The following is a 57671-nucleotide window of genomic DNA, read 5'->3' as shown; positions in this document are numbered from 1 at the left end:
ACCTGCCATTATTATTGGAAGTGCAAGAGGTAATTGAATTTTAAATAAAGTCTGATTTCTTGTAAGACCAATACCCTTAGCTGATTCTAAGATTACTGGATCAATGCTTGTAAGACCTGTATAAGTATTCTTAACAATAGGTAATAAAGAATAAATTACTACCATGAATATTGCAGGAGTACTACCTATACCAAGTAGAGGAATAAGAAGTCCAAGTAATGCCATTGATGGTACTGCTTGAATTAGATTTACAAAACCTATTATAGGCTTTCTAAGAAATGACACTCTAGATACTATTATTCCAAGTGGAACACCAACTAATATAGCAATTAATATAGCAGTAAGTGTTAATGAGATGTGTTGAACTAAAAGATCAAGTATTTGATTCTTTTGTGAAATTATAAATTGAAAGAAACTATCCAAGAACACTCACCTCCATATCAAGGAATTGTTCACTTAAGATTGAAAGTAAACTACTTCTAGTTATCAATCCAACTAATTTGTTAGATGAATTAGTAACTGGAACATATCCAACTGAATGTTCATTCATCTTAGCTAAAATATCTACTAAATTATCATTTTCATTTACAGTAAGAGGTTCTTTGCTCATAATTTTTTCTAAATGTGTAGATTTATCATGAGTAGATTTAATATCTTTTACTGTAACTATTCCTTTTAATATATGATCTTTATCAACAACTAAGAGACTATCAACTTTACTACTTCTCATTATTTCTATGCCTTGAAGGATAGTCCTCGCTCCCTTAACTGCAACTGGATTTTTAATCATAATATCATCAGCTTTAATAAATTCTGGATTGTTCCAAACTCTATCAGAGCCAATGAAATCTCTAATAAAATCATTAGCAGGATTCCTAAGTATATTCTCAGGTGTATCATACTGAGCTACTTTTCCATTTTCCATGATACAAATCTTATCAGCTATTTTTAGTGCTTCATCCATATCGTGAGTAACAAATATTATTGTTTTCTTTAATTCTTCATGAAGAGAAAATAATTCTTCTTGAAGAGAAGTACGAGTTATTGGATCTAGTGCGCTAAAAGGCTCATCCATAAGAATAATCTCTGCATCAGTAGCAAATGCTCTTGCAACCCCAATTCTTTGTTGCTGCCCTCCACTTAGTTCTGATGGATACTTATTTAAATAAGTATCAGGATCAAGTCCTACCATGTTTAAAAGTTTTACTGTAGTTTCCTCAATATCTTTAATAGACTTTTCCTTTTTAAGTTTTGGAATAAGCTCTATATTTTCTTTTATAGTTAAATGCGGAAATAATCCAGTATTTTGTATTACATAACCAATTCTTCTTCTAAGATCTATAGTATTTTCTTTAGATAGTGGTTTGCCATCAATAAAGATTTCACCAGAAGTTGGTGTAATTAATTTATTTATAAGTTTAAGTGTTGTAGTCTTTCCACAACCACTTGATCCTATTAAAACAACCAAACTACCACTTTCTATTGAAAGTGAAATATCATCTAATATCATTCTATTGCCTAATTTCTTTGATACGTTTTTTATCTCTATCACAAAAAAGCCCCCTTTTCGACAACTAACAACTTAATTGTTGAATTAAAGTTGCTAGTTGTGATTATATCATTAAAGTTCATAAATTTCAAATAAAATTCATTAATACAATTAATTTTATTAATTATATTATTTGAGTAAAAAGAAGATTTTATTATGAAAATTATAAAAAAAGAAGGTTATTTTTAATAACCTTCTTTAAAATATTTAAGCTCTAAATATAACTTCCTCTCTTGAGAACATATACTTAGCAAATAATACAGCAGCAACTACATAAATTATATGCCATCCAACTACTATTCCTATATGAGTTGGATTATAAACTCCTACCATAACTTCTTTCATGAGAGCAACTGAATTTGCAACTGGAATATTAAATATAAGCATAGATGTATTTTTTGCATCCATGAATACAGGAACATATGAAAGAATCATAAATGGCATAATAAGTCCTGATAAATAAGTTCCAGCCTCTTTAACTGATTTAGCATATAAGCTAACACAAGTTTCTAATGAACAAATTGCAATCAATAATAAGAATGATATTAATAGGATAAGAGTTATACTTGTTGCATTTAATCCTAGTGAGAAGCCTTCTTCAAGTCCAGGTATATTTTGCATAGCAAAGTACATGGAACCTAAGCTTAATACAAGTGCTAAAGCAGATACTATACTCATTGCAACTACTTTACCCCATAAAAGAGCACTTCTATTACATGAAGTTGAAAGTAATGGCTCTAAGGTATTTCTTTCTTTCTCTCCAGCACCTAAATCTGCAGCTATTGCAAGGGTTGGTGAGATCATAAGTATTACTATTAATGATGGAATCATTCCTAAGAATCCATTAGTTGCACCATTTCCAGTACTATCACTTAATCCAGATTTAACATCTAATGAAAATGGTGTAAGTGATGCCTTATCGATTCCTTTTGCTTTTAATTTATCAGTAACTATTTTATCTGATAAGCCTCCTAATAATTCTTGGACTACATTTGAGGCAATAGCTGAATTATTAGAATTCTCATCAATTGATATAGGGATTTTTAGTAATTCACCTTTATTAACTCTTTCATCGAAATTATCTGGAATAGATACAATAAGTTGAATGTCTCCATTTTGTAGAGCTTCTGTAGGATCATCAACATTTTTTATACTTATATTTTTTTGAGATTTAAGTAAGTTTGCTGCACTAGAGTTTACATCACCTTTAAGACATATATTTATATTTTCTGTTGCCTTTTTTGCTGTACTTTCCATGCCTTTAAACATAACGTTAAATATTATTGGAAAAACTAATATTGGAAGTAATATAGAGAATAAAATAGTTTTTCTATCACGGAATATATCTTTAAGTTCTTTCTTCAAAACGATCATAAAATTACTCATGGCTATTACCTCCAATTAAAGATACAAAAACATCTTCTAAATTATCATTATTATATTTTGTTTTAAGAGTATTTATTGAGCAATTTTCTATAAGCTTACCTTTATTTATAATAACAACCCTGTCACAAAGCTTTTCAACTTCTGCCATAGAATGGCTAGAGAAGAGAATAGTTTTACCTTCTTCTTTACAGCTAAGTATAAATTCCTGAATTGTTCTTGCAGCAGTAACATCAAGTCCTGTAGATGGCTCATCAAATAGCATAACACTTGGGCTATGTACTATTGAACGTGCAATAGATACCTTCTGCTTCATACCCCTTGAAAATTTTGATACTCTTTTATCGATATATTCATCCATTTGAAATCTTTTAGATAATTCATCGATTCTTTTATCGGCCTCTTTATTGTCTATGCCATAAAGATTTGCAAAGTATCGTATGTTTTCTCTTGCTGTTAATCTATCATAAAGACCAACATCTCCTCCAAAAAGAATACCAATCTCATTTCGTACTTTAACAGGATCTATAGAAGCTGAATAGTTATTTACTATAGCTTCGCCAGAAGTAATTTTTAGCATTGTAGAGATCATTCTGAGAGTAGTAGTTTTACCAGCACCATTTTCACCTAAAAGTCCAACTATTTCACCAGGATTTACAGTGAAAGTAATATCGTTAACAACGGTATTTTTCTTAAATGTCTTAGTTAAATTTTTTACCTGTAACATGTATTTCCCCCTTTAATGTTTTCATGTAATATATTACCATATTTTAGTTGTTAAGGAAATTATACTATTATATAAAACTGTTGTAAATAGTATTTAATAACTTTTTAAACAATATTCACATCTATTTTAACAAGTATATGTAATTGAAGGTAATTTAAATAAATTCCTTGACATGGAAATCGTCATAAATTAAAATAAGAAAAAAGAATAAATTTGAAGTTAAGGTACACTTTAAATTGGTCCTGTGAGGCCAGAAAGGAGTATGCAACTATGTTATTGAGAAATATGAATATCATAGCTTTGTCTTTAAAGATAAATTTAAATAACGATGAACATACGAGGATAATAAGGATAGCAATTTAAAATGTTGTAGTCTCTTTATTGTCCTTTTTTTTATAAAAAATTATTGAGGTTTATCTTTTAAAGTGTATTTTTAGCAGCTAACTAATAGTTTAGAGGAGGGCTAAGCATGAAAGCAAAGCTTATATTAGAAAATGGTATGGTCTTTGAAGGAAATCCATTTGGATATTTAAAAGAAAATGTAGGAGAAGTAGTTTTTACTACAGGTATGACTGGATATCAAGAGGTTTTAACTGATCCATCATATTATGGTCAAATAGTTACAATGACATATCCTTTAATAGGAAATTACGGAGTTAATTTAGAGGATGTAGAGTCAAGTAAGCCACAGGTTAAAGGGTTTATAGTTAGGGAAAAATGCAATATGCCAAATAACTTTAGATGCGAATTAACTTTAGATGATTATTTAAAACAAAATAAAATAATAGGGCTTGAGGGAATAGATACAAGAGCACTAACAAAAGTATTAAGAAACAATGGAACAATGAAGGGAATAATTGTTTTAGATGATTCAAATTTAGACGATGTTAATGAAAAATTAAATAGCTTTTCAAACAAAGAGGCAGTACATATAGTTACTACAAAAGAAAAGTATGAGATTCCAGGAGAAGGCAAGCATGTAGCAATAATAGATTATGGAATAAAGCAAAATATAATAAGATGCTTCAGAAAGAGAGGATGCAAACTTACAGTATTCCCATCAGGTGCATCAGCGGAAGAAATACTTAATGTAAATCCGGATCTAGTATTTGTATCAAATGGTCCTGGGGATCCTCAAGATTTAGAATATGAAATACAAACAATAAAAAATATAATAGGAAAGAAACCTATAGTTGGAATATGTCTAGGGCATCAACTTTTAGCATTAAGCTTAGGTGGAAACACAACTAAATTAAAATTTGGACATAGAGGTGGAAACCATCCAGTAAAAGATTTAGAAACAGGAAAAGTACACATAACCTCACAGAATCACGGATATGTTGTAGATAGTATGCCAGAAGATGTAGAGGCGACTCATATAAACATCAATGATGGAACGATTGAAGGATTAAAGCATAAAACAATGCCAATATATTCAGTTCAATTCCATCCAGAAGCATCAGCAGGTCCAAAGGATTCTGAATATATATTTGATAGATTCTTAAATTACGCACTATAAGATTATTGGGAGGTTTAAAGTTATGCCATTAAATAAAGATATAAAAAGAGTATTAGTTATAGGTTCAGGTCCAATTATAATAGGTCAAGCTGCTGAGTTTGATTATTCAGGAACTCAAGCTTGTCAGGCTTTAAAAGAAGAAGGGATGGAAGTTGTATTAATAAACTCAAATCCTGCAACTATAATGACAGATAAAGAAGTAGCAGATAAAGTTTACTTAGAGCCATTAACTTTAGAGTTTGTTGAAAAAGTAATAGAGAAGGAAAGACCAGATAGCTTACTTGCAGGAATGGGTGGACAAACAGGTCTGAATTTAGCAGTAGAGCTTTATGATGCTGGAATTTTAGATAAATATAATGTAAAAGTAATAGGTACATCTATCGAATCTATAAAAGAGGGTGAAGATAGAGAACTATTTAGAAATATGATGAATAGAATCAATGAACCAGTTATACAAAGTGATATAATAACTGATTTAGAAGCTGGAATGGCTTTTGCAAATAAAATAGGATATCCAGTTATAGTAAGACCTGCGTATACCCTAGGAGGAACTGGTGGAGGTATCGCTGAAACTGAAGAAGAATTAAGAGAGATATTAGAGTCAGGGTTACAGTTAAGTACTATAGGACAGGTTCTTTTAGAGAAATCAGTTAAGGGTTGGAGAGAAGTTGAGTATGAAGTAATGAGAGATTCATACGGAAACTGCATAACAGTATGTAATATGGAAAACATAGACCCAGTTGGAATACATACAGGAGATAGTATAGTTGTTGCACCATCTCAAACATTATCAGATAAAGAATATCAAATGCTTAGAACAGCATCAATAAACATAATAAATGCTGTAGGAATTGAAGGTGGATGTAATGTACAATTTGCTCTTCACCCAGAAAGCTTTGAATATGCAGTAATAGAAATAAACCCAAGAGTTTCAAGATCATCAGCCTTAGCATCAAAGGCAACAGGATATCCCATAGCAAAACTTGCAGCAAAGATAGCACTTGGATATGGATTAGATGAAATCAAAAATGCAGTTACACAAAAAACATATGCATGTTTTGAGCCAACACTTGATTATGTTGTATGTAAAATACCAAAGTGGCCTTTTGATAAATTCTTCAGCGCAGATAGAGCACTTGGAACAAAGATGATGGCAACTGGAGAAATAATGGCTATAGGAGCTAACTTTGAGCAAGCATTCTTAAAAGGGATAAGAAGTTTAGAAATAGGAAGATACTCATTAGACTTTAAAAAGTTTAGAGATTTAAGCATGCAAGAATTAAAAGAGAGAGTAGTAACTCCTGATGATGAAAGAATCTTTGCACTTGCAGAAATGCTTAGAAGAGACTATAGAGTTGATATGGTATCTCAAATAACTGGAATAGATAGATTCTTTGTAGATAAAATAAAATGGATAGTAAATGAAGAACAAAGGCTAAAGTTAAGCCACATAGAAAATTTAGATAAAGAATGGTTATTAAACTTAAAGAAAAAGGGATTCTCAGATAAGGCAATTGCAGATTTCTTAGAAGTTAGTCCTGAAGATATCTATAGATTAAGAGATATATGGAATATTAGACCGTCATATAAGATGGTTGATACTTGTGCAGGAGAATTTGAAGCCTTATCACCGTATTATTACTCAACTTATGAGCAATATGATGAAGTTACAGTAAATAAAGATAAGAAGAAAGTAATAGTTATAGGTTCAGGTCCAATAAGAATAGGACAAGGTGTTGAATTTGACTATGCATCTGTACATTGTGTAAAATCACTTAAAAACATGGGAATAGAGACTATAATAGTTAATAACAACCCAGAGACAGTAAGTACAGATTTTGATATATCAGATAAGCTATACTTTGAACCATTAACAGAAGAAGATGTACTTAATATAGTAGAGAAAGAAAACCCAGATGGAGTAATACTTCAATTTGGTGGTCAAACAGCAATAAAGCTTGCTAATTTCTTAAAGGAAAAAGATATACCAGCTCTTGGAACTACAGCAGATCAAATAGATATGGCTGAAGATAGAGAAAAGTTCGATGAATTATTAGAAGAACTTGGAGTTTCAAGACCTAAGGGTAAAGGTGTATGGTCATTAGAAGAAGGATTAGAAGAAGCTAGAAGACTTGGATTCCCAGTACTTGTTAGACCCTCATATGTACTTGGTGGTCAAGGGATGGAAATAACTCATGACGAAGAGGAATTAACATATTATCTTAAGAATGCATTTATAAAAGATACAAAAAATCCTATATTAATAGATAAGTATTTAATGGGTAGAGAAATTGAAGTAGATGCAATATCAGACGGAGAAGATATATTAATACCAGGAATAATGGAGCATTTAGAAAGGGCAGGAGTACACTCAGGGGATAGTGTTACTATGTACCCAAGTCAAAATATAAGTGATGAGATTAAGGGGAAAGTATTAGAATATACTAAGAAGCTCGCTTTAGCAATAGGAATAAAAGGAATGATAAACATACAGTTTATCGAATTTGAAGGGCAGTTATATGTAATAGAAGTTAATCCAAGAGCATCAAGAACAGTACCATATATAAGCAAGGTATCTGGAGTACCAATAGTAGATCTTGCAACTAAGGCGATGCTTGGATATAAGATTAAAGATTTAGGTTATGGAGTAGATGTTTATAAAGAACCAGAATTAGTATCAGTAAAGGTTCCAGTATTCTCAACTCAAAAGCTTCCAAATGTAGAGGTATCATTAGGGCCAGAAATGAAATCTACAGGAGAAGTATTAGGAATAGGTAGAAACATAGAAGAAGCTTTATACAAAGGATTTGTTGGAGCTAGTATGTTCCCAGGAATGGAAAAAGGAAAGATACTTGCAACAATTAAAAATCATGACAAAGATGAGTTCTTAAAAATGGCAGTAGAACTTTCAAAACTTGGATATAAATTTGTATCAACAGAAGGAACTTGTAAGCTTTTAAGAGAGCATGGAGTTGATGTAGAAGAAGTAAGAAAGTTAAATGAAGAAAAACCAAATATATTAGATGTTGTTAAGAATAAGGAAGTAGATTTAGTAATCAACACTCCAACTAAAGGAAATGATTCAAAGAGAGATGGATTCTTAATAAGAAGAGCTGCTGTAGAGAGAAATATTGGGGTTATAACAGCCCTTGATACACTAAAGGCTATTATAGATGTTAAGAAGAAGCATTTTGAAAATGAGAGCAATCTAGAGGTATTTAATATAGCTGAAATCTAAAGCAGAATTATATAAATAAAATTACACCTATTTTAATATGAGAGAGTTTATTGTTATGTTCATAGTTTTAAATACTATGAGTATTTAGGGGCAATGAACTCTCTTTTCTTGTAAATTAAGTAAATTTATAAAAGTGAAAAAATAATTAGGAATATTTAGAAAATGGGTACATATATTGTTAACATAAGAGAAAAATATGTTGACATACGAACTTGCGTTCGATAAAATGTAATCAAACGTATGTTCGTACAGAAGGAGTGTTATTTATGAAATCAGATTCAGGCGTTTTTGTAAAATTAAACTATAAAAATATAGGTGAAAGCAATAGCTTAATTATCGATAGACAAGGAAACTTTGGAAGTTCAAAAAAATACTTAATGTGTGCAGGTAAGTATGATAAAAATGGATGGACTATAGTTTTTAAGGCTAGAGATTTTAAAGAGGCTGAAGAGATAGTAAATAATAATCCTTTTAGACATGGCAAAGACTATTCAGCTAGTATGTATCAGAATTAATATAAAAATTAATATAAAGATAAAAAGACTAGATATTTGATCTAGTCTTTTTTTATTTAATTTTATAAGTCTAATAAATTCTTTTCATATGATGAATAAAGTTCTCTTAATTCACTCATAGAATCTTCAATTTGTAAGTATAAGCTTGAAGCTAATTCATAATCATTATTTTTAAATGCATCCTTAGTGCTAGTGAATAATGATTTACTATTATAAGTATCTTTAAGTAAAGTATGTCTTAGCTTATTTATTTCTGTCCATCTTGAAATATCTAAATCAAGAGCCTTTTCAGGGGCATGAAGAATTCTACTAGATCTTATTTCTTTCATATAGTTAGTTATTACTCTATGTTCTATTTCAGTAGCCCATCTACTTAGTGCTGCTATTTTAAAGCTTTCTATTATTTGGTCAGTAAATACTGGATTTTTCTTTAATACATCAACCTTTTCTGGATTAGCTTCAAGTTGAGCTAAATTCTCAAATACAGTTGCTGGAGCTTTTCCAAAGTATTCGCTTCTTTCTTCTTCAGTGAAATCTTCAAATACATCTTCTTCAGTTCTATAAGCTCTTCCCTTTTCTAGGTAATCAGCATCTTCACCAGGTTTTTTTGATAACTCTTTTAATAGATCATCTTTTGATTTATTAGAATTTGCAGCGTATAATATACCATCAAGCATAGCTGTATAAGAAACTGCTATAGCAAGATATGTATTTGTATGAGGATTTGGTGATCTAAGTTCAAATCTAGTAGCCATAGGCTTATCAAGATCTCTTATTAATCCTATAAGTATTGTTCTATTTCTTGAAGGATTATCAGGTGCTAATCCTAAGGATGTAACAGTACATATAGGTGCCTCAAATCCAGGTTTTAATCTTTTAAGTGAATTATTAGTTGAAGAAATAAATGGATTCATTACTTCATAATTTTTAAGTACTCCCATTACAGCTCCATATCCTATTTCACTTAAGAAGTGCTCTTTTCCAACGTGGAATAAGTTAATTCTACTTCCGTTCTTTAACTTAGCACTAACTCCTAGGTGAGTGTGCATACCAGATCCAGCAACTCCATCTATTGGTTTAGCCATGAATGTTACATCAAGTCCGTTTCTTCTGAATGTTTCTTGGATTAATATTCTAACAAATAATTCATTATCAGCAGCTTGTAATGCTGAAGAGAATTTCCAGTCAACCTCTAACTGTTCCATTATATGATTGAATTTTCCTGAACTTTCTAATTGGGCTCTAACGCCACCAACTTCTTTATGACCCATTTCTGGCTCAAATCCGTACTTATCCATTAAATCTAATGTTTGTTCTAAAGCTGTTCTAACATTACCTTTTGTTCTTGTCCAGTATTGCTCTCTTAAAACTTGAGAAGTTGATAATTCTTCTATTTGAGCTATATCATTTGGTGTCTTTACCCAGAATTCTAACTCAGTAGCTGAAGTAAGAACAATTTCTTCTACATCATCTTTAGTTATATTGTATGTATCTAATAATCTAGGATTTTTATCAAATGCTTCCCAAAGAGATTTTTTGAAAGTTTCAATGGATGATTTTAAGATATATCTTGAATCAACAGGTTTGTTGTCGTGATATAAAAAACAAGGGATTTTAAGAGTACCAACAGGTCTGTTAGTTATTGGGTTTACGTTATCGTAGTTGTAGTCAACGAACCAATTACAGTCTAGGTCTGCAATCATATCAACTTTAGCGTTATTAAGAGTGGCAATTCCAGGAAGGACAACGGAAGAACCGTCAGTTTGAACAGCAACGCCATTTAAGAAAGAGTCGATATCATCTAAGAATAAGGTCATAGGAATTTTTTCGTCAGTATCATTCCCTGATAAATCTATTCCGACTAAAGAAACAAATTTAATTTGAGGATTCTTAGACATAATCTCGATAATATCATTTTTAGTATGTTTATCGCTTGGTATAGTGTAAATTAAATTTTCAATCATAATAGTATAATTCTAGATACTTTCTATTAATTTATATCTAGAATAGCTTCACATCCTTTCTTAATGTAGGGTCGAATGAAATTGTGAACATTTCATTAAATGTTCGTATAATCCAAATCTTAGAAAGATTTTACTACAATATATCTCGTCAGTCAATAAACTTAATAAAAAATTATATTTTATATTTGAAATAAATAAACTAAGTAAATCTAGATTTATTTTAGTTAAAGTTATAGAATATGTAGTATATAAATTTAAACGAAAAAGAGTGGAGTGATTAGGCTTTGAATAAGAAACAATTACCAATAGGTTTTTTTGATTCAGGAGTTGGTGGGCTAAGCGTGATGAGAGAAGCATTAAAACTTATGCCTAATGAAAATTACATATATTTTGGAGACTCAAAAAATGCTCCTTATGGAGTTAAAGAAATGAAGGAAGTTAGAGATTTAACATTTGAGGCAGTTGAATTTTTATTAAATAAGGGAGCTAAAGCTATAGCAGTAGCTTGCAATACAGCAACAAGTGCAGCAGTTGCAGAACTTAGAAGGGTCTACAAAGATGTTCCTATAGTAGGTATAGAGCCAGCAGTTAAGCCAGCCGTTGAATTACATAGAGATGGAGATGTTATAATAATGGCTACTCCATTTACATTAACACATAATAAATTCAAGAGGCTTATGGATAGTTATGGAGAATATGCTACTATAACTCCAATGCCTTGTGATGGATTAGTAGAATTTATTGAAAATGGAGATTTAGATAGCGAAGAACTTAAATATTATCTTAAAGATAAATTTAAGGAATATAAAGATAAAGATATAGCAGCTATAGTCCTTGGTTGTACCCATTATCCATTTATAATAGAGAGTCTATCAGAAGTGGTAGGAAAGGATATTCCTATAATTGATGGTGGAGAAGGTACTGTAAGAGAACTTAGGAGAAGGCTTAGAGAAGCTGATCTTATAAATGATAGTGATGAAAAGGGAACAGTTGAATTTTATAATTCTTGTGGAAGAGATGATGTAACAGAACTTAGTAAAAAATTACTTGGTATATAGGAAATAATATTTATAATAAACCGCATGTATTTTATATACATGCGGTTTATTAAATTTAATACTAAAAACAGTAACCATATTAGAAATTTTGAATATATTAAATTAAGAAGATAAAAAATTCAAAAAAACTTTGTTAAATAGTTGACAAAGAAATAGGAAGTTGGTATATTATAGATGTAGACAGAATTGTCAGAAAATTTGAAAAAAGAAAACTAATAAAGATAAAAATAAATTTATGAGGTGATTGTAATGATGATTAATGTTAGAGAATTTTTAGGAGAAAATTTTGCTGTTGAAGATGCTATAGTACTAAGAGAACAAATAAAACAGAACTTAAATGATGAAGTTGTTTTAGACTTTGAGGGACTAGACAGAATACCAAGCACATTCTTAACATGCCTATTCAGTGAATTAATAAATCAAAATGGAAGAGAAGCAATTTTTAATGCTATAAATGTTAAGAACTTAACAAACTACAATGATTTTTCAAGAGTTGTAATGGGAACTACTTTCCTAAATTAACAAATGGAGTAATAGAATGAGTATATTAATTAAAATCCATAAGAGGCCACTATCTTTTTGATATTAAGATAGTGGTCTTTTTAATTTTATAGAATTAATAAATTTTATAAGAATCTATTAATATTATAATTACTTAATCAATAATTAACATAATACCTTTATAATAATTATGAAAACAAAAAATCGATAAAAACTTAGAGCAAAATTAGCTTAGGGAGTGATAAGATGAACTTAATAAGTGGACTAATAGACATAGTATTACACTTAGATAAGTACTTAGGAGTATTAATTAATAATTATGGAACACTAGTATATGTTATATTATTTTTCATAATTTTATGTGAAACAGGATTAGTTGTAACACCATTTTTACCAGGTGATTCATTAGTATTTGCGGCAGCAGCCTTTGCAGCAATAGGATCACTTAATATTTGGATACTATTAATTTCTTTATCAGTAGCTGCAATACTTGGAGATACTATAAATTATAATATAGGAAAATATCTAGGGCAGAAGATATTAAATCGTGGAGATTCAAGGTTTATAAAAAAAGAGTACATAGATAAAACAAATGCTTATTATGATAAATATGGCGGAAAAACTATTGTAATAGCTAGATTTATTCCAATAGTTCGTACATTTGCACCTTTTGTAGCAGGGATAGGGTCAATGCATTATAAGCAATTTATAACTTTCAATGCAATTGGAGGACTACTTTGGGTAGTAACAGCATCTTTATTAGGATTCTTTTTTGGGAATATACCATTTGTTGCAAATAATTTCTCACTTGTTATAATAGCTATAATTTTAATATCAATTTTACCAGCGCTTATTGAAGTGATTAAAGGAAGAAAGAATGCTGGAAAGAGTTTAAATTAAATATAAAAGATTATTTAATGTATGTTTTATTTAAATTCTTTAATGAAAATATACTATAGGCTATAGTAATTGTTTAATAGGTATAAATGAGATATAATTTCATTATATAGAACAAAATATTATCTTAAGAAGTATATGAATTTATATGAATTTTTTGGATAATAATAGTTAATAGGTTTTAGTTTTGAAAGGAGAATTTATATGAAAAATCCAATAGTAACAATAGAAATGGAAAACGGAGGAGTTATAAAAGCAGAATTATACCCAGAAATAGCTCCAACTACAGTTGATAACTTTATACATTTAATAAATATGGGATTCTATGATGATTTAATATTCCATAGAGTAATTCCAGGATTCATGATCCAAGGAGGATGCCCAGAAGGAACAGGAACTGGTGGACCAGGATACTCAATAAAGGGAGAATTCTCAAGAAACGGATTTAAAAATGACTTAAAGCACACTAAAGGTGTTTTATCAATGGCTAGAGCAATGCATCCAGATTCAGCTGGCAGCCAATTCTTTATAATGGTTGCAGATGCACCACACTTAGATGGACAATATGCTTCATTTGGTAAGGTTACAGAAGGAATGGAAGTTGCTGATGAAATAGTTAAAGAGCCAAGAGATCGTGGAGATAGACCATACGAAGACCAAAGAATTAAAAAGGTTACTGTAGACCTTGGAGATTATTCAGCAAAAGAACCTAAAGTAATAGAAGAGTAAGAGGTGGGCTAAATGAATAATAATAAATCATTATTAGTACATGGCTTATCAAAAAATGAAATAAATTCATTAAGATTATTAGCAAAAGTTATTGAAATAAAACCAGAAATGGTAGAACTTAAAGTTCATGAAATAGCTTCAGGCGTTGTTAATGAAGAAGTTATTGAAATAGTTGAAATGCCAGAAGAGAAGGTAATATTATTTAATGGATTCTCAGATGGTGAAGTTCAAATTTTAATAAAGAAAATAAGAAGAGCTGTAAAGGATGGAGTACTAGCAGTAGTAACACCTGTATCACGTAATTGGTCATTTAAGTACCTAATTACACATCTTTTAGAAGAGAGAGAATGGTATAGAAAACAGCAAAAAGGAGAGTAATAGTCTTGAGTAGAGTTGGAGATAGAATTAAGGAAGCTAGACTTAAAGCTAATATACCTCAAAAAGCATTAGCTAAGAAGCTTGGTGTTTCTGAAAAGTATATAAATGAAGTTGAAATGGGAAGAAAAGTTGCTCAAGAAAGTTTTATAAATAAAGCTTCAAAGGTTTTAAATACTGATTTAAATGATATTAATATGGTAGTTACTGATGAAGATTTAATGGAAGAAAAGAGAGTAGCTAAAGAATCTAAACCTAGCTTTAAAAAAGATAATAAATCAAATGAAGTTTGGGAAAATGCTTTTTCTTCAGTTTTAAAGAATGTTCCTATATATGATTATGAATTAAAAAATGTTAAGGGACATAAAGAATTGCCTATACATTCAAATAAGGTTGAAGGTTATCCTCAAGATAAGGTAATATATTTAGAAGTTTCTGATGATGAAATGAGTGGCTTTAGAATGCTAAAAGGAGATTTAGTATTTGGACACTTAGTTACTGAACTTAATCAAAATGGTTTTTACTTAGTTAATTACAAGGGAGAAACTAAGATAAGGGAAGTTAGAAGACTAGATAATTCTAAAGTATTGCTTATGAGTAACAGAGGAAGTGCTATGACTGAGACTGTTGAAGTTAGAAATATGAAGGTAATAGCAAAATTAGATAGAGTAGAAATTAAGTTATAAATAAAAAGAAAGTACATCCATAGATGTACTTTCTTTTTATTTATATATGTTTTTGCAGCACCTTTATCAAAAGTTATATACTTTCATACAATAAGTATATGATAAGAATAATCTCGAGGTGAATTAGAGGTGGAGAATAAGTTAGATACTTACTTTAAACTATATAGAGCATTAGGAAGGGATACAATTAATAAACTGAATTTATTTAAAGGGAATATGATTAATGGAGAAAATGCGATAGAAGTTATAATAATAAGTGGAGAAAGTGTGGATAGAATATCACAAATTGTGAATGGTATAGGTGGAAAATATGAGAGCTTGGGATATGGGTATGGAATAGTGACCATATCTGTGGATAAAGTAGCTCAATTAGAAGATTTAGATGAAATACAATATATAGAATTACCTAAAGCTTTATATTTTTCGGATATAAACAGCAATAGAGCAGCTTGTATACCAGAAGCGCAGTCCAGTTACAGTGTAGATGGAGAAGGTGTTGTTGTAGGATTTATAGATACTGGAATAGATTATATGCATCCTGCATTTAGAAATACTGATGGTACTACAAGAATAGAGTATATTTATGATTTAAGTTTAGGTGGAGTTATATATAATAAGGCAACAATAAATGATGCTATATTAAATGAAGATCCATCTAGTATAGTTCCATCAATTGATTTAGCAGAGCATGGAACTCATGTTGCGGGAATAGCGTGTGCTGGGGGGCGAATTCCAGTAGCTAATTATGGGGTGGCACCTAAGAGTTCTATAATGATGGTAAAAGCAAATCGAGGAAGGTTCGCTCTTAGTACTCAAATATTAAGAGGACTTAAGTTTTTGGTTGATAGAAGCAAGGAACTTAAAATGCCTTTAGCTGTAAATATAAGTTTAAGCACTAATGATGGTGCACATAATGGTCAATCATTATTAGAAAAATATATAAGTACAGTCTGTGATTTGGAAAGAATAACTATAATTATAGCAGCAGGTAATGAGGGTGATGCCTCACATCATGTTGGAGGAGAACTTAGAGGTGAGCAAACAATATCAATAAATATTGCAGATGATGAGCCATCTGTAGAATTAGCTTTATACCATGATATTTTATCAGCGATAAATGTTCAAATAACAAACCCAACAGGTAGAGTAAGTGGAGCAATGAAAATAGGTCAAGGATTAAATGAAATTAATTTAGATGGAGATAGAATTGTATTTTATATGTCTGGTCCTAAACCTTTTGATTTACTTGGAGAAGTAGTTATAGCATTCATTTCAGGGGGAGAATATCTTATTGCAGGTGAGTGGAAAATAAGTTTAAATGTTTTGAATGAGTATAGAGGAAATTATGATATATGGATGCCTGTATCAGAAGGTCTTAATAAAAATACAAAGTTTTTAAGACCAACACTTTTTAATACATTAGGAATACCAGCAACAGTTAGTAATGTCATATCAGTTGGAAGTTATAATTATATAACTAATACTATATCGAGTTTTAGTGGAAGAGGAGCAATTGGAGATCCAGCATATACAAAACCAGAACTTATAGCCCCTGGGGAAGGGATAATCTCATCTGTTCCTTATAATAATTTTGATGCTAAAACAGGGACTTCTATGGCAGCACCTCATGTCACGGGTATAGCTGCATTATTTATGCAATGGGGAATAGTAAAAGATAATGATAAATTCCTATATGGGGAACGGTTAAAGAATTATCTAGTTAGAGGAGCGAAAAGAGATAGACCAAGTGTAACCTATCCTAATCCTTTATGGGGATATGGAACCGTATGCGCATATAATGCACTTGAGATATTGAGGAATGAAGTAGGTTTACCTAGAGTTGAAAGAGGTCTTGAAGATCTAAATAGGCAAGAGATAAGGCGGAAAATAATTGAATATGCAGGCGATATTCAGAAAGCAATAGATGCATATCCAAATGCGAAAGTAATAATATTAGACGAAAATTTTGCAGTAATAACGGCACCTGATAATGAGATAGACAAAATAACGTCTGAAGTACCAGAGATTGTATTTGTAGAACAATCACCGGTTTACACACTTAATGATATATCTCCAGTATATGCATCAAATGCACCAATTTTTCACAGAAATCCTTATCTCGGATTAAATGGGAGAGGTATATTAGTGGGCATACTCGATACTGGGATTGATTATATGAATACAGAATTTACTAGAGAAGATAATAAAACGAGAATATTATCATTATGGGATCAAAGTATTATAGATGGAGTTACAGAAAGCTTTGCTCAATATGGAATAGTATATTCAGAAGAACAGATTAATAATGCAATAAGTGTGGGACTAGGTGGAGGAGATCCGTACTCTATTGTTAAAAGTAGGGATGAAATAGGACATGGAACTATGGTAGCAGGACTTGCTGGGGCAAGAGGAAAGAATCCTGAACTTGTAGGTGCAGCACCAGACTGTAGTTTTGTAATAGTAAAATTGAAGGAAGCATCACAAGCATATTTAAGGAATTTTGGGGTAACTACACCAGGGGTTGGAAGATATGAAAATACGGATATGATATTAGCAATAAGATATATATTAAATGAAGCTAGAAGTAGAAATATGCCTGTTGTAATATATATTCCAGTTGGAACTAATATAGGATCTCATGATGGAACTTCTATTGTAGAGAGGTATATAGATGATATATCTAAGCGAAGAGGACTTGTTGTAGTTACAACAACAGGGAATCAAGGAGATGCAGATACACATACTGTATCCACTATAACAGCAACAGGAGATACAGCTACAATGGAGCTTAGGGTAGCTCCTAATCAAACAGAATTATATTTTGAGATATGGATAAATAGTCCTGATAAAGTATCTTTATCGATAGTATCACCTTCTGGAGAAATTATAGAAAAGATACCAGCAAAGTTGAATCAGACTGAGGAAATAAAGTTTGTTTTTGAGGGGACAAGGATGTTTATACAGTATTCAATTCCAGAAGAGCAAACAGGGGATGAGTTAATAATAATAAAAGCAGAAAACTTAAGAGAAGGAATATGGCAATTTAAATTGACAGGAGATTATATAGTTGATGGAAGATGTTATTCTTGGATACCTCAAAAGGATTTACTTCAAGAAGGTACAAGATTTTTAAACTCAAATCAATATACTACACTAACACTTCCATCAACAGCACGTAGGGCTATATCTGTTGCATATTATAATCAAAATAATAATGCTACAGTGGGAAAATCGGGGAGAGGATATACTAGGGATGGAAGAATAAAGCCAGATATAGCAGCAGGAGGAATAAATGCAGTAGTACTATCACCAGGCGGAGGTACTAAGGTTGCATCTGGGTCATCTATCGCAGGAGGGGTTGTTGCTGGATGTTGTGCACAATTGCTTCAATGGGGAATAGTAGATAGAAATGATCCAACTATGTACTCTGTAAAGATGAAGACATACTTAACAAGGGGAGCTGGAAAGAGAGAAGGAGATGTATATCCAAATCGTGAATGGGGCTATGGAACTATTGATATGCAGGGTGTATTTAATAATATTAGAAGTAGGAGTTATAGAAGCGATATATATGATGAATTTTATGTAGGAAATTTATTTATAAGGAAACCAAATGATTTCACCAATGAAGATGAAAAGGCATAAATTATTTATAAAAGAAATAGTAAGGAGCATTTTATGGCTGATAAAGGAAGTTTAAAAATTCAGTGTTTTAGTGGGGATGATTATATCCCCGTAGAAGGATGCAAAGCAACTGTAACTCCAAATTTCGGTACATCAACTCAGGTAGAATTAGTTACGGATTCATCTGGTCTTACACAAACTATAGAATTAGATGCACCTCCATTTGAGAATTCACAGCAACCTAATGGGGGCCTGCCATATGGTTTGTGCAATATAACAATTGAAAGAGAAGGATTTCAACCGTTCATAGTCAATGGATGTCAGATATTCCCTAGAGAAACAGCTTATCAAAAATGTAATTTATCAGAGATACCTACAGCTAGAGCAAGCAGAGCAGAAATTATAAATATACCACCGAATAGACTTAATGGTAATTTCCCGAGAAAGATTCCTGAAGAGGTAGATAAGCCACTACCACCACCAACTAGTGGGGTAGTATTACCAAAGCCTGTTGTACCCGAATATATCATAGTTCATGAGGGTGGACCTAATGCACCGGGCAGAAATCATAGAGTTCTTTATAAGGACTATATTAAAAATGTTGCTTCAAGTGAAATATATTCAACATGGTCAAGTAATACAATAAGGGCTAATGTATTTTGTATTATATCATTTACACTAAATAGAATTTACACAGAATGGTATAGATCAAAAGGTAAGAATTTTGATATTACTAATTCAACAGCTTATGATCATGCATTTAATTTTGGACGTAATGTATATGAAAATATAGGCGATATAGTAGATGAAATTTTTTCAACATACGTAAGAAGAATAGGAAGAAAGCAACCGCTTTTAACTCAATATTGTGATGGAAAGAATGTTATTTGTCCAGAATGGCTTAGTCAATGGGGGAGTAAGGCGCTTGGAGATCAAGGGGTAGCTCCATATGATATATTAACTCGCTATTATGGAAGTAATATTGAGCTTACTACAGCGGAAATTGTTAAAGGAAGTCCTCAATCTTATCCAGGATATGACTTAACAGTTGGATCAAGAGGGGAACCAGTAAGGGTAACACAAGAGTTTCTAAATAGAATATCTAGAAATTATCCATTAATACCTAAAGTAGCTGAGGATGGTATATACGGAGAAAGTACGGCAGAGCAAGTAAGGGTATTCCAAGGTATATTTGGATTACCAAAAACAGGAGTAGTAGATTATAAAACATGGTATAAAATTTCAGAAATATATGTTGGAGTTACTAAAATAGCAGAACTTAATCAATAAGGTAAATGACCATTTCTTATTTAATATAGAAATGGTCATTTATTTGAAAAATATTAAGAATCTAATGTTTTTCTATTTTTAAAATAGAATATTAAGCATTGAGAAATAAAAATTAAGCTTAACATTCCAAATAATGGGTATAAAGTCGATATAAGATTACCAAAGCCTATTTGTGATATTGGGAATGCTATTAATAATACTAATAGTATCCCTTTTTTAAATCCTATCTTAAAGGTTTTTTCTAATGTTTTACTTATAGAATATACATCAGAAACCTCTGTTGAGAACATTTCTAAAAGTATAACCATAAGAAGAAGTGCTTGCAATATTGTACTAAATCGTTTTGCTACAAATAATAACGGTATTTCAAGAGTGTAAATGTAGGGTTGATTTATTATAAGTAATAAATTTATCATTAGGCAAAGTAATGTAAGACCTAATGCACCAAATACAACACCTAAAGACATAGTCTTAGTCTTCTTTATACTTGTACTTAATGGTACTAAAACACCACAACAACACAATATATTATAGCCTGCATAAAGAATTGTTGATACAGCAAGTCCACTTTCTTTTTTAGGTGTAAAGCTTAATATGTTTTCAAATGTTATAGCATCACGACAAAGTATAAAATAAAGTATTGTAATAGTTGATATCGTAAATATCAAGGTTGGGACTATGAAAGAGTTGACCTCTATTAATCCATTTGTACCTCTAAGTAAGAAGAATATAGAAACTGCAATCATAATTAAAGTACCAACTATTTTAGGAATTCCAAAAAATTGATTAATAAGTGCTCCGCTACCTGCAAGAATTATAGATGCACTTGATATTAAATAAATTGTTGTTATACCTCCTGTAATTTTCCCAAAAAAGTTTGGACTAATTTTATGAATAACATCTCCATAGGATTCTAGTTTATATTTGATACTTATTTTTGAAATTATAGTCCCCATTGCAATATAAAATAATCCACAAATAATTATAGATATAAAGCTTGCTATACCAAAAGATGTGAAAAATTGTGTTATTTCTTTTCCGGAAGCAAGACCAGCACCAACAACTGTTCCTATAAAAACAACTGCAACTTGAAATACTTTAATCCATTCTTTTTTCAAGATATACCTCCTTATAAATACTCTTAATATCAAATATACAAAGTATACTTAAGATTTATTCTATTTATAAGTGAATAAGGTAAATTTTCTAAGGAAAACTAATAGGAGATTAAGTAGAACTAAAGAGGAGTGAGTTTTTTGAAAAAGAGGAGATTATTTATTTTATTTATAATATTTATTTTATGTATAGTTGGATGTAAGGCAAAAGAGGAAAAGGTTGAAGTACAGCAAAGATTCAATACTCAAATTGCAAAAGAAAAAGGGATTCAGTATATGGAGAGGCTTAAGGCAAGTGATATATCAGGAGCCAATGCTATATCAACTCCAGAACTTGCAGCTAGTAATAAGATAAAAGAGTTATCTAATATGCCTATTGTGGCTTTTCAGCCTGGAAATGTAACTGAGACTGGGATGAGTTCATATATTGTATTTTTTTGTTCTAGAACAAATGGACATTTATCAGATGCAGATTTAGATATGGTAACTTTAAAGATAGTTAAGTCTGGAGAGGAGTATAGAGTTGCAGATGTTAAAAGTGATAATGTTAAAGAGGTATACCATGATAAGGATGAGCTTAGGGTACTAACAAAGGGAATAGGAAGTAGTCAATTAATACTTAGATTAAAAGATTTGCCTTTAGAAATTTATCCAAAGGGGCAAATACCGGTTATAAAAAAAGTTACAGTGCCAAAAGATAGATATTCTGTAATAGGTATAAGTTATAGGGGTAGCAATATAGGAATAAGTACAACAGATGGAAAAAATAGCTTTATTGGAGTTGCTATTATTGAAGAGGCTAGTATTGAAAGTAGTGCAAGAGTATTAGATGAAAGAGTGGCACAAGACGGAAATGCTGGTGGAGGAAGTAGTACTGGTGGAGGATTAAATGAAAATACATTAAAAAAAGCATTAGAAAAACCTATTGCACAAAAAATATCTGCATATGATGTTTTAGAAGATAGTCAAGTTAAAAGAATGATGTTTAATGAAGAAGAAGGTTTCTTAATAGTTCAATACACAAAAGTGAATGGAACGTCATTGGGACTAAAGATATACAAAAATCCTGAAGGAGATTTGTTACCAATAGAATTTGATAAAATATTTCCAATAGATAAATATAATATTGAATATGTAAAGGCGACAAAAAATAATATTATAATTAATGTTACAGCAGGAGATAAAGGCAATGCATCTCAAGAAATCCTTGGAAATTATGAAATAGATTTAGTAAAAGAAACTATTGAAAAAATGTAATAGGAAATAAAATTTCACTTATGATATTATAGTATAAAAGAGAAATAACAATGGAGGAAATCATAGTGAAAGAATGGAATGGAAAAAGATATCACAGCTTAAACTATTTCCTAAGAAATAAATTTGACGAAAAAGTATTTAAAATATCGTTAGATGGAGGATTTTCTTGTCCAAATAGAGATGGGACTATAAGCATAGGTGGCTGCCTTTTCTGTAGTGAAAGTGGGTCAGGAGATTATGCTGGAAATAGAGTTTTATCAATAGGTAAGCAATTTTGTGATATAAAAGAGATGATGAATAAAAAGTGGAAAGAAGGTAAGTATATTGCCTATTTTCAAGCTTTTACAAATACATATGCACCAGTTGAAGAGCTTAGAAGAAAGTATGAAGAAGCTATAAGCCAAGAAGGTGTAGTTGCACTTGCTATTGCGACTAGACCAGACTGTTTGGGTGATGATGTATTAGATTTATTAGAAGAGATAAACAAAGATATATATGTTTGGGTAGAACTTGGGCTTCAAACTGTATCTGATGAAACAGCAAGAAAAATAAATAGAGGATATAAATTAGAAGTATATGAAGATGCTATAAAAAGATTAAAGGAAAGAAATATCGATTTTGTAACTCATTGTATATTTGGACTTCCTGGTGAAACAAAAGAAGATATGCTAAAGAGTGTAGACTATATAGCACATTCAGGATCAAAAGGAATTAAATTTCATCTTCTACATTTAATGAAGAATACTCCTATGGTTAAGTTATATGAAAGAGGAGAGCTTGAATTTGTATCACATGATGATTATATAGACTTAATATGTAAGTCTATAGCTATGATTCCAGAAGATATGATAGTTCATAGATTAACTGGAGATGCACCAAGGGATCTTTTAATAGGACCTATATGGAGCCTTAAGAAGTGGGAGATATTAAATGCTATAGATAAAGCTTTAATAGACAATGAGATATATCAAGGAAAAGAATTTAGGGAAATTAATGATAAATAATTAAATATATTTTTATAACATAAAAAGCCCTTAGGGGTTTTTTGTGTTATATAGATTTAAAGTGGAGGCGTTTTATGAATATAGATATTATTATTTCAGCAGATCATATAGAAGAGAATTTATTAAGGGATAAGGTTGTAGTTGTTATTGATATGCTTAGAGCAACAAGTGTTATAACAACTGCATTTATGAATGGATGTAAAGAAGTAATACCTTACTTAACTGTTGAAGAAGCAAGAGAAAAAAGCACAGAATTTAAAAGTGGACAATGTGTCCTTGGGGGGGAAAGAAGAGCAGTTAAAATAGAAGGCTTTGATTTATCAAACTCTCCTTTAGAATATACAGAGGACGTAGTTAAAGGTAAAACAGTAATAATCACAACAACAAATGGTACTAGAACACTAACAGAATGTTCTAAGGCTAAAAGAGTATTGGTTGGAGCTATGATTAATGGAAAGGCAGTAGCTAAAAAATTAATAGAGATTGGAGATGATGTTGTTATAGTAAATGCAGGAACAAATGGACAGTTTTCAATGGATGACTTTATATGTGCAGGATATATGATTAATGAGATGCTTAAGGTGAGCTCTAAACTATACCTTACTGATATAGCTAAAACTGCAAATTATATATATGAAAATAATACCGGAATAGAGAGTTTTATAAAGAATGCAAGACATTATGGAGTAATGAAAGATTTAAATCTTATGGATGATATCTCATATTGCATGAAAAAAAATATTACTGATATTGTTCCAGAATATAAATATGGACATATTATAGAATAAATTAACCCTATAAAGGGTAGTAAGAATTTTTGAGGGGAAAGGTATGGGTAGGTGTAAGTATCCTAAGTGTATCAAAAAAAATAATATAACAGTGTTAGAAGACTCTCCTGAAGGCAATTGTTATAAAATAAGTATTGATGTTTCAAGTGAGGGAGATACCATACTTATAATTTCTAATTATCCTAAAAGAATAGATAGTAGAGGATGTAGTAAAACTTTTAAGAAAATATTGAAATACCTTAATGAAAAATCTTATAAAAGCTTTATAAATGGAGTAAATAAGATAGTTATAACTAATTTATTTTCAGCATATGAAGTTGATATAAGGGATGAAAATTATACAGAAAACTTATATATAAACAATGATATTATTAAAGAATGTATAAGTGAGAGTGATATAATAATTGCTGCATGGGGAGAGCCTTGTATTAGAAATAAAAAGGTTTACAGAGACAGAGTTAAAGATATATTAGAATTAATAAGAGATGGATTTTTAGATTCTAATTCTAAAAAACAATTTTTAAGAGTTGGAGATTTAACTAAGTTTGGATATCCAAAGAACTGTTTAGCATGGGAATTTAAAGAAGAACTGAATCCTTTCTATAATTAAAAAAGCTACCCTAAATTAGGGTAGCTTCTTTAATTAAATATATTTATATTTTAGTAGTTTTCTACAAATAATTCAAAGTATGATTGAGGGTGTAAGCAAGCTGGACACTTAACTGGAGCTTCAGCACCTTCAAATATGAATCCACAGTTTCCACATTTCCATAAAGTTTCAGCTGAGTCTCTCTTAAATACTTTTCCATTTTCTATGTTTGCAGCTAATTTTCTGTATCTAGTTTCATGTGCTATTTCTGCTTTAGTAATCATTCTAAATGCAGCAGCAATTTCAGGGAATCCTTCTTCTTCAGCTACTTTAGCAAATGTAGGATAAAGATTTGAGTTTTCATCATGTTCACCTTCAGCTGCAAATATTAAGTTTGTCTTTGTATCAGTAGGTAATTCTACTGGGTATGCTGCATTAATTTCAATTGCTTCTCCTTGGAAATCATCCTTTAAGAATTTATAGAATCTCTTAGCATGTTCTTTTTCATTTTCAGCAGTTTCCATGAAGATATTTGATATTTGGTGATAACCTTCTTTTAATGCTGCACTAGCAAAATAAGTATATCTTGTTCTAGCTTGACATTCCCCTGCGAAAGATTTCATTAAATTTTCAGCTGTTTTTGTTCCTTTTAAACTTTTCATAACTAACTCCTCCTTAAATATGTACAATTAATATTAACGGATAATCATTTTCCGAAAAAATCTTATGAATTAATTATAACCCTATAAAAGCCTATAATCAATTAACATACTGTTAACAAAAGCGTTGTTATTATAATTATCTATTAAAAATATGTAATTATTAAAAATTGTAAATATTAATGATGAATATAATTTATTAAACTACTTGGAACACAAAGAATTTTAGATAATATGATTCATCAGAATTCCAAAGTATTGGGTGATCTGAAGATTGAGTTCTAAACTCTATTTGTCTTAATGTTCTATGTGAATCATGCGCAGCTTCAGCAATTGTAGATTTTAGTAAATCTTCTGCCATGTAGTGAGAGCATGAGCATGTAACAAAATAACCGCCCGGTTTAACCATTTTTAATCCTCTAAGATTAATTTCTTTATAGCCTCTTTTAGCACCGCTTATTGTATCTCTTGATTTTGTGAAGGCTGGAGGATCTAATATTACAACATCAAATTTTCTTCCTTCTTTTGACCAAGAAGATAGTACATCAAAAGCATTATGACATTCAAATTTAACTGTATCTTGGAGTCCATTAAGCTTAGCATTTCTAGTTGCACAATCAACTGCGTGTTGAGATACATCAATACCAAGAACAGACTTTGCACCAGCGATTCCAGCGTTTAATGCAAATGATCCAGTATGAGTAAAGCAATCTAGAACATCTTTTCCTTTGCAAATTCTATGAATTGCAGCTCTATTTTCTTTTTGGTCTAAGAAGAAACCAGTCTTTTGACCATTTTCTAAATCAACAATATATTTAACACCATTTTCGATAATCTGAATATTTGTATCAAAAGGTTCAGTTAAAAATCCTTTAGTTTGCTCTAATCCTTCTATTTCTCTAGTTTTAAGGTCACTTCTTTCATAAACTCCTTTAGCATTATATTCTTCAACTAATATTTTTGTTACTATATCTCTGTATTTATCCATACCTAAAGTAGAAATTTGTATTACATAATAGTCTTCAAATTTATCAACTGTAAGTCCTGGCAGAAAATCAGCTTCTCCAAATATAAATCTACAAGATGATGTATCAATTACAGTTTTTCTATAATCCCATGCAGCTTTAAATCTTTTTTTGAAGAATTCTTCATTTATTTCTTCATCTATATCTCTTGTCATTATTCTTATGGCAATCTTACTTGCATCATTTATGTAGCCTTTACCTATAAAGAAATGTTTGTGATTATAAACCTCAACTATATCTCCATTTTGGTATTCACCGTCATATTCTTTAATTTCATCTGTATATATCCATGGTCTGCCTTGTTCGGCTTTTGCCTTTTTGCTTAACTTTTCTAAGTAGAATTTACTAGCCATTTAATCGTAGCTCCCTTCAAATTAATTCTTTTAAGATTATAACACAACTTTTTTAATGTTATTCCAATAAAAATAACTTGTTTTTTTATCGTATTGATAATATATTATAAAAAAGATTTACTGAAGAATAGTTTTTAGGAGGACGTTATGAATTTATTTTTAAATGAAGAAGCAAATAGATGTTTATTATGTAAAAAGCCAAGATGTAAAGAATTTTGTCCTATAAGTACTCCAATTCCAGAGATTATAGAACTTTATAGAGAAGGTAAACTTAATGAGGCAGGAGAGATATTATTTCAAAATAATCCTCTTTCAGCTGTGTGTGCTATAGTTTGTCCACATGAAGATCAGTGCGCAGGACATTGTATCAGAGGAATTAAAGGTGAACCAATTCACTTTTATGAAATGGAAGAAGAAATATCAAAAGATTACTTAAATAATGTTAAATTTGAAAAGCCAGTAGCTAATAGAGAGAGGATTGCAATAATTGGTGGAGGACCAGCTGGAATAACTATTGCATTTACATTAGCAAAGAGAGGATTCAAAGTTACTATATTTGAAGCGCATGAAAAAATAGGTGGAGTTTTAAGATATGGAATACCTGAATATAGACTTCCAAATACAATGGTTGATAAAATCGCAGAAAAACTACAGGAATTAGGAGTTCAAATAAGACCTAACATAATGATAGGACCAGTTATTACATTAGATAGATTATTTGAGGATGGATATAAATCAGTATTTATAGGAACTGGTGTATGGAATGCTAAGAAGTTAAATATAAAAGGTGAAACTCTTGGAAATGTTCATTATGCTATAGATTATTTAAAAGCACCAAATGTTTATAATTTAGGCGATACTGTATGTGTTATTGGCGCTGGAAATGTTGCTATGGATGCTGCTAGAACAGCTAAGAGAAATGGCGCAAAAAATGTATATGTAGTATATAGAAAGCATTTCGATCAAATGACAGCAACAAAGAAAGAAATAGAAGAAGCTAAAGAAGATAATGTAGAGTTTAAATTATTTAGAGCTCCAGTTGAGATATTAGAAGATGGTATTAAGGTAGTTAAAACTGAAAATATAGAAGTTGATGGAAGGATTCAAACTAAAACATTAGACGGTCAAGAAGAAATAATACCATGTGATTCAACAATAATAGCTGTAAGTCAGGAGCCAAGATCAGTTATTGTTTCAAGTACGACAAGATTAGAAACAAATAAGTGGGGACTTGTTATAACAGATGAAGAAGGTCATACAACAAGAGAAGGTGTATTCGCTTCAGGCGATGTTGTTACAGGGGCTAAAACTGTTGTTCAAGCGGTTGCTCATGCAAAGCATGTTGCAGATGCAATGGAAAGATATTGTGAAGAGAACAAATAAAAGTATATATAATAAGCTATGATAAGTTTAAGTTTTAATTTTAAAATTTAAATTATAGCAATAAATTATATTTAATATTTAAAAATATAATAATAATAAATAAAAGGATATAGCAAAGGCTATATCCTTTTATAATTCTTATTTTTCAGTATTTTTAGCTGGATTTTTATTTGTAGAAGTCCACTCATTATTTCCTTCAGTTTTTTCTTTATGACAATCAGATGAAAAACCTTGAGATTCTACTGGAGTTGAAATCCATTGGTTATTAGTTGCAGTTTTTTCATTTTTATTCATAATAAACGCCTCCTTTTTTATAACACTATTAGTTTTAGCATTATAAAAAATTTAATCCGAGGAATTTATTTGTATTCACCATTTTCAAATTGCTCTATTAAACCTTGAATCTTAAATACGCATCTAGCGCCGCCACAGCATCCAGTTCCAGCGCCAGTTGCTTTTTTAACATCCTCCATATTTCTAGCACCATTTCTTATAGCATCCTTTATAGTAGCTCTATTAATAGCCTTACACACACATACTTTGGTTAATTTATCCATTATTTCTGGATTTGCATTGTTATTTTCCATAGTTACTCCTCCTAATATTAAGTAATTTATATCTTAAATTTTCAACTAAATTTCATATTTATTTTTCTATAAGACAATTTAATCATTCTTTAATACAAAAATCAATACTAAGTAATAAAAATTATTATTTAAATTAAGGAAATTTATAAATTTATGTTTAATTGACTTTTTTAGGGGCATAATATATAATGTTTTTAATAAAGACAATGATTAGGAAAAGTAGTTAATAGACTTGCTTAAAGAGAGTAGCTGTTTGGTGAGAAGCTATAGCAAATATTAATGAAAATCACCTAGGAGTCGGTAGCCTAACGGTAATAAATTTACTTACTAAGTGAACCCGTAATCTTGCGTTAAAAGATAGAGTATGTTAGTACTTGAATCTCACAATATCAAGTTAAATAGTAAAGGAGAAAATTTACTATTATAAAAGTGTCGGTGTTTTATCAATACTATTGATTATTGTATTACCATGGGTGGTATAGCGAGTTATTTACTTCGTCCTATAGTTTGGATGAGGTTTTTTTATATTTAAAATGAAATTATAGAGCGTCAAATTATATTCTTGAAGATTTTAATTAAATAAAATACAAAAGAGATTATTAGATGCTTATATATATAAATATTTTAACAAAAATAAATATATATTGAGAAAGGAGTTTTGACATGTACAAAAAAGTAGAACTTACAAATGGATTTGTAGGGATGGAAAATGAAGTTGCTGACCTTTGGAAAGCAAGAAATGTAATCAAGAAAAATTTTGACATGAATCAAGATGGTGAATATTTCACATTTTACGATGGACCTCCAACAGCAAATGGAAGACCTCACGTAGGACATATCTTAACAAGAGTTATGAAGGATATTATCCCAAGATATAAGGTAATGAAGGGATATAAAGTTATAAGAAAAGCTGGTTGGGATACTCATGGATTACCAGTTGAACTTGAAATCGAAAAGAAACTTGGAATTTCAGGTAAAGAGAAAATCGAAGAGTATGGTGTTGAAAAATTCGTTAAAGAGTGTAAAGAAAGTGTTTTCACATATGTTAACATGTGGGAAAAGATGACTGATAAAATAGGTTACTGGGTAGATATGGAGGATCCATATGTAACATACCATAATCCATATATTGAATCAGTATGGTGGGCATTAAAACAAATGTGGAATAAAGATCTTTTATACAAAGGTCATAAGGTTATGCCATACTGCCCAAGATGTGGAACAGGACTTTCATCACACGAAGTATCTCAAGGATATAAAGATGTTAAAGACTTAACTGCAGTTGCTAAATTTAAAGTTTTAGGAGAAGACAACAAATACATACTTGCATGGACAACAACTCCTTGGACATTACCTTCAAATGTAGCTTTATGTTTAAATAAAGCATATGATTACATCGAAGCTAAGGTAGGAGATGAAACTTATATTTTAGCTAAAGAATTAGCTCCAAAGGTTCTTGGAGAAGACTACGAAGTAGTTAAAGAATTTAAGGGTGCAGATCTTCTAGGAATGAAGTATGAGCAGTTATTACCATTCCATACTCCAGAAGGAAGGGCATTTGAAGTAATCCACGGAGACTTCGTAACACTTTCAGACGGTACTGGAATAGTTCATATAGCACCAGCTTATGGTGAAGATGATAGCTTAGTTGCAAAGAAAAATGGAATGGCATTTATAAACTTAGTTGATGCTGCTGGATGCTTTACTGAAGAAGTAACTCCATGGGCTGGCAAGTTTGTTAAGAAGTGCGACCAACAAATTTGTGATTACCTAGAAGCTGAAAATAAATTATTTAAATCAGAAAAACATACTCACTCATATCCACATTGTTGGAGATGTGATACACCACTTCTTTACTATCCAAAAGATAGCTGGTTTGTCGCTATGACAACTTTAAGAGATAAGTTATTAGAAAATAATGATAAGATTAACTGGTTACCAGACAACATTAGAACTGGTAGATTTGGTAAATTCTTAGAGAATGTTATTGACTGGGGTATTTCAAGAGACAGATACTGGGGTACACCACTTCCAATATGGGAATGTGAATGCGGACATAGAGAATGTATTGGAAGCATAGCAGAACTAAAAGAAAAGGGAATTGATGTTCCTGATGATATAGAATTACACAAACCATTTATAGATAAGATCGATTTAACTTGTGAACACTGTGGAAAGAAGATGAAGAGAACTCATGAAGTTATTGACTGTTGGTTCGATTCAGGATCAATGCCATTTGCTCAACTTCACTATCCATTTGAAAATAAAGAGTTATTCGATCAAAACTTCCCAGCTCAATTTATATCAGAAGCTGTTGACCAAACAAGAGGATGGTTCTATACATTACTTGCAATTTCAACTGCAATATTTGATAGAAATCCATTTGAGAACTGTATAGTTTTAGGTCACGTTCTTGATAAAAAGGGATTAAAGATGAGTAAATCAAAGGGTAACGTTGTAGATCCATTTGATGTACTTGATTCACAAGGTGCTGATGCTACAAGATGGCATTTCTATACTGCAAGTGCACCATGGCTTCCAACTAGATTCTCAATAGATGATGTTGCTGAAGCTTCAAGAAAGTTCTTAAGCACATTATGGAATGTATATTCATTCTACGTGTTATATGCAGATTTAGATAAGTTCAATCCAAGCAAATATGCTGATTTTGAATCAGATAATGTAATGGATAAATGGATATTATCAAAATTAAATACATTAATTAAGACAGTAGAAGATGGATTAGATGAGTATGATATAACAAAATCAGCTCTTGCTATTGAAGATTTTACAGATGAGTTATCAAACTGGTATGTAAGAAGAAATAGATCAAGATTCTGGTCATCAGAATTAACTGATGATAAGATTGGAGCTTATGTAACATTAAACAAAGTACTTGTTACTTTAGCTAAAGTTGCTGCACCATTTGTTCCATTTATAACAGAAGAAATCTATCAAAACTTAGTAGTTAACTTAGATCCTACTGCACCAGAAAGTATTCATTTATGTGAATGGCCAAAAGTTAATGAAAAATCTATAGATAAAGATTTAGAAAAAGATATGGATTTAGCCTACACAATAGTTAAGTTAGGAAGAAGTGCTAGAAATGGAGCTAATGTTAAGAACAGACAGCCACTTTCAAAGATACTTGTATCTACAACATCACTTCCAAACTATTATGGTGATATCATAGCAAATGAGCTTAACATCAAGGAAATAGAATTTGGAGCAGACCTTTCAAAGTATGTTAACTTTGAAATTAAGCCTAACCTACCTGTTTTAGGAAGAGCTTATGGTAAGTTAATACCAGGAATAAGAAAAGAAATTGCTTCAAGAAACCAAATGGAATTAGCTCAAAAGATTCAAAATGGTGGAGTTGAAGTTATAAACGTTCAAGGAACTGAAATAGAGCTTAACTCAGATAGTATCCTAGTAACAATGCAAGGTCTAGATGGATTTGCATTTGCAGGTGAAGGAGATACTGGAGTAGTTTTAGATACTCATATTACAGAAGAATTAAGAGAAGAAGGTCACGTAAGAGAAATTATATCAAAAATTCAAAATATGAGAAAAGAAAAAGGTTTCGAGGTTGCGGATAATATAACACTTTATGTTGCAAATAACGACATGTTAATTGATGTTATAAAGAAATTCGATGATACTATTAAGAAGGAAACTTTAACTAAGAATATAGTATTTAATGGCGAATTTGATTATACAGAAGTAACAATAAATGGCGAAACGTTAGATATGACAGTGGAAGTTGTTAGATAAAATTTTCTTAAGACTAGGAATCGTAAAGATTTCTAGTCTTTTTTAAGAATTAATATATATTTACATAAATTTTAGGAAAACTATAATTAAAGAAGGTATTTTATTGAAATAAGGCGAATATATTAGTATAATAAATTATCAAATATGATTAGGAGTGATAAATTATGGCTACTTCTATTAAAGATGTTGCTAGAGAAGCGGGCGTTTCAATTGCTACGGTTTCTAGAGTTTTAAATGACATAGATGTTGTAAACGAGGACACAAAGAAAAAAGTTTTAGATGCAATAAAGAAATTAGGATATAGACCAAACATAGTAGCAAGAAGTTTAAAGACACAAAGAACAAAGACAATCGGAATATTAATACCAGACATATCAAGCCAATTCTATCCAGAGATAGTTAGAGGAGCTGAAGACGTATCTAATATATATGATTATAATATAATACTTGGAAATTCAGATTTTGATGTAGAGAAAGAAAAAGAGTACTTAAGAGTATTAAAAGAAAAAATGGTAGATGGAGTTATTTACATGAGTAGCTCTCTTCAAGATGAAATTTTAGATTTAATAAATGAATTAGATTTAAAAACAATTCTTGTTGAAACTAAAGATAAGGAAGGAAAACTTCCAAGTGTAACTATAGATAACATAGATGCAGCTTATGAAGGAACAAAGTACTTATTAAATAAAGGTTTAAAGAACATAGCGTTTATCGGAGTTAAGAAAGATGAGATGAATGCATGGAGCGATAGATATGTAGGTTTCGAAAAAGCTATGAAAGAATCAGGTGTAGCTATTAATAACGAATTAATTCATTTAGCAGATCTTAAAGTTAGCAGTGGATATAAGGCAGCTGAAGGTTATGTGAAATTAGGCAAAAAAGTAGACGGTATAGTTTGTGCAACTGATGAACTTGCAATGGGAGCAATAAATGGATTAAGAGATAATGGGGTAAGTGTACCAGAAGATGTTAGTGTTATTGGATTTAATAATAACTATGTTGGAGAAATATTCTATCCAAAACTTACTACTGTTGGTCAACCAAGTTATGATATGGGATCAGTTGCTATGAGAATGTTAATAAAACTTCTTAATAAGCAAGAGCTAGAGCAAGCGCATTATGTATTACCACATAATATAATTGAAAGAAATAGCGTAAAATAACAAAAGTAACAGAAATTATAAAGATAGCTTCATTAGAAATTTTTAATGAAGCTATTTTTTAGTTTGGAATATTTATCCTTAGTTTGCAATGTATTTTTAATTTTTATAAGGCAACAATTATATTTTATTTATGATATAGTATATCTATGAAAAGACTATAAAGGAGGAGTATTTTTGAAGAAAAAACAAATAATAATTATTAGTATTATTATTGCTATTGTAGTTATAGCTGCGAGTACTTTCGCTATTATTCACATAAATAATAAAAATAAATATGATGCTATAAAATATGGTAGAGCTGAATTTGTAACAAGTATGAAGGATATAAATAAGGATTTGCCAACAATAATACTATTTAAAAGTTCACTTGTAGAAAATAGTGTTAAAGCTGAGAGAAATTTAAAGCTTCTACATGATGAATATGGTAGTCAATTTAATATAGTACATGCTAATTCAGATGCTTTAGATAATGAAGAAGCAGTAGAACTTGCAAAAAAGTATCAAGTTACAGGAGTACCAACATTAGTAGCATTAGATAGAGATGGTGATTTCATAGAGAAGAAATCAGATATTTCTTCAATGAATGGAATTAAAGGTATGCTTAAAGATATGGGCGTAGATATAGAGAATAAATAAATATAAGGGGTATAAAATGAATAAACAAAAAAGATTGGGAGAAGAAAAAATTTCAAAATTACTATTAACATTTTCAATACCTGCAATTGTAGGTATGATGGTTAATACTTTATACAATATAATTGATAGAATGTACATAGGTAATATTGAAGGTGTTGGACAATTGGCTATAACTGGTGTGGGAATAACTATGCCGATAATGACTATAATATTAGCCTTTGGGATGTTAGTTGGAATAGGAACAGCCGCTAGAGTATCATTAAAGCTTGGGCAGCATGATAAGAAAGCTGCAGAAAAACATTTAGGTAATGCATTTACTTTAATAATTATAATTAGTATTGTGATTACTATTGTTGGTCTTATATTTTTAGATCCAATACTTAATGTTTTTGGGGCAAGTGAAAATACAGAAATTTATGCAAGGCAATACATGCAAATAATATTTATTGGAACGATTGTAAATATGTTAAGCTTTGGGCTCAATCACTCAATTAGAAGTGATGGAAGTCCTAAAATTGCTATGTTATCAATGTTAATTGGAGCAATTACTAACATAATATTAGATCCAATATTCATATTTGCTCTAGATATGGGTGTTAGGGGAGCTGCTATTGCTACAGTAATTTCTCAAGTATTAACAACAATTTGGATACTTCAGTATTTTACTAGAGGTAAAAGTATTATAAAGCTTAGAGTAGAGAATTTAATGTTAGAGAAATCTACTATTATTAGTATATTTTCAATAGGTATGAGTCCTTTTAGTATGCAACTTGCAGCAAGTATTGTTCAGGTTCTTGCAAATAATTCATTAAAAGAATATGGCGGAGATTTAGCCATTGGTGCTATGACCATAATATCAAGTATTTCTATGATTTTCTTAATGCCTATCTTCGGTATAAACCAAGGGTCACAGCCTATAATAGGATATAATTATGGTGCTGGTAAATATCATAGAGTAAAAGAGACTGTTAAATATGGAGCAATAGCTGCGACGATAATTGTTGTTTTAGGATGGATTGCAATACAATTTGCACCTCATTTATTAATAAGAATATTTAATAGTGATCCAGAGCTTGTTTCTATAGCGACTACAGGAATAAGAATATATCTATTTATGTTACCTGTTATTGGATTCCAAGTAATAAGTTCAAATTACTTCCAATCAGTAGGTAAGGCAAAAATATCAATGTTCTTAAGTTTATTAAGGCAAGTTATTCTTTTAATTCCATGCCTTGTAATACTTCCAAATATTCCGGGATTAAATGGAGAAGTTCTTGGACTTACAGGAATATGGCTTTCAGGGGCAATAAGTGATGCACTTTCATCATTAATTACAGGGATTATATTCTATAATTCAGTAAAGAAATTAAAAGAAATAGTAACAGTGGATAGTAAAGAAGAATTAGAGCTATGTTAATATAAATTAGATATTAATTGCCATAGTAAATATATGGTGATTAATATCTTTTTTTTATTTTTGTAACTTTGGTTACAACTTAATTTAGAAGGGTAATATATAATAAGATTATAAAATGGAATTATTATAGTTTATTTAAATAGATATTTTAAAAGAGGAGGAGAACTTATGAGCGATATAAAAAATACAGTTCCTAATATGCCTACTATGGTAAGTGGAGCACATCATGGCAATCTTCAAAAGATTAGAAATGGTAGAAGGACTTTTGGTATAACACCTCATATTCCAGGAGGGTTTATAACTATAGAAACTCTAGAGAAGATAACAAAAGTTGCAAAGAAGTATAATGGAGTAATTAAAATAACATCAGGGCAAAGATTATTAATAACAAATCTTGAAGGTGATGACTTGCCTAAGATTTGGGAAGAGCTTGGAATGGAACCAGCTGTAAAAAAGCAAAATACAGTTAAAAATGTTGAAATGTGTCCAGCTGGATATTGCAAAAGGTCTAAATTTAATACAATAGGAACAGGAATGAAGCTTTCAAAGAAGTATCAATACATGGAAGTCCCTTGTAGAACCAAAATTGGAGTAGCTGGATGTAGAAATGCATGTGGTGGTGTGTACTCAAAAGATGTTGGAGTTATAGCTGATAAGACAGGATTTCTTGTAACTGCTGGTGGATCAGCAGGACATAATCCGAGGATGGCAGATATAATTATACAAGATGTAGATGAAAAGGAAGCTATGAAAATAGTAGATAAAATTTTTGAAATCTATAAAGAAGAAGGTATGCCAGGAGAAAAACTTGGTGATTATATAGACAGGATTGGATTAAAAGAATTTAAAGATAAAGTATTATAAAAAAAGGACTATAGAAATATTTAAAAAATATAATTATTTCTATAGTCTTTTTTAAAGATAAATTATAATTTATAGATCTTTTCATATGCTAAAGCTATACTTTTAAACCCATTATTATTTAATGATTTAACTACAGAGTTAATTAATTCATTATAAGATGCAGATCTACAATCATTAGTAATCTCTTTTAATATATCTTCTGCACCTTTTGAAACTAAGTCTAAGTCTCCTTCAGTGTATGAGAAATTTGCATCTTCAAATGCGCCAAAGATACTCTTTTTTAATTTTTTAAAATCAAATGGGACAACCTCATTATGTTTATTTATTATTCTCATTTTAAATTCCTCCCTTGTATAAATGTTAAAAATGCACAAAAGAAGCTTATAGGATAAGCTTCTTATATTTTCTAGATACTATTAAATTTTATAATATGCCTTCATTCTTTAAGATATCTTCTAATTGTTGAAGTCTATCGCTTAATGATATGAATTTTTCTTTTATATCATCTTTTGACATATTGTCATTATCGATTCCATTTTCTAAATCCTCTACAGTTTTTAATGCTTCTTCAATATCTTGTTGTGCTATTTTAAGATTTTCTTCTTTCATTCAAGCTTCTCCTTTAACATATCATATTTAACTTATGTTTATATATATTTATCCTATCACTACTAAAACCCTTACGCAAGGCATATATTTAAATGTTAACAGTACTTATTTTATGGAGGGTAATATGATTAATTACATTTGGTTTTTGATGATATTTTTTGGAGTGATATTTGCACTTTTTACTGGAAACGCAGATAAGATAACAGAGGCTATTGTAAATGGTAGTGGAAGTACGGTAACTTTTATTATTGAACTTGCTGGAATAATGTGCTTTTGGTGCGGGGTTATGAAGGTAGCGGAAAAGAGTGGACTTACAGCACAATTAGCTAAACTTTTAAGACCTGTCCTTAGGATGTTATTCAAAGATGCAGCCAAAGATGAAAAAGCCCTTGGTGCTATAGTTATGAATCTAACTGCAAATATGATGGGACTTTCTAATGCAGCGACTCCTTTTGGAATAAAAGCAATGGAGGAAATGGAGAGATTAAATAAAGGTAGTAGTATAGCGTCTAATGATATGTCATTATTTTTAGTGATGAATGCAGCTTGTATACAGTTACTTCCTACTACTATTATTTCAATAAGGGCAGCGGCGGGTTCTGGTAACCCTGGAATAATTATAATTCCAGCGATTATATCTACTGGAGTAGCAGCAATAGTTGGGATAACTTGCTGTAAGATATTACAACGATATTTTTAAGGGGGATGTATCATGTTTGATTATATGACAAAAAGTATAATCCCTGTAGTTGTTGCAATAATACTATTTTATGGGATGATAAAGGGAAGAAAGGTTTATGAATGGTTTATAGAAGGTGCTAAGGATGGTCTTGGAGTTTGTATGAGAATATTTCCGTGTCTACTGGCTATGATAGTTGCAGTTCAAATACTTAAGAGTTCAAACCTTTTAGATTTATTAAATAAAGGAATTTCACCACTTTCAGGGGCCATAGGACTACCTGAGGAAGTTGTGCCTTTAGTATTAATAAAGCCAATTTCAGGGAGTGGAGCAGTTGGAATGTTTACAGAGATAATTAAAACATATGGAGCAGATACATTTATTGGACTTGTTGCATCAGTAATTATGGGAACTACAGAGACTATATTTTATACAGTAACAGTTTATTTTGGAGCAGCAAAAATTAAAAAGATAAGACATACCCTTTGGGCAGCTATAATAGCTGATATAACTGCCATAATAACAGCTATTATAGTGGTTAATTGGATGTTATTGTAATAGGTAATACATTATGGTAACATTTAACTAAAAAAGGGGGAATTAAGTTGATTTGTATTAAAGATGTAAGCAAAACGTACAATGGGACTTTTAAGGCGGTAGATAATATTAATCTACAGGTTAAAGATGGAGAAATATTTGGACTTTTAGGGCCAAATGGAGCAGGTAAAACAACTACTATAAAAATGATAACAGGTATATCAGAAATAACTGATGGTAATATTACAATCAATAATGTGGATATAAATAAAGAGCCAGTAAGGGCAAAGGAACAATTTGGATATGTCCCTGATAATCCAGATATGTTTTTAAGATTTACAGGGATTGAATACTTAAATTTTATGGGAGATGTATATGGGGTACCAAAGGAAGAGAGAAAGGATAGAATAGAAGAGCTATCAAAAAGATTTTCAATGGAAGGTGCTTTAGGAGATAAAATTCAAAGTTATTCTCATGGTATGAGACAAAAGATGATAATAATGGGAGTTTTACTTCATAAACCTAAAGTGTGGATATTAGACGAGCCGTTAACTGGACTAGATCCTAAATCATCATATATATTAAAAGAGATGATGAGGGAACATGCAGATGAAGGTAATACAGTATTATTTTCAACTCATGTATTAGAGGTAGCAGAAAAAGTTTGTGATAGAATTGCAATTATAAATAAGGGGAAATTACAGTTTGTTGGAACTTTAGATGAAATGAGAGAAGAGTTTAAAGAGAGTGAGTCATTAGAAAAAATGTTCTTGGAGATGACAGAACATGAATAGGATTAAGATGGCAACAAAATTCTTTTTAAAAAATGCTCTTGGAGAGATGTTTAATAACAAAACGTCAGGTAAATTAATGATGGCTCTTATGCTTGGATTAGTTCTTTTATTTTCAGCACCTATATGCATGATGGTTAGTACAAATTATGAGGGTTTTAAGGCAATAAATCAAGAAGGATATCTTATATCACTTATATTATTTATGGGAAGTGCAACAACATTTCTTATGGGTATTTACACTGTGCTTAATGTCTTTTTCTTCTCAGAAGATATAGAAGTACTTATGCCAATGCCATTTAAAGCTAGTGATATTATGATAGGTAAATTTGCAGTTACTTTATTAAATATGTATGTTTATACATGTATAATAATTTTACCTCTTATAGCATATGGTATAGAGGCTAAGATGGGAGTGCTATATTACTTATTCGCAATTATAGTTATAATAGTAAATCCAATATTACCACTTATGTTATGTTTACTAATTTCATTAATAATTATGAGATTTACTAATATATCAAGACATAAGGATATGTTTAAAACAATTTCAGGTGTAATAGCGCTAGCTTTTATTGTGGCAATTAATTTCTTTTCAAATAGAGGTGCTAGTGCTACAGGTACAATTGAAGGATTATTAAAGAAAAGTAATGGGCTCATGGAGACTATGAATGGGGTATTCTTTACAAATATATTTGGTGCAAATGCATTATTATATAGTAATGAAGGTAAAGGAATAATCAATTTAGTATTATTAATTGTAGCAACTTTAATACTTACTCTTATCCTATATTATATTGGAGATAAGTTATACTTTAAGAGTATCGTTGGAATGTCAGAGACTGTAGGTAAGAGAGAAAAGATATTAGAAAATAATAAAGAATATATAAAAGAAAAATCACCACTGATAACACTTGCTATTAAGGATGTAAAGATGATATTTAGAACACCAACATTTTTTATAAATTGTGTTGTTATGATTATATATATGCCAGCAATATTTTTTATTGCCTTTACAACTGAAGGATTGCCTTTTGGTAATGAAGCCTTAGGAAGCGCAGTTATAGTTGGAGGATCTGTTTTATTTATGGCATTAACAATAGCTGGTGGCAGTGCTGCCTCTACTTGTATAAGTAGAGAAGGCAAAAACCTGATGGTATTAAAATATATTCCTATTGATTATAAAACGCAAATAAAGTCTAAAATACTTTCATCAATAATGATAAATTGTATAGGATTTTTAATTGGAGTATTTATACTTATATATTTTGATGCTCCTATAATAGCATTTATTATGAGTTTAATATTACAAGCTTTAACTATAGTTATGGTTTCTGTAATAGGTGTATATATGGATTATAGCTCTCCAAAACTTAACTGGGAGGATGAAAAAGCTTTATTTAATAAGAATTTTAAGCCTTTTATAATGTTTTTAATATTTATTCCTATTGGAGGAATACTAACATGGCTTGCATTTAAGATAGTAAATATATATTTAATATTTGCTTTAAATGTAGCTGTAATATTATTAATTACTATAATTGCATATAAGATGTTGATGAAGAATGGTCCTAAAGTATATGATAAAATTTAGAGAATAAATTCATGTTTGTCGAGTTTATTAAAAGATAAAATATAAAAGTAGAGATGGCAATTAAGCTATCTCTACTTTTGTTTTAATAAAATTTAATTTACTAAAAAAATAATAAGATATTATATACATATATACCTTATAAGCATCAGAAATAGTAAAAATATAGAATAATAACGTTAATATATTAAGGTTTTTTTAGAATTATACATACAAAATTATACATAATATAAATATATTTCATGATAAACTATTTATAATAAGATGTATTAGGGGGATTAGAGATGAAAAAGAGAGGGATTATAATACTTACTGCAACTTTAGCTATGGCAGCCACATTATCATTAATGATTAAAGATGTAACTAGTAGTGCTAATGCAACTAGCCAAGTATATACTAGTTATGGGGGAGGTTTCGGGTTTGGACTAGTTAGAGATGGGGAGGGTGAAGCTGATTTATATAGTTTTAGTGATGAAGAATTTAACTCTGGAAAGGTAAATATATCAATATTTTATGAAGGGGCAGGTGAGAGAGAATTTACTATAACGCCATTATTAAACGGAGAGCCTATAAGCGTTAATTTTAATAATGAGGGGTTTAGATATGAGTATAATATTGATATAAGAAATGGACAAAATATAGTAGAAATAGAAACAGATAATATAGGTGATGGTATATTAAGTTTCATAGCAAAAGGTGATGATACTGTATTTGGAATATATGGGTATAGTAATTATGAAAATATAGATATGGGCATAAGAAAAATAAAATATGATAGGTTAGATGATGCTAATAGTAAATTTAATTATGATATTGTAGGATATAGAGGAGAAGAGACAGAATACTCTTTTAAGGTAAAATTAGATGAAGAGAGATTTAAAGGAGATAACTATGGGTATAAGGTATTTATAGATAATAAGCTTGTAAAGATAGATGGAAAGTGGGGCAAGATATTTAAAAGAAACAAAGATGTATTACAAGATACATTTAAATTTAATCTCCCAAAAGAGAGAGGACAATACGATTTATATATAGTAAGGTCTATAAATCCAATTAGTAATGTTAATCCACATGAAGAAATAATTTTTAAGTCAAAAATTATTGTTAACTAGATATAATAATAAAGCTTTATTTTTCATAAATTATATTAACTTATAAAAAAATACAAAAATATATATTAATATATAAAAACAGTATCAATATTTAATATTGATACTGTTTTACTCTACTTAAATTTAAATCTATCAACTATTAGTGCAATTGCGTTATCTCCTGATACATTACACGCAGTTCCGAAACTATCTTGTGTTATATATAGTGCTATCATTAAAGCAAGCTGTGCTTCACTAAAACCTAAATTAGCTTGAAGTACTCCAAGTGCTGCCATAACTGCACCTCCAGGAACACCAGGGGCGGCAACCATAGTTATACCAAGCATTGCTATAAATCCAGCAAATTGAGGAAAAGTAAAATTCATACCGTTTAGAAGCATTACTGCTATTGAACAGCAAGTAAGAGTTATAGTACTACCTGATAAGTGAATAGTTGCACAAAGTGGAACAACAAATTCTCTAACACCTTTTGATACACCATTTCTTTCAGCAACATCAAGATTCACAGGTATAGTTGCAGCTGATGATTGAGTACCAAGAGCAGTTAAATAGCCAGCAACCTGGTTTTTTAGGAGAACAAAAATGTTCTTTTTACTAGCAGCACCAGCTATTGAAAATTGGAATAGTATTATACAGAATTGAATAGCTAGTATAATTAAAAATACCTTCCAAAATACAGAGAAGATAGTTTGAACTTCGCCTGTATATGTCATATTTGCAAATATCCCTAAGATATGTAATGGGATTAATGGAATAATAATTACTTTAATAACTTTTTGAACTATTTCTTGAAATTCTAAAGCCATATTATAAAGAGTACGACCTTTTTTTAATGATGATATACCAAGCCCTAAAAGAAAAGCTAAAAGTAAAGCTGTCATAACAGGCATTATAGGTGGCATATCAACTATAAATAAAGATGGTAGAAGTCCTTTTTCTGGATTACTTGCACTAAAAGATTCAGCCGCAGTAATAAACTTTGGAAAAATATTTGAAGAAACAAAAAAAGCAAAGAATCCTGCCAAAAGAGTTGATCCATAAGCTAATAATGTTGTAAATCCAAGCATTTTACCAGCAGAGCCACCAAGGTCTGCGATACCACAAACCACAAATCCTAATATGATAAGTGGGATTATAAATCCAAGAAAATTACCGAATAAGGAATTAAAAGTAGCTAATACTCTTATAAATCCTTCGGGCATAAAGTTTCCAATTAATAAACCTAATATAATTGCTATTATAAGCTTAGGAATTAAACCTAATTTTTTCATGTGTATTCCTCCTATGGACAAGTGTATTTTATATGATATTATAAGAATATAGAAAAGATGTCTATTTATTTAACATAAAAGTATAATATAAGGAGGAAATAAGAATAAAAAGAAGAATAACAATAATTATATGTATATTAGGAGATAATATGCCTATAAATTAGAGTAATAAGCATAAATTAAATTATACTAAAAAACAGATTGTGGGATTTGTTTTTAAAAGTACAGGGGGACGAGATATATGTCAGAAGAAAAATTCTACATAGTTAATGAGAATGTATTACCGAACGTATTTTATAAGGTTATTGAAGTAAAAGAATTATTACACACAGGAAAGGTTAAGGATATTTCAGAAGGAGTAAAGAAGGTGGGCATAAGTAGAAGCACTTATTATAAATATAAAGATGCTGTTTACCCAATGGCAGAAGGAGTTAATAGCAAAAAAATAACAATTGTGCTATTGCTTTCTCATGAATCAGGAGTATTATCAAAAGTATTAGACTTTATTGCAACTAGAAAACTAAATATATTAACAATAAATCAAGATATACCAATAAACATGACAGCTAATGTTACTATAACTCTAGATGTTTCTAAGATAAAAGGGGATGTTAAAAGATTTTTATATAAAATGAGTGAAATAGATGGAGTAATAAAGGTTAGGGTATTAGCTGTTGAATAAACATTTGGAGGGATCAATATGAAAAACGAAGTATTTGAATTAAATAGGAAGAGGTTAGCAGAAAAGCTAGAGGATAATGATTTAGTAATTCTTTTTGCTGGTAATGCACCAAAGAAAACAGCAGATGAAAAATATGATTTTACACCAAATAGAAATTTTTATTACTTAACAGGAATAGATGAAGAAGATCATATACTTGTCATGGAAAAGAGTAATGGAAGTATAACTGCAAAGATGTTCATAAAGGAAATTGATGAAGAAAAAGAAAAATGGCTAGGAAAAACTATAAGAAAAGAAGAAGTATATGAAATAAACAAGATTGAAGAAGTTCTATACTTAGGAGAGTTTAAGGGGTATTTGAATAAAATTTTAAACGAGAGTGTAGAGAAAACTATATACTTAGACTTAGAAAGAGATGGCTTTGATAGCTTTCCTTCAGTAAGCAATGTTTTCTGCAATGAATTAAAGAATAGATATTCACAAGTAACTATAAAAAATGTATTTCCTATATTAGCCCCTTTAAGATTAGTAAAGAGCCCTGGAGAAGTAATAGAAATGCAAAAAGCTATTGATATAACAATTAAAGGCGTTGAATCAATAATGAGAAATATAAAACCAGGCATGAAAGAATATGAGCTTGAAGCGTACTTTGAATTTGAATGTAAGAGAAGAGGAGTACGTGATTATGCATTTAAAACTATTGCAGCCGCAGGTAAAAATGCCACAATTCTTCATTATGTAGATAACGATTCAGAGGCTAAGGATGGAGATTTAATATTATTTGATTTAGGAGCACAAGTTAATTATTATAATGGGGATATTTCAAGAACCTTCCCTGTAAACGGAAAATTTACAGAAAGACAAAAGGAAGTATATGAGGCTGTTTTAAGAGTTAATGAAAGAGTAATAGATGAATTAAAATCAGGTGTGAACTTCTTAGATATTAATAAGAAGTCAAGGGATTGGATTGCCGAAGAATGCATAAAACTTGGCCTTATAGAGGATAAGAAAGATGTATCAAAATACTACTGGCATAGTATAGGTCATAGTCTTGGACTAGATACTCATGATGTTGAAAATCCGGGAAGAAATACTACTCTAGAAGCAGGTATGGTATATACAGTAGAACCTGGAATATATATAGCTGAAGAAGGAATAGGAGTAAGAATAGAAGATGATGTATTAATAACAGATGGTGGACACGAAGTTCTTACTAGAGATATGATTAAGAGTGTAGAAGATATAGAAGCATTCATGAGCAGATGTTAATAAAATAAAGATAAAGTATTAATAAATTATTGACAATAATTTGAAAATAATGTATAATAGCATTAATTTAATAAGTGAATAATGAGAAGAGGTAGAGGCGCGATATTTAAGAGTACTATCATTGAGGTAAGCACTTAGAGATGATAGAAAAGGAGATGTCGCCGAAGGATATAGCTAATGCTTTAATGCTATAATCCTGGGCTTATGTAGAACATACATAAGACTGTCACAATTATATTGTGGTGAGCTATCATTCAACGGATTTTTACGTATATAGTAGAACCTTGAGTGTTATCTCAAGGTTCTTTTTTGCATTAAAGAGCAATAAATGATGGGCCTCTAATATTCACAAAAATTATTTTGAGGGGGATTCAATCATGAAAAAAAGAAATTATTTAGTATTTTTATTAACATTCATCTTAATGATGAGTATATCAACAGTTGCTTTTGCGGCAGAGGTTGATCCTGGAACTATAAATGCAGATAAATTTGGTATCTGGACGATAATTCCACCATTAGTTGCAATTGTATTAGCATTTATAACTAAAAATGTTGTTATTTCATTATTCGTTGGGGCATTAGCTGGATGCTTTATGCTTCAAATAGTAGATAATAATGCATTTACGTCATTAATTCAAGCATTTCTAGACTTTATCCAAAGGGTTTTAAATTCACTTGCAGATCCTTGGAATGCTGGAATTATACTTCAAGTATTAGCTATAGGTGGTGTTATAAATCTAGTTTCTAAGATGGGTGGGGCAAGAGCCATAGCAGAGGCATTAGCTAAGAGAGCTAAGACGCCAAGAAGCGCTCAAATGACAACTTGGTTCTTAGGATTATTAGTATTTTTTGATGATTATGCAAATTCACTAATTGTTGGACCTATAATGAAACCTGTCGCAGATAAATTAAAAGTCTCAAGAGAGAGACTAGCTTTTATAATAGATGCTACAGCAGCTCCAATTGCTGGACTTGCTATTATATCAACATGGATTGGACTTGAAGTTGGACTTATAAATGATTCATTTACTCAAATAGGAGTAGAGGTAGATGCTTTTGGAGTGTTTTTAGACACTATACCATTTAGATTTTATAATATATTAATACTTGCTTTTGTTGTAATTACAACACTTATGCTTAGAGATTTTGGACCTATGAGAAAAGCTGAGATTAGAGCAAGAAAAGGAATTAAAGATAAAAAAGCAGAGCTTGAAAGCATAACTGTAAATGAAGAGATGGAAGTTAAAGCAGGGATAAAACTAAGTGTATGGAATGCAATAATTCCAATTGGAACATTAATAATTTCAGCGCTTGTAAGCTTTTACTATAGTGGATATTCATCAATAATGGCAGGAAATGATGTAGCTCTTCAAGGAGTACTTACTAATTCACCATTTTCATTCCAAGCTATTCAGCAAGCATTTAGTGCAGCAGATGCATCAACAGCACTTTTCCAATCAGCAGTATTTGCATCAATAGTTGCAATAGCAATGGCTGTTTGCAAAAAGATATTTACAATTTCAGAAGCTATAGATGCATGGATTGATGGAATGAAAGGCCTGATAATCACTGGTGTAATACTTTTACTTGCTTGGTCATTAAGTTCAGTAATAAAAGATTTAGGCACAGCTAAATACTTAGTTACATTACTTTCAGATTCAATACCAGTTTTCTTACTTCCAAGTATTATATTTATTCTAGGTGCAGTAATATCATTTGCAACTGGAACTGCGTATGGAACAATGGGAATACTTATGCCACTTGCAATACCTCTTGCACATTCAATATCACCAGAAATGGGGTATATCGTAATAAGTACAAGTGCTGTACTTACTGGAGCGATCTTTGGAGATCATTGTTCACCTATATCAGATACAACCATTTTATCATCCATGGGAGCGGGATGTGATCATATAGAACACGTTAAGACACAGATGTGGTATGCATTATTTGTTGGAGGAGCAACAATTTTGCTTGGTTATATTCCAGCAGGATTAAATATACCAGTATATATTATCTTACCAGTTGCTATATTAGTACTTACAGTGGCAGTAAGGTTTATAGGAAAACCTGTTGATAATGTAGAATAAAATTATTTTTAATAATATAGAATCCCACGGAAGCAAAGCCTGTGGGATTTATTTATAATTTATAAATTATTTGTGTCATCATATGTATAAATATAATAACTTATATAGAGGAAAAATTTATATTAGGAGACGTATAATGAATAGAAATATTATGAATGGTGGGAATGACCTGACTAATATATTTACTCAAACATTTAATGCGGTTATAAACAATACTGATTTAATTGATGGAATAGTTAATAGCTTATTTAATTCGAATTTTTTAGAAGAGGTTAATGAGGCTTTTAGTGAAGGATTCAATGGAGGTTATAATAATGGAGATAGTATAATAAAAGTTAATATAAGAGACGAAAACGATAAATACTTAATAGAAGGAGAATTTCCAGGAATAGATAGACAAGATATAAAAATAGATTATAAAGATAACTATATATATTTAAATGTTAAAAGAAAACAAGTATTTTCTAACGGATGTAATATGGCCATGATGGTAATGCAATTTGGAGATGAATTTAGTAGAGAATTCTTTGTACCTAATGCTGATGCTACAAAGCTTAGAGCTTCATACAAGAATTATAGATTAAGGCTAGAACTTCCTAAGTATAGGAAAGAAATAGTGGGAAATAAGAATGATAACTTAACAGAGAATGAAGATAATATTATTGATGTTGTTGATTACGAAGAAGAATAAATCTGAGATGTTTTGCATTCTCAGATTTTTTTATTTTGGATAAGCTTGATATAAAAGTATGTATATGGGAAAATGTAGTATAAGAAAAAGGGGGCAAGATTATGGATATATTAAAGAGAATAGAGTCATTAAGAAGTCTAATGAAAAAAAGAGGAATAGACTATTATATTATTCCAAGTGGTGATGCTCATCAAAGTGAATATGTATGTGAGCACTATAGAGGAAGGGCATATATGTCAGGGTTTACAGGGTCAGCAGGTACTTTATTAGTGGGGCTAGATAAAGCTATACTTTGGACTGATGGAAGATATTTTATTCAGGCTGAAAAAGAACTTAAAGGTTCTAATATAGAATTATTTAAAATGAGAATACCTGGATGGCCAAGTTTACAAGAATGGCTTATGGATAATATGAATTCTGATGAAGTACTAGCTTTTGATGGAAAGGTGTTCTCAGTAACTGACTATAAGCAATTTAAAAATATAGAAGATAAAAAATCAATAAAGATAGAGAGTGATTATGATTTATTAAATGATGTATGGATAGATAGACCTAAGCTACCTATGGAGAAGATATTTATACATGATATTAAGTACTGTGGGAAGAGTACAAAAGAGAAGGTTAGCGAAGTTAGAGAGAAGATGAAAAGCTTAGGAGTATCAAATTATATAATAGCTTCATTAGATGATATAGCATGGGTTTATAATATTAGAGGAAATGATGTCGAATGTAATCCAGTTGTAATAGGCTATGCATTAATTAAGGAAGATGAAGCGATTCTTTATGTTGATAATTCTAAAGTGTTAGATGATGTAAGAAATAAGCTTAATGAAGAAGGTGTAATATTAAAAGAATATGATGATATAAAAGAGGATGTTAATGATATTAAAGGAAGTGTATTAATAGATCCAAATAAGATAAGTTCATTTATATATACTAATGTAAATGAAGATGTAGATATAATTGAAGGATTAAATATAACAACATCACTAAAGTCCATAAAAAATGATATTGAAATAGAGAATCTAAAAAGATGTCAAATAAGAGATGGTATAGCAATGGTTAGATTCACTAAATGGCTTAAAGAAAATATAGGTAAAATTGAAATAAGCGAGATATCAGCTTCTGATAAATTACAGGAGTTTAGGGCTTTAGGAGAGTTATTTAAAGGAATAAGCTTTAACACAATTGCAGGACATAAAGATCATGGTGCAATGATGCATTATTTTGCAACAGAAAAAACTAATTATAATTTAGAAGAAAAAGGATTTTTACTAGTAGATTCAGGTGGTCAATATTTAGATGGAACTACTGATATAACAAGAACCTTTGTACTTGGAAGGCTTACAGAGGAAGAAAAGAGAGATTTTACATTAGTTTTAAAAGCTCACATAAGTTTAATGAATACAAAATTCTTAAAGGGAACAACTGGATCAAACCTTGATATTAAAGCTAGGGGACCATTATGGGATGAAGGTATAGATTATAAATGCGGAACTGGCCATGGTGTAGGTTTTTTCTTAAATGTACATGAAGGCCCACAAAGTATAAGCCCAGTTCCAAATAAAGTTTCATTAGAGCCAGGAATGATTTTAACAAATGAGCCAGGAATTTATAGGGAAGGAAAACATGGTATAAGAACTGAAAATACTATGCTTGTAGTTAAGGATACATCATCAAAAGAATTTGGTGAATTCTATAAATTTGAAGTAATATCACTATGTCCAATAGATATACAGGGAATAGATATTAAATTATTAGATTATAAAGAAAAGGAATGGATAAATAATTATCATAGGTGGATGTATGATACACTTTCAGTTTATTTAAGTGATGATGAAAGAAAATTCTTAAAAAAAGAAACCAAAAGCATATAATAAAAAGCCCGATTAAATAAATCAATTATTTAACCGGGCTTTTTTCTATATTTCTACTCTTTTTCTTCTGGTGGATTAAAATATTTATTAATTAAAATCGCTACTATAATTCCTATAGCAGTATCGACACTTCTACCAATTGCGTAAGCATATGATTGTGGACCGCTATAGTTTATCATGATACCTATGAGAACTATACAAGCTATAGTTACAGAACCTGGTTTGTTGAAAAGATTACATACATATATAACCCCAACAATACCAAAACCAGTGACAAAAGCATTGTAATCATATAAGAAAGGTAGCTTAATCATAATAAATATAATTATTATCCCGAATAGTCCACCTAGTATAGTCCCTATCAGTCTATTTTTACCCATTGTAAAAGAGCTTGATACAGTATCTTTCATACAGATAACCGCAGCTATACAAGCATAAAAAGCATTTTCTCTTCCAATAAGCTGAAAAATAACCATACATACAGTAACTGCTAGAGCCGTCTTTATATTACGTAAACCCACTCTATGCACATTTAGCTTCATACTTATTCCCCTCTCTAATTAAGTATTTTAATATTATATCATATGAAATAATATTATGTTAAACTAATAAAAGTTAAAAGTAATTGACATATAAAACTATATGGAATATTATATACTTAAAATGTAAATGCTATGAAAAGAAGAGTAATAAAAGTAGATTTCTAAAGAGAGCTAACAATAGCTGAAAGTTAGCGTTATGGACTTTTATGAAGATGGACTTTGAGCATATCTTTTGAGCTTATAAGATTTAGTAAGGAAGATACGGGAGCAACCGTTATATTGCATGGTGATAATTCACCTAGTGAGTTTCTTATTGCGAGATAAGAATGAAGTAGAGTGGTACGCGTATATAACGCCTCTATGCAGTATATTGCATAGAGGATTTTTTATTAAAGGAAACTATAAAAAATTTAAAATAGTAGAAAATACATTTAATATGTAAATAACAAGGAGGATTTTAAGATGTGTAAAAAACCATACTATATAACTACACCAATATATTATCCATCAACGAAACTGCATATAGGTAATACCTATACAACAGTTGCAGCAGATGCAATTGCAAGATTTAAGAGATTAACAGGATATGATGTTATGTTCTTAACAGGAACAGATGAGCATGGCCAAAAGATTCAAAGAATTGCAGAAGAAAAAGGGATAAAACCAATAGAGCATGTAGATGAAATCGTTGCAGGAATCAAAGAGCTTTGGAAGATAATGGACGTAAGCTATGATAAATTCATAAGAACAACAGATGATTATCATGTAGAAGCTGTTCAAAAGATATTTAAGAGATTATATGATCAAGGCGACATATATAAGAGTTCATATGAAGGATTATACTGTACTCCATGTGAATCTTTCTGGACAGAAAGCCAACTAGTAGATGGAAAATGCCCAGACTGTGGAAGACCAGTTGAAACTTCAAAAGAAGAAGCATACTTCTTCAAGATGAGTAAATATGCTGATAGATTAATAAAGTATATTGAAGAACATCCACACTTCATTCAACCAGAATCAAGAAAGAATGAAATGCTAAATAACTTCTTAAGACCAGGACTTCAAGATCTTTGTGTTTCAAGAACTAGCTTTGATTGGGGTGTACCTGTAACATTTGATGAAAAGCACGTAGTATATGTTTGGATAGATGCATTATCAAACTATATAACTGCATTAGGCTATGGTAGTGATAATACAGAATTATTTGATAAATACTGGCCAGCAGATGTTCATTTAATAGGTAAAGATATATTAAGATTCCATACAATTTATTGGCCAATAATGTTAATGGCACTTGACTTACCATTACCAAAGCAAATATTTGGCCATGGATGGTTACTTGTTGATGGTGGTAAGATGAGTAAATCAAAAGGAAACGTAGTAGATCCAGTTGCACTTGTTGAAAACTTTGGTGTAGATGCTGTTAGATATTACTTATTAAGAGAAATACCTTTTGGAGCAGATGGATTATTTAATAATGAAATATTTATAAAGAAGATAAACTCAGACCTTTGTAATGACCTTGGAAACTTACTTTCAAGAACAGTTGCAATGGTAGAAAAATACTTTGATGGAGTAATACCTGCACCACTAGAAAAAGAAGAAGTTGATGATGAGTTAATAAATCTTGCATTAGATACTCCAAAGAATGTTGAAGAAGCTATAGGAGAACTTAGAATTCCAGAAGCTTTAGAATATATCTTTGATTTAGTTGGAAGAGCTAACAAGTATATTGATGAAACAACTCCTTGGATATTAGCTAAGGATGAAGATAAGAAAGGTAGACTTGGAACTGTACTTTATAATTTAGCAGAATCTTTAAGATTTGCATCAGTTTTAATATCATCATTCTTACCAACAACATCAGAAAAGATAAATGAGCAATTAGCAGTAACAGCTAAAGATTGGAGTTCATTAGAAGGATTTGATGGTACAGCACCAGGAACAACAGTTAAGAAGGGCGATAGTTTATTCCCAAGAATAGATGTTGAAAAGAAGCTTGCTGAACTTGAAGAATTAAGAAAAACTCAAATGGAAGCTATTAAGCCTCAAGAAGAAGTTAAAGAAATGAAGCCAATAAAAGAAGAAATTACAATAGATGATTTTGAAAAACTTGACCTAAGAGTGGTTAAAGTATTAGAATGCGAACCAATAAAGAAGGCAAATAAACTACTTAAATTAAAAGTAGACTTAGGTGGAGAAATTAGACAGGTTGTCTCAGGAATAGCAAAACATTTTAAACCAGAAGAATTAGTTGGAAAAAATGTTGTTCTTGTAGCAAACCTTAAGCCAGTTAAGTTAAGAGGAGAATTATCACAAGGTATGATACTTGCTGCATCAAATGATGATGATAGCGTATTAAACTTAGTGGATCCTGGTAAATTACCAACTGGAAGCGAAGTAAGATAGTAATATAAAATAAACACTAAAGAGGAAGTCAGCTTAGATTATAAGTTGACTTCCTTATTTATATCAATAATAGAGGGGGAGAATTTATGAATATAGTAATAGGAAATGCATGGCCTTATGCAAATGGAAAATTGCATTTAGGTAGAATAGCAGTATTTCTTCCGGGAGATATTCTAGCTAGATATCATAGAATGATGGGTGATAATGTCTTATTTATATCTGGAAGTGATGCACATGGTAGGCCAGTTAAGGTGAAGGCGGAAGAGCTTAATATAACTCCAAAGGAAACTCTATTAAAGTATCATGAAGAATTTTTGGAATGCTTTAATAAGCTTAATTTTTCCTTTGATTTATTTACTAATACTGATACAGATTATCATAAGAGAATGGTAATGGATTTTATTATAAGCTTATATGATAAAGGATACATATATGAAAAAAAGTCTTTAGAGGGAGAAACAGGACGTGAAAGTAATCATCTATTTTTGGCTCTTTCAAGGTTCCAAAATGATGTTAAGAGGATATTTATAAAGCAACAAGGTTGGAGAGAAAATGCTCAAAGTATAACTAAAAAATATATAGATGAAGGACTAAGAGATAGAGCAGTAACTAAAGAAATTGATTGGGGCGTAGATGTACCCTTAGATGGATTTTCAGACAAAAAAATATTCGTATGGATTGAAGCTTTAATGGGTTATATTACAGCAACGGCAAAATGTCTTGAAGGTACCAATGAAGTTATAGAAGATTATTGGAATGATGAAGATAGTAGAATTTACTTAGTTCATGGAAAGGATAATATTCCATTTCATACAATAATATTTCCGGGATTATTATCAGCATTAGGTTTTAAAAATGTAAATTTAAGTATAATGTCTAGTGAACATTTAAGGCTAGAGGGTAAAGATTTTTCTACTAATAAAAATTGGGCTATTTGGGTTGATGAGATATTAGAAAAATATAATGTAGACTCTTTAAGATATTATTTAATATCTAATGGACCTGAAAATTCAAATACTGATTTTAAGTGGAGGAACTTTATAAACTCAAATAACTATGATTTAGTATTGGAATTTGATAAATTATATAAAAATATTATTATAAATGGAGATTTAAAAGAACTAGATTTAAGTGAAAAAAAGAAAATATTAGATTTATATTTTAGTGTAGGGGATAAGATTGAGGAAGGGGAATTTAAGGCTGCATTAAAAGAGGTTTTTTCATATATAAAGGAAGAAAGTAAGAAGAAAAGACCCTCTATTAATGTGCTAATAAATATAGCAAATATACTAGAGCCGTTTATGCCAAATACATCTTCGAAAATAAAGGAACAATTTAATATAAAAGAAAGTATATGGAACTTAATAGAGGTAAAAGAATTGACTAAAAAGCTAAGGTATAAGCCTATTTTTGAAATGATAGATAAGAAAAATATAATGGAAGAAATAAAGAGGCTAAAAGATAATAAGGTTTAAAGACAAAAAAAACCTAGAATATCTACAATAGGGGGACGAGATATTCTAGGTAACCAATCAATTAAGATGGTTATAAGGGGTAAATAATAATGCTTTAACTACTTTACAATTACATGATAACTTAGTAATATGTCAGTTATGTGTCAAAAAATATAATAAAGTATTAAGAGATAATACTTATCAAGTTAAATATCCTAAATAAGGAATTATTGTATATAAATCTTATCGAAATTTAGTATTTTTATTGTTTTTCTGTCATAATCTATCATTTTTTCCTGCTTCATATTGATTAATTCCCTAGAAAGAGATGGTCTTTGAACTCCAAATGAATCTGCTAATGATTGTTTTGTCATAGTCAATTTTATTGTGTCACTATTTTGCTTCTTTGCTTCTTTTATTAAAAAATCGCAAATCATATGTCTTAAAGATTTAGAACTTACTTGTCTTAATTTATTACTAAGTATCATGGCTTTATTTGACAATAGTTTCAAAAATGCTAATAAAAAAGTTTGGTTTGATTGAAGTAACTTAGTTACTTCTTTTTTGTTTATGTGGATTACTGTACTATTTTCTTTACTTACGACATCCATTGGATATGTATTTTTATCACCAAATAAAAGGTTTTCGCCAAACATATTTGCTCTATTTAAGGTGGTTACCACTAAAGTGTTTCCATTAGCATCATTTTGTTGTATTTCAACTTTACCTGAAATTAAAATGCTTAAATCATTACAAGTATCATTATGAAAGAAAATGGTTTCTTCTTTTGAATATTTTTTTATGTGAACTAATGGATTATTAATCATTGAATCTAAATCATCTTTAGAAAAGTTATTGAATAGAGATGATAAATTTAAAACATCAATTATTTCACTATTTGTCATATGTTTCACATCCTTTCAATTTGTATTTATTTTTTGTCAGTTGTTTATAATGTATAATAATATATATTATTAATTATTTAAAGAGGGAGACAGAAGATATGGAGAAAAAATATAGAATTTTTGATACTCATGCACACTATGATTCAGAAGATTATGATATAGATAGAGATGAGGTATTTAAGGAGTTAAAAGAGAATGGAGTTATAGGAATATTAAATTGTGCATCATCATATGACAGTGTAAAACTAACTGATGAACTTACAAAAAAATATGACTTTATTTATGGTGCGTTAGGGGTTCATCCTGAGAATGCTGATGAACTTACAGATGAAAGATTAGAAATAATAAAAGAAATGATTAAAGCAAATGATAAAATAGTTGCTGTTGGAGAGATAGGGCTTGATTATTACTGGGAAGAAAATCCTTCAAGAGAGATACAGAAAAATGCTTTAAGAGCTCAAATGAATTTAGCTAAAGAACTTAAAATGCCGGTAGTGATTCATGATAGAGATGCACATAAAGATACTCTTGATATATTAAAAGAATTTCCTGAGGTTAATGGAGTAGTGCATTGTTTTTCAGGTAGTGTTGAGTTTGCTAAAGAATGCATAAAACTTGGATATTATATAGGATTTACAGGAGTAGTAACATTTAAAAATTCTAGAAAGATAGTAGAAGTTGCTAAAGAAATACCAGTTGACAGAATGCTTGTAGAGACTGATGCACCATTTATGGCACCAGTTCCAAACAGAGGAAAAAGAAATAGATCTGATTACATAAAAGAGATTATAGAGAAAATAGCAGAAATAAGAAGTATAAATCCAGATGAATTAAATATTCAACTAAATACCAATTTTTTCAATTTGATTAAAAAAGATATTTAAGATAAAATGAAATGGAATTAATTGTATATTGAGAAATAGCAATTGATTTAAGGAGACACTTCACTAAATATACCATGGACGCAAGGATACCCAATAAAGAACTGAAAATATACAATTTATAAATTTTGTTAATTATGCATAGAACTGCATTTATTGTATCAGTTCAAGCAAGCAAGAGGCTTTAAATTTGACAAAATGTCAAAAAGTAATATATAATGCAAAAGACACTCTTGCCAAAGGAGGGAATTAAATGGTAGAAAAATTTAAAACTTTTATTAAGAAAAGTTTTTCTAACGGTCCGAAGGCAAAAATAGTGATATTAGCCACGGCATGTGTTGTGGCAGTAGCAGCAACAACCGTTGCTACAATGAGAAAGACAGTAAATTTAAGCATCGACGGAAAAGAAGAAACATTTATCACATATAAAGGGACTGTTAAAGATGCGTTGCAACAGAAAGGTATAGAAATATCTGATCACGATAAGGTGCAACCATCCTTAGAATCCAAAATTGAAGAAGCTGAGGAGATTACAGTTAAGAAGGCCGTGCCTATCAAAGTTAATTTTGCAAAGAAGGATGTTACAATTCTTTCAGCAGAAGATAACGTTGAAGATGCCTTATTAGCTAGTAATGATCAACTTAAAAAAGAAGGAGTAGAATATGTTCATGGTGTTGATGAAGTTCAGCCAGGACCAGAAACTCCAGTTAAAGAAAACATGGATGTTGACGTCACAAAGGTAGAGACTAAGAGTGTAACTGAACATAAAGTTATACCTTTTGACACTGTAACTAAGAGTGATGCAGAACTTGAAAAAGGGAAGAAAAAAGTTGAAGCTGAAGGTAAAAACGGAAAGCAAGAGGTTACTTACCAAGTAGTGTATAAAGATGGCAAGGAAGCTTCAAAGAAAGAAGTTAGCAGCAAAACTGTTGCTACCCCAGTAAATGCAATTGTTGTACAAGGTGCTAAGAATCCAGTTAAATATATACCAAATAGAGGGGATTCAGTACAGTATAAGAAACACTTAGTTATGGAAGCAACCGCATATTCAGGACATAATATTACTGCTACTGGAGTTAAGCCAGTGTACAACCCTGGTGGTACTAGTACTATAGCAGTTGACCCAAGAGTAATACCATTAGGTAGCCTAGTATACGTAGAAGGATACGGATATGCTAGAGCATCAGATACAGGTGGAGCAATAAAAGGAAACATTATAGACGTTTTCTTAAATAGTGCGGAAGCGTGTACTCAATGGGGAAGAAAATATGGCGTAGATGTTTATATAGTGTCTTATCCGGGAGAATGATAGAATTTTTTTTAAGAGATAACAATTTTGTTATCTCTATTTTTTTGTGATAAAATAAAACCTTGATATTTGACACAGGGTGTATATACAGGTAAATTATTTATATAGAAACTGATAAGGAAAAATAGAATTTGCGAAAGGATGTAGTCGCGTGAGTAAAAAAGTCATAAAAGAGGTCATAGTTGTAGAGGGTAGAGATGATATAGATGCAGTAAAAAAGGCAGTAGATGCTGAGCTTATTGCTGTTGGTGGATTTGGAATAAATAAGAGAGTTATAGATAGAATAAAAGAAGCTCAAAAGAG

General features: G+C 30.3%; 50 protein-coding genes, 1 pseudogene, 1 riboswitch and 1 other annotated feature (2 of these 53 cut by a window edge). Of the genes and pseudogenes, 36 read left to right on the top strand and 15 right to left on the bottom strand.

What is annotated here, in order from left to right; genetic code table 11:
• From JOC62_RS05180 to JOC62_RS05165, 4 genes are all read right to left on the bottom strand, one after another.
• On the bottom strand, positions 1-423 hold the beginning of the coding sequence (locus tag JOC62_RS05180) for an ABC transporter permease/substrate-binding protein (protein ID WP_204594162.1). 1125 nt of this gene lie to the left of the window's left edge; 423 of the gene's 1548 nt are visible here — the first part of the coding sequence; its start codon is at positions 421-423; the stop codon falls past the left edge of the window.
• Entirely contained in the window at positions 416-1552 is a 1137-nt protein-coding gene (locus JOC62_RS05175; RefSeq protein WP_204594161.1) for a betaine/proline/choline family ABC transporter ATP-binding protein, read from the bottom strand. The genes JOC62_RS05180 and JOC62_RS05175 overlap by 8 nt, the downstream gene beginning before the upstream one ends.
• Positions 1553-1756: 204 nt before the next feature.
• Positions 1757-2935 (bottom strand): ABC transporter permease, encoded by a 1179-nt coding sequence (locus JOC62_RS05170; protein WP_207758147.1) that lies wholly within the window; start codon positions 2933-2935, stop codon positions 1757-1759.
• Positions 2928-3659 (bottom strand): ABC transporter ATP-binding protein, encoded by a 732-nt coding sequence (locus tag JOC62_RS05165; protein ID WP_204594160.1) that lies wholly within the window; start codon positions 3657-3659, stop codon positions 2928-2930. Before JOC62_RS05165 ends, JOC62_RS05170 begins: the two co-directional genes overlap by 8 nt.
• 469 nt (positions 3660-4128) lie before the next feature.
• Between JOC62_RS05165 and carA the strand changes: the two genes are divergently transcribed.
• The 3 genes from carA (at position 4129) to JOC62_RS05150 (ending at position 8931) form a co-directional block, all read left to right on the top strand.
• Positions 4129-5178: a glutamine-hydrolyzing carbamoyl-phosphate synthase small subunit gene (gene carA, locus JOC62_RS05160; protein ID WP_204594159.1), complete on the top strand. Its 1050-nt coding sequence runs from the start codon at positions 4129-4131 to the stop codon at positions 5176-5178.
• Between the two features lie 22 nt (positions 5179-5200).
• The gene (gene carB, locus JOC62_RS05155; protein WP_204594158.1) at positions 5201-8416 is read left to right on the top strand and encodes a carbamoyl-phosphate synthase large subunit; all 3216 of its coding nucleotides are present in this window, start codon (positions 5201-5203) and stop codon (positions 8414-8416) included.
• 266 nt (positions 8417-8682) lie between these two features.
• Complete coding sequence (locus JOC62_RS05150) at positions 8683-8931, top strand: hypothetical protein (protein ID WP_204594157.1); 249 nt, start codon at positions 8683-8685, stop codon at positions 8929-8931.
• Positions 8932-8993: 62 nt separating this feature from the next.
• On the opposite strand, the gene JOC62_RS05145 is transcribed toward JOC62_RS05150, so the two are convergent.
• Positions 8994-10895 carry a type I glutamate--ammonia ligase gene (locus JOC62_RS05145; protein ID WP_204594156.1) on the bottom strand — a complete coding sequence of 634 codons (1902 nt, stop codon included), beginning with the start codon at positions 10893-10895 and terminating at the stop codon, positions 8994-8996.
• Between the two features lie 284 nt (positions 10896-11179).
• On the opposite strand from JOC62_RS05145, the gene murI reads away from it, so the two are divergent.
• From murI to JOC62_RS05105, 8 genes are all read left to right on the top strand, one after another.
• Entirely contained in the window at positions 11180-11953 is a 774-nt protein-coding gene (gene murI, locus JOC62_RS05140; protein ID WP_204594155.1) for a glutamate racemase, read from the top strand.
• A 249-nt stretch (positions 11954-12202) separates the two neighbouring features.
• Positions 12203-12475, top strand: a complete 273-nt coding sequence (locus JOC62_RS05135) for an STAS-like domain-containing protein (protein WP_204594154.1) — start codon at positions 12203-12205, stop codon at positions 12473-12475.
• A gap of 225 nt (positions 12476-12700) precedes the next feature.
• Positions 12701-13354: a DedA family protein gene (locus JOC62_RS05130; RefSeq protein WP_204594153.1), complete on the top strand. Its 654-nt coding sequence runs from the start codon at positions 12701-12703 to the stop codon at positions 13352-13354.
• A 201-nt stretch (positions 13355-13555) separates the two neighbouring features.
• Positions 13556-14080, top strand: a complete 525-nt coding sequence (locus JOC62_RS05125) for a peptidylprolyl isomerase (protein WP_204594152.1) — start codon at positions 13556-13558, stop codon at positions 14078-14080.
• 12 nt (positions 14081-14092) lie between these two features.
• On the top strand, positions 14093-14458 hold the full coding sequence (locus JOC62_RS05120; protein ID WP_204594151.1) for a DUF3783 domain-containing protein: 366 nt from the start codon (positions 14093-14095) through the stop codon (positions 14456-14458).
• A 5-nt stretch (positions 14459-14463) separates the two neighbouring features.
• Positions 14464-15141, top strand: a complete 678-nt coding sequence (locus JOC62_RS05115) for a helix-turn-helix domain-containing protein (protein ID WP_204594150.1) — start codon at positions 14464-14466, stop codon at positions 15139-15141.
• Between the two features lie 129 nt (positions 15142-15270).
• Positions 15271-18786 (top strand): S8 family serine peptidase, encoded by a 3516-nt coding sequence (locus JOC62_RS05110; RefSeq protein ID WP_341534796.1) that lies wholly within the window; start codon positions 15271-15273, stop codon positions 18784-18786.
• A 33-nt stretch (positions 18787-18819) separates the two neighbouring features.
• Positions 18820-20055, top strand: a complete 1236-nt coding sequence (locus JOC62_RS05105) for a peptidoglycan-binding domain-containing protein (protein WP_204594149.1) — start codon at positions 18820-18822, stop codon at positions 20053-20055.
• A gap of 53 nt (positions 20056-20108) precedes the next feature.
• Here JOC62_RS05105 and JOC62_RS05100 read toward each other — a convergent pair whose 3' ends face one another.
• Complete coding sequence (locus JOC62_RS05100) at positions 20109-21173, bottom strand: YkvI family membrane protein (RefSeq protein WP_204594148.1); 1065 nt, start codon at positions 21171-21173, stop codon at positions 20109-20111.
• Positions 21174-21311: 138 nt separating this feature from the next.
• Between JOC62_RS05100 and JOC62_RS05095 the strand changes: the two genes are divergently transcribed.
• The 4 genes from JOC62_RS05095 to JOC62_RS05080 all read left to right on the top strand — a co-directional run bounded on the left by JOC62_RS05095 (position 21312) and on the right by JOC62_RS05080 (position 24829).
• The gene (locus JOC62_RS05095; RefSeq protein ID WP_204594147.1) at positions 21312-22427 is read left to right on the top strand and encodes a hypothetical protein; all 1116 of its coding nucleotides are present in this window, start codon (positions 21312-21314) and stop codon (positions 22425-22427) included.
• A 50-nt stretch (positions 22428-22477) separates the two neighbouring features.
• The gene (mnmL, locus tag JOC62_RS05090; protein ID WP_207758146.1) at positions 22478-23431 is read left to right on the top strand and encodes a tRNA modification radical SAM protein MnmL/YtqA; all 954 of its coding nucleotides are present in this window, start codon (positions 22478-22480) and stop codon (positions 23429-23431) included.
• 74 nt (positions 23432-23505) lie between these two features.
• Positions 23506-24219: a 2-phosphosulfolactate phosphatase family protein gene (locus tag JOC62_RS05085; RefSeq protein ID WP_204594146.1), complete on the top strand. Its 714-nt coding sequence runs from the start codon at positions 23506-23508 to the stop codon at positions 24217-24219.
• A 43-nt stretch (positions 24220-24262) separates the two neighbouring features.
• Complete coding sequence (locus JOC62_RS05080) at positions 24263-24829, top strand: DUF1643 domain-containing protein (protein WP_204594145.1); 567 nt, start codon at positions 24263-24265, stop codon at positions 24827-24829.
• A 50-nt stretch (positions 24830-24879) separates the two neighbouring features.
• Here the strand turns inward: JOC62_RS05080 and rbr are convergent, their stop codons facing one another.
• Positions 24880-25470, bottom strand: a complete 591-nt coding sequence (gene rbr, locus JOC62_RS05075; protein WP_204594144.1) for a rubrerythrin — start codon at positions 25468-25470, stop codon at positions 24880-24882.
• A 196-nt stretch (positions 25471-25666) separates the two neighbouring features.
• Positions 25667-26845: a class I SAM-dependent rRNA methyltransferase gene (locus JOC62_RS05070; protein WP_204594143.1), complete on the bottom strand. Its 1179-nt coding sequence runs from the start codon at positions 26843-26845 to the stop codon at positions 25667-25669.
• Positions 26846-26992: 147 nt separating this feature from the next.
• Here JOC62_RS05070 and JOC62_RS05065 point away from each other — a divergent pair, with 147 nt between their 5' ends.
• A complete protein-coding gene (locus JOC62_RS05065) occupies positions 26993-28228 on the top strand; it encodes an NAD(P)-dependent oxidoreductase (protein ID WP_204594142.1) in 1236 nt (411 codons plus the stop codon).
• Positions 28229-28366: 138 nt separating this feature from the next.
• On the opposite strand, the gene JOC62_RS05060 is transcribed toward JOC62_RS05065, so the two are convergent.
• Together JOC62_RS05060 and JOC62_RS05055 are read right to left on the bottom strand one after the other, a co-directional pair.
• Positions 28367-28522, bottom strand: a complete 156-nt coding sequence (locus tag JOC62_RS05060; protein ID WP_204594141.1) for a hypothetical protein — start codon at positions 28520-28522, stop codon at positions 28367-28369.
• Positions 28523-28587: 65 nt separating this feature from the next.
• Entirely contained in the window at positions 28588-28815 is a 228-nt protein-coding gene (locus JOC62_RS05055) for a (2Fe-2S)-binding protein (protein WP_204594140.1), read from the bottom strand.
• Positions 28816-29478: 663 nt separating this feature from the next.
• On the opposite strand from JOC62_RS05055, the gene ileS reads away from it, so the two are divergent.
• From ileS to JOC62_RS05030, 5 genes are all read left to right on the top strand, one after another.
• The gene (ileS, locus tag JOC62_RS05050) at positions 29479-32589 is read left to right on the top strand and encodes an isoleucine--tRNA ligase (protein ID WP_204594139.1); all 3111 of its coding nucleotides are present in this window, start codon (positions 29479-29481) and stop codon (positions 32587-32589) included.
• A gap of 164 nt (positions 32590-32753) precedes the next feature.
• A complete protein-coding gene (locus JOC62_RS05045; RefSeq protein WP_204594138.1) occupies positions 32754-33752 on the top strand; it encodes a LacI family DNA-binding transcriptional regulator in 999 nt (332 codons plus the stop codon).
• Positions 33753-33926: 174 nt separating this feature from the next.
• Complete coding sequence (locus JOC62_RS05040; RefSeq protein WP_204594137.1) at positions 33927-34388, top strand: YbbN family protein; 462 nt, start codon at positions 33927-33929, stop codon at positions 34386-34388.
• Between the two features lie 16 nt (positions 34389-34404).
• Positions 34405-35805 carry an MATE family efflux transporter gene (locus JOC62_RS05035; protein WP_204594136.1) on the top strand — a complete coding sequence of 467 codons (1401 nt, stop codon included), beginning with the start codon at positions 34405-34407 and terminating at the stop codon, positions 35803-35805.
• A gap of 168 nt (positions 35806-35973) precedes the next feature.
• Complete coding sequence (locus JOC62_RS05030) at positions 35974-36669, top strand: nitrite/sulfite reductase domain-containing protein (RefSeq protein ID WP_243425019.1); 696 nt, start codon at positions 35974-35976, stop codon at positions 36667-36669.
• Positions 36670-36731: 62 nt separating this feature from the next.
• Here the strand turns inward: JOC62_RS05030 and JOC62_RS05025 are convergent, their stop codons facing one another.
• The gene (locus tag JOC62_RS05025; RefSeq protein ID WP_204594135.1) at positions 36732-37004 is read right to left on the bottom strand and encodes an ATP cone domain-containing protein; all 273 of its coding nucleotides are present in this window, start codon (positions 37002-37004) and stop codon (positions 36732-36734) included.
• An 88-nt stretch (positions 37005-37092) separates the two neighbouring features.
• Positions 37093-37278, bottom strand: coding sequence for a hypothetical protein (locus JOC62_RS05020; RefSeq protein WP_204594134.1), 186 nt, complete (start codon positions 37276-37278; stop codon positions 37093-37095).
• A 124-nt stretch (positions 37279-37402) separates the two neighbouring features.
• On the opposite strand from JOC62_RS05020, the gene JOC62_RS05015 reads away from it, so the two are divergent.
• From JOC62_RS05015 to JOC62_RS04995, 5 genes are all read left to right on the top strand, one after another.
• Complete coding sequence (locus tag JOC62_RS05015; RefSeq protein ID WP_204594133.1) at positions 37403-37978, top strand: nucleoside recognition domain-containing protein; 576 nt, start codon at positions 37403-37405, stop codon at positions 37976-37978.
• Positions 37979-37990: 12 nt separating this feature from the next.
• On the top strand, positions 37991-38515 hold the full coding sequence (locus tag JOC62_RS05010) for a spore maturation protein (protein WP_204594132.1): 525 nt from the start codon (positions 37991-37993) through the stop codon (positions 38513-38515).
• A 47-nt stretch (positions 38516-38562) separates the two neighbouring features.
• Positions 38563-39288 carry an ABC transporter ATP-binding protein gene (locus JOC62_RS05005; RefSeq protein WP_204594131.1) on the top strand — a complete coding sequence of 242 codons (726 nt, stop codon included), beginning with the start codon at positions 38563-38565 and terminating at the stop codon, positions 39286-39288.
• Positions 39281-40879, top strand: coding sequence for a putative ABC transporter permease subunit (locus JOC62_RS05000; protein ID WP_204594130.1), 1599 nt, complete (start codon positions 39281-39283; stop codon positions 40877-40879). The genes JOC62_RS05005 and JOC62_RS05000 overlap by 8 nt, the downstream gene beginning before the upstream one ends.
• Before the next feature lie 281 nt (positions 40880-41160).
• Positions 41161-41988, top strand: coding sequence for a hypothetical protein (locus JOC62_RS04995; RefSeq protein WP_204594129.1), 828 nt, complete (start codon positions 41161-41163; stop codon positions 41986-41988).
• A gap of 113 nt (positions 41989-42101) precedes the next feature.
• On the opposite strand, the gene JOC62_RS04990 is transcribed toward JOC62_RS04995, so the two are convergent.
• Positions 42102-43259 carry a dicarboxylate/amino acid:cation symporter gene (locus JOC62_RS04990; RefSeq protein WP_204594128.1) on the bottom strand — a complete coding sequence of 386 codons (1158 nt, stop codon included), beginning with the start codon at positions 43257-43259 and terminating at the stop codon, positions 42102-42104.
• A 241-nt stretch (positions 43260-43500) separates the two neighbouring features.
• Here JOC62_RS04990 and JOC62_RS04985 point away from each other — a divergent pair, with 241 nt between their 5' ends.
• From JOC62_RS04985 to JOC62_RS04965, 5 genes are all read left to right on the top strand, one after another.
• On the top strand, positions 43501-43941 hold the full coding sequence (locus JOC62_RS04985) for an ACT domain-containing protein (RefSeq protein ID WP_204594127.1): 441 nt from the start codon (positions 43501-43503) through the stop codon (positions 43939-43941).
• A gap of 18 nt (positions 43942-43959) precedes the next feature.
• Positions 43960-45210, top strand: a complete 1251-nt coding sequence (locus JOC62_RS04980) for an aminopeptidase P family protein (protein WP_204594126.1) — start codon at positions 43960-43962, stop codon at positions 45208-45210.
• 84 nt (positions 45211-45294) lie between these two features.
• Positions 45295-45468: riboswitch (Lysine riboswitch) on the top strand.
• Positions 45469-45587: 119 nt separating this feature from the next.
• Positions 45588-47300 carry a Na+/H+ antiporter NhaC family protein gene (locus JOC62_RS04975; RefSeq protein WP_204594125.1) on the top strand — a complete coding sequence of 571 codons (1713 nt, stop codon included), beginning with the start codon at positions 45588-45590 and terminating at the stop codon, positions 47298-47300.
• A gap of 136 nt (positions 47301-47436) precedes the next feature.
• Positions 47437-47991 (top strand): Hsp20 family protein, encoded by a 555-nt coding sequence (locus tag JOC62_RS04970; protein ID WP_204594124.1) that lies wholly within the window; start codon positions 47437-47439, stop codon positions 47989-47991.
• Between the two features lie 101 nt (positions 47992-48092).
• Complete coding sequence (locus JOC62_RS04965; RefSeq protein ID WP_204594123.1) at positions 48093-49868, top strand: aminopeptidase P family protein; 1776 nt, start codon at positions 48093-48095, stop codon at positions 49866-49868.
• A gap of 53 nt (positions 49869-49921) precedes the next feature.
• Here the strand turns inward: JOC62_RS04965 and JOC62_RS04960 are convergent, their stop codons facing one another.
• Positions 49922-50410 (bottom strand): FUSC family protein, encoded by a 489-nt coding sequence (locus JOC62_RS04960; RefSeq protein ID WP_204594122.1) that lies wholly within the window; start codon positions 50408-50410, stop codon positions 49922-49924.
• Positions 50411-50533: 123 nt separating this feature from the next.
• Positions 50534-50773: a binding site (T-box leader), on the top strand.
• A gap of 96 nt (positions 50774-50869) precedes the next feature.
• Between JOC62_RS04960 and metG the strand changes: the two are divergent.
• Positions 50870-52819 (top strand): annotated as a pseudogene (gene metG, locus JOC62_RS04955) (methionine--tRNA ligase); the annotation flags it as partial.
• 86 nt (positions 52820-52905) lie between these two features.
• The gene (locus JOC62_RS04950; protein ID WP_204594120.1) at positions 52906-54294 is read left to right on the top strand and encodes a methionine--tRNA ligase; all 1389 of its coding nucleotides are present in this window, start codon (positions 52906-52908) and stop codon (positions 54292-54294) included.
• 206 nt (positions 54295-54500) lie between these two features.
• On the opposite strand, the gene JOC62_RS04945 is transcribed toward JOC62_RS04950, so the two are convergent.
• Positions 54501-55178 (bottom strand): Crp/Fnr family transcriptional regulator, encoded by a 678-nt coding sequence (locus tag JOC62_RS04945; RefSeq protein WP_204594119.1) that lies wholly within the window; start codon positions 55176-55178, stop codon positions 54501-54503.
• A 98-nt stretch (positions 55179-55276) separates the two neighbouring features.
• Between JOC62_RS04945 and JOC62_RS04940 the strand changes: the two genes are divergently transcribed.
• The 3 genes from JOC62_RS04940 to rnmV all read left to right on the top strand — a co-directional run.
• On the top strand, positions 55277-56062 hold the full coding sequence (locus JOC62_RS04940; protein WP_204594118.1) for a TatD family hydrolase: 786 nt from the start codon (positions 55277-55279) through the stop codon (positions 56060-56062).
• Between the two features lie 250 nt (positions 56063-56312).
• Positions 56313-57368: a G5 domain-containing protein gene (locus tag JOC62_RS04935; protein ID WP_204594117.1), complete on the top strand. Its 1056-nt coding sequence runs from the start codon at positions 56313-56315 to the stop codon at positions 57366-57368.
• A 151-nt stretch (positions 57369-57519) separates the two neighbouring features.
• On the top strand, positions 57520-57671 hold the beginning of the coding sequence (gene rnmV, locus JOC62_RS04930) for a ribonuclease M5 (protein ID WP_204594116.1). Its footprint extends 409 nt past the window's final position; the window shows 152 of its 561 coding nt (coding positions 1-152); it begins with the start codon at positions 57520-57522; its stop codon lies beyond the right edge, outside the window.

The organism is Clostridium sardiniense (assembly GCF_016907995.1).
GTDB classification, from domain to species: domain Bacteria; phylum Bacillota; class Clostridia; order Clostridiales; family Clostridiaceae; genus Clostridium; species Clostridium sardiniense.
Note: the sequence above shows the minus strand (reverse complement) of the source record. Positions and strands in the feature narration are given on the sequence as shown.

Excerpts from the sequence above, each read along its gene's own strand:
- JOC62_RS05150 (WP_204594157.1), top strand. The coding sequence starts at position 8,683 with ATGAAATCAGATTCAGGCGTTTTTGTAAAATTAAACTATAAAAATATA.
- rbr (WP_204594144.1), bottom strand. The coding sequence starts at position 25,470 with ATGAAAAGTTTAAAAGGAACAAAAACAGCTGAAAATTTAATGAAATCT.
- JOC62_RS04960 (WP_204594122.1), bottom strand. The coding sequence starts at position 50,410 with ATGAAGCTAAATGTGCATAGAGTGGGTTTACGTAATATAAAGACGGCT.
- JOC62_RS05085 (WP_204594146.1), top strand. The coding sequence starts at position 23,506 with ATGAATATAGATATTATTATTTCAGCAGATCATATAGAAGAGAATTTA.
- JOC62_RS04985 (WP_204594127.1), top strand. The coding sequence starts at position 43,501 with ATGTCAGAAGAAAAATTCTACATAGTTAATGAGAATGTATTACCGAAC.
- carB (WP_204594158.1), top strand. The coding sequence starts at position 5,201 with ATGCCATTAAATAAAGATATAAAAAGAGTATTAGTTATAGGTTCAGGT.
- JOC62_RS04965 (WP_204594123.1), top strand. The coding sequence starts at position 48,093 with ATGGATATATTAAAGAGAATAGAGTCATTAAGAAGTCTAATGAAAAAA.
- JOC62_RS05045 (WP_204594138.1), top strand. The coding sequence starts at position 32,754 with ATGGCTACTTCTATTAAAGATGTTGCTAGAGAAGCGGGCGTTTCAATT.
- JOC62_RS04940 (WP_204594118.1), top strand. The coding sequence starts at position 55,277 with ATGGAGAAAAAATATAGAATTTTTGATACTCATGCACACTATGATTCA.
- JOC62_RS04945 (WP_204594119.1), bottom strand. The coding sequence starts at position 55,178 with ATGACAAATAGTGAAATAATTGATGTTTTAAATTTATCATCTCTATTC.
- JOC62_RS05010 (WP_204594132.1), top strand. The coding sequence starts at position 37,991 with ATGTTTGATTATATGACAAAAAGTATAATCCCTGTAGTTGTTGCAATA.
- JOC62_RS05105 (WP_204594149.1), top strand. The coding sequence starts at position 18,820 with ATGGCTGATAAAGGAAGTTTAAAAATTCAGTGTTTTAGTGGGGATGAT.
- JOC62_RS05165 (WP_204594160.1), bottom strand. The coding sequence starts at position 3,659 with ATGTTACAGGTAAAAAATTTAACTAAGACATTTAAGAAAAATACCGTT.
- carA (WP_204594159.1), top strand. The coding sequence starts at position 4,129 with ATGAAAGCAAAGCTTATATTAGAAAATGGTATGGTCTTTGAAGGAAAT.
- mnmL (WP_207758146.1), top strand. The coding sequence starts at position 22,478 with ATGGAGGAAATCATAGTGAAAGAATGGAATGGAAAAAGATATCACAGC.
- JOC62_RS05070 (WP_204594143.1), bottom strand. The coding sequence starts at position 26,845 with ATGGCTAGTAAATTCTACTTAGAAAAGTTAAGCAAAAAGGCAAAAGCC.
- JOC62_RS05135 (WP_204594154.1), top strand. The coding sequence starts at position 12,203 with ATGATGATTAATGTTAGAGAATTTTTAGGAGAAAATTTTGCTGTTGAA.
- JOC62_RS05030 (WP_243425019.1), top strand. The coding sequence starts at position 35,974 with ATGAGCGATATAAAAAATACAGTTCCTAATATGCCTACTATGGTAAGT.
- JOC62_RS05120 (WP_204594151.1), top strand. The coding sequence starts at position 14,093 with ATGAATAATAATAAATCATTATTAGTACATGGCTTATCAAAAAATGAA.
- JOC62_RS05015 (WP_204594133.1), top strand. The coding sequence starts at position 37,403 with ATGATTAATTACATTTGGTTTTTGATGATATTTTTTGGAGTGATATTT.
- JOC62_RS04950 (WP_204594120.1), top strand. The coding sequence starts at position 52,906 with ATGAATATAGTAATAGGAAATGCATGGCCTTATGCAAATGGAAAATTG.
- JOC62_RS05060 (WP_204594141.1), bottom strand. The coding sequence starts at position 28,522 with ATGAATAAAAATGAAAAAACTGCAACTAATAACCAATGGATTTCAACT.
- JOC62_RS04980 (WP_204594126.1), top strand. The coding sequence starts at position 43,960 with ATGAAAAACGAAGTATTTGAATTAAATAGGAAGAGGTTAGCAGAAAAG.
- JOC62_RS05055 (WP_204594140.1), bottom strand. The coding sequence starts at position 28,815 with ATGGAAAATAACAATGCAAATCCAGAAATAATGGATAAATTAACCAAA.
- JOC62_RS05035 (WP_204594136.1), top strand. The coding sequence starts at position 34,405 with ATGAATAAACAAAAAAGATTGGGAGAAGAAAAAATTTCAAAATTACTA.
- JOC62_RS05020 (WP_204594134.1), bottom strand. The coding sequence starts at position 37,278 with ATGAAAGAAGAAAATCTTAAAATAGCACAACAAGATATTGAAGAAGCA.
- JOC62_RS05170 (WP_207758147.1), bottom strand. The coding sequence starts at position 2,935 with ATGAGTAATTTTATGATCGTTTTGAAGAAAGAACTTAAAGATATATTC.
- JOC62_RS05130 (WP_204594153.1), top strand. The coding sequence starts at position 12,701 with ATGAACTTAATAAGTGGACTAATAGACATAGTATTACACTTAGATAAG.
- JOC62_RS05065 (WP_204594142.1), top strand. The coding sequence starts at position 26,993 with ATGAATTTATTTTTAAATGAAGAAGCAAATAGATGTTTATTATGTAAA.
- JOC62_RS04990 (WP_204594128.1), bottom strand. The coding sequence starts at position 43,259 with ATGAAAAAATTAGGTTTAATTCCTAAGCTTATAATAGCAATTATATTA.
- JOC62_RS04975 (WP_204594125.1), top strand. The coding sequence starts at position 45,588 with ATGAAAAAAAGAAATTATTTAGTATTTTTATTAACATTCATCTTAATG.
- JOC62_RS05025 (WP_204594135.1), bottom strand. The coding sequence starts at position 37,004 with ATGAGAATAATAAATAAACATAATGAGGTTGTCCCATTTGATTTTAAA.
- JOC62_RS04935 (WP_204594117.1), top strand. The coding sequence starts at position 56,313 with ATGGTAGAAAAATTTAAAACTTTTATTAAGAAAAGTTTTTCTAACGGT.
- JOC62_RS05145 (WP_204594156.1), bottom strand. The coding sequence starts at position 10,895 with ATGATTGAAAATTTAATTTACACTATACCAAGCGATAAACATACTAAA.
- JOC62_RS05125 (WP_204594152.1), top strand. The coding sequence starts at position 13,556 with ATGAAAAATCCAATAGTAACAATAGAAATGGAAAACGGAGGAGTTATA.
- ileS (WP_204594139.1), top strand. The coding sequence starts at position 29,479 with ATGTACAAAAAAGTAGAACTTACAAATGGATTTGTAGGGATGGAAAAT.
- JOC62_RS05080 (WP_204594145.1), top strand. The coding sequence starts at position 24,263 with ATGGGTAGGTGTAAGTATCCTAAGTGTATCAAAAAAAATAATATAACA.
- JOC62_RS05000 (WP_204594130.1), top strand. The coding sequence starts at position 39,281 with ATGAATAGGATTAAGATGGCAACAAAATTCTTTTTAAAAAATGCTCTT.
- JOC62_RS04995 (WP_204594129.1), top strand. The coding sequence starts at position 41,161 with ATGAAAAAGAGAGGGATTATAATACTTACTGCAACTTTAGCTATGGCA.
- JOC62_RS04970 (WP_204594124.1), top strand. The coding sequence starts at position 47,437 with ATGAATAGAAATATTATGAATGGTGGGAATGACCTGACTAATATATTT.